Origin of the sequence: Aestuariivirga sp. (genome assembly GCF_037139295.1) — a bacterium.
In the GTDB taxonomy this organism is placed as follows: domain Bacteria; phylum Pseudomonadota; class Alphaproteobacteria; order Rhizobiales; family Aestuariivirgaceae; genus Aestuariivirga.
Window position 1 is genome coordinate 111968 of sequence record NZ_JBAXGR010000001.1, and the last position, 57671, is coordinate 169638.

General features: G+C 63.3%; 50 protein-coding genes and 1 tRNA gene (2 of these 51 running past the window's edge). 17 read left to right on the plus strand and 34 right to left on the minus strand.

Going from position 1 to position 57671, the window contains the following annotated elements; all coding sequences use genetic code 11:
- The 5 genes from WCJ41_RS00545 to WCJ41_RS00565 form a co-directional block, all read right to left on the minus strand.
- On the minus strand, positions 1 to 463 hold the 5' portion of the coding sequence (locus WCJ41_RS00545) for a 2-hydroxychromene-2-carboxylate isomerase (protein ID WP_336903856.1). It extends 143 nt beyond the left edge of the window; only the first 463 of its 606 coding nucleotides appear in the window; its start codon is at positions 461 to 463; its stop codon lies beyond the left edge, outside the window.
- The gene (locus WCJ41_RS00550; protein ID WP_336903911.1) at positions 460 to 2001 is read right to left on the minus strand and encodes an AMP-binding protein; all 1542 of its coding nucleotides are present in this window, start codon (positions 1999 to 2001) and stop codon (positions 460 to 462) included. The genes WCJ41_RS00545 and WCJ41_RS00550 overlap by 4 nt, the downstream gene beginning before the upstream one ends.
- Positions 2001 to 2765 (minus strand): SDR family oxidoreductase, encoded by a 765-nt coding sequence (locus WCJ41_RS00555; RefSeq protein WP_336903857.1) that lies wholly within the window; start codon positions 2763 to 2765, stop codon positions 2001 to 2003. Before WCJ41_RS00555 ends, WCJ41_RS00550 begins: the two co-directional genes overlap by 1 nt.
- A 147-nt stretch (positions 2766 to 2912) precedes the next feature.
- Positions 2913 to 4445: a histidine ammonia-lyase gene (hutH, locus tag WCJ41_RS00560; RefSeq protein ID WP_336903858.1), complete on the minus strand. Its 1533-nt coding sequence runs from the start codon at positions 4443 to 4445 to the stop codon at positions 2913 to 2915.
- On the minus strand, positions 4442 to 5803 hold the full coding sequence (locus WCJ41_RS00565) for a formimidoylglutamate deiminase (RefSeq protein WP_336903859.1): 1362 nt from the start codon (positions 5801 to 5803) through the stop codon (positions 4442 to 4444). The genes hutH and WCJ41_RS00565 overlap by 4 nt, the downstream gene beginning before the upstream one ends.
- Before the next feature lie 46 nt (positions 5804 to 5849).
- Between WCJ41_RS00565 and hutI the strand changes: the two genes are divergently transcribed.
- Genes hutI through hutU form a run of 3 tightly spaced genes read left to right on the plus strand, consistent with a single transcriptional unit; the run spans position 5850 to position 9455 of the window.
- Complete coding sequence (gene hutI, locus WCJ41_RS00570; protein WP_336903860.1) at positions 5850 to 7043, plus strand: imidazolonepropionase; 1194 nt, start codon at positions 5850 to 5852, stop codon at positions 7041 to 7043.
- Positions 7043 to 7774 carry a histidine utilization repressor gene (gene hutC, locus WCJ41_RS00575; protein ID WP_336903861.1) on the plus strand — a complete coding sequence of 244 codons (732 nt, stop codon included), beginning with the start codon at positions 7043 to 7045 and terminating at the stop codon, positions 7772 to 7774. The genes hutI and hutC overlap by 1 nt, the downstream gene beginning before the upstream one ends.
- Before the next feature lie 10 nt (positions 7775 to 7784).
- Entirely contained in the window at positions 7785 to 9455 is a 1671-nt protein-coding gene (hutU, locus tag WCJ41_RS00580) for a urocanate hydratase (protein WP_336903862.1), read from the plus strand.
- Between the two features lie 43 nt (positions 9456 to 9498).
- On the opposite strand, the gene WCJ41_RS00585 is transcribed toward hutU, so the two are convergent.
- From WCJ41_RS00585 to WCJ41_RS00620, 8 genes are all read right to left on the minus strand, one after another.
- Entirely contained in the window at positions 9499 to 10608 is a 1110-nt protein-coding gene (locus tag WCJ41_RS00585) for a PQQ-dependent sugar dehydrogenase (protein ID WP_336903863.1), read from the minus strand.
- Between the two features lie 59 nt (positions 10609 to 10667).
- Positions 10668 to 11318: a dienelactone hydrolase family protein gene (locus WCJ41_RS00590; RefSeq protein WP_336903864.1), complete on the minus strand. Its 651-nt coding sequence runs from the start codon at positions 11316 to 11318 to the stop codon at positions 10668 to 10670.
- A complete protein-coding gene (locus WCJ41_RS00595; protein WP_336903865.1) occupies positions 11315 to 12517 on the minus strand; it encodes a serine hydrolase in 1203 nt (400 codons plus the stop codon). Before WCJ41_RS00595 ends, WCJ41_RS00590 begins: the two co-directional genes overlap by 4 nt.
- A gap of 67 nt (positions 12518 to 12584) precedes the next feature.
- Positions 12585 to 13583, minus strand: coding sequence for an extracellular solute-binding protein (locus tag WCJ41_RS00600; RefSeq protein WP_336903912.1), 999 nt, complete (start codon positions 13581 to 13583; stop codon positions 12585 to 12587).
- A 63-nt stretch (positions 13584 to 13646) separates the two neighbouring features.
- Positions 13647 to 14447, minus strand: coding sequence for an ABC transporter permease (locus WCJ41_RS00605; RefSeq protein WP_336903866.1), 801 nt, complete (start codon positions 14445 to 14447; stop codon positions 13647 to 13649).
- Positions 14440 to 15366 (minus strand): ABC transporter permease, encoded by a 927-nt coding sequence (locus WCJ41_RS00610; RefSeq protein WP_336903867.1) that lies wholly within the window; start codon positions 15364 to 15366, stop codon positions 14440 to 14442. Before WCJ41_RS00610 ends, WCJ41_RS00605 begins: the two co-directional genes overlap by 8 nt.
- A 2-nt stretch (positions 15367 to 15368) precedes the next feature.
- Entirely contained in the window at positions 15369 to 16469 is a 1101-nt protein-coding gene (locus tag WCJ41_RS00615; protein WP_336903868.1) for an ABC transporter ATP-binding protein, read from the minus strand.
- Positions 16470 to 16600: 131 nt separating this feature from the next.
- Positions 16601 to 17344 (minus strand): SDR family oxidoreductase, encoded by a 744-nt coding sequence (locus WCJ41_RS00620; RefSeq protein WP_336903869.1) that lies wholly within the window; start codon positions 17342 to 17344, stop codon positions 16601 to 16603.
- Between the two features lie 68 nt (positions 17345 to 17412).
- Between WCJ41_RS00620 and WCJ41_RS00625 the strand changes: the two genes are divergently transcribed.
- Together WCJ41_RS00625 and WCJ41_RS00630 are read left to right on the plus strand one after the other, a co-directional pair.
- Entirely contained in the window at positions 17413 to 18849 is a 1437-nt protein-coding gene (locus WCJ41_RS00625; RefSeq protein ID WP_336903870.1) for an amidase, read from the plus strand.
- 41 nt (positions 18850 to 18890) lie between these two features.
- On the plus strand, positions 18891 to 19982 hold the full coding sequence (locus WCJ41_RS00630; RefSeq protein ID WP_336903871.1) for a site-2 protease family protein: 1092 nt from the start codon (positions 18891 to 18893) through the stop codon (positions 19980 to 19982).
- 68 nt (positions 19983 to 20050) lie between these two features.
- On the opposite strand, the gene WCJ41_RS00635 is transcribed toward WCJ41_RS00630, so the two are convergent.
- Positions 20051 to 20773: a sulfotransferase family 2 domain-containing protein gene (locus tag WCJ41_RS00635; RefSeq protein WP_336903872.1), complete on the minus strand. Its 723-nt coding sequence runs from the start codon at positions 20771 to 20773 to the stop codon at positions 20051 to 20053.
- A gap of 225 nt (positions 20774 to 20998) precedes the next feature.
- Here WCJ41_RS00635 and WCJ41_RS00640 point away from each other — a divergent pair, with 225 nt between their 5' ends.
- The 3 genes from WCJ41_RS00640 (at position 20999) to WCJ41_RS00650 (ending at position 24190) form a co-directional block, all read left to right on the plus strand.
- Entirely contained in the window at positions 20999 to 22711 is a 1713-nt protein-coding gene (locus WCJ41_RS00640; protein WP_336903873.1) for an ABC transporter ATP-binding protein, read from the plus strand.
- A gap of 15 nt (positions 22712 to 22726) precedes the next feature.
- Positions 22727 to 23398 carry a hypothetical protein gene (locus WCJ41_RS00645; RefSeq protein WP_336903874.1) on the plus strand — a complete coding sequence of 224 codons (672 nt, stop codon included), beginning with the start codon at positions 22727 to 22729 and terminating at the stop codon, positions 23396 to 23398.
- A gap of 66 nt (positions 23399 to 23464) precedes the next feature.
- Complete coding sequence (locus WCJ41_RS00650) at positions 23465 to 24190, plus strand: hypothetical protein (protein WP_336903875.1); 726 nt, start codon at positions 23465 to 23467, stop codon at positions 24188 to 24190.
- Here WCJ41_RS00650 and WCJ41_RS00655 read toward each other — a convergent pair.
- From WCJ41_RS00655 to WCJ41_RS00675, 5 genes are all read right to left on the minus strand, one after another.
- On the minus strand, positions 24187 to 24897 hold the full coding sequence (locus WCJ41_RS00655; protein ID WP_336903876.1) for an acylneuraminate cytidylyltransferase family protein: 711 nt from the start codon (positions 24895 to 24897) through the stop codon (positions 24187 to 24189). The two genes, WCJ41_RS00650 and WCJ41_RS00655, sit on opposite strands and share 4 nt — an antisense overlap.
- A complete protein-coding gene (locus WCJ41_RS00660; protein ID WP_336903877.1) occupies positions 24890 to 25498 on the minus strand; it encodes an HAD family hydrolase in 609 nt (202 codons plus the stop codon). Before WCJ41_RS00660 ends, WCJ41_RS00655 begins: the two co-directional genes overlap by 8 nt.
- Complete coding sequence (locus WCJ41_RS00665) at positions 25479 to 27011, minus strand: N-acetylneuraminate synthase family protein (RefSeq protein WP_336903878.1); 1533 nt, start codon at positions 27009 to 27011, stop codon at positions 25479 to 25481. The genes WCJ41_RS00660 and WCJ41_RS00665 overlap by 20 nt, the downstream gene beginning before the upstream one ends.
- A 10-nt stretch (positions 27012 to 27021) precedes the next feature.
- Positions 27022 to 28113 (minus strand): Gfo/Idh/MocA family oxidoreductase, encoded by a 1092-nt coding sequence (locus WCJ41_RS00670; RefSeq protein WP_336903879.1) that lies wholly within the window; start codon positions 28111 to 28113, stop codon positions 27022 to 27024.
- A gap of 76 nt (positions 28114 to 28189) precedes the next feature.
- The gene (locus tag WCJ41_RS00675) at positions 28190 to 29572 is read right to left on the minus strand and encodes a surface carbohydrate biosynthesis protein (protein WP_336903880.1); all 1383 of its coding nucleotides are present in this window, start codon (positions 29570 to 29572) and stop codon (positions 28190 to 28192) included.
- A 157-nt stretch (positions 29573 to 29729) separates the two neighbouring features.
- Between WCJ41_RS00675 and WCJ41_RS00680 the strand changes: the two genes are divergently transcribed.
- A complete protein-coding gene (locus tag WCJ41_RS00680) occupies positions 29730 to 30719 on the plus strand; it encodes an ELM1/GtrOC1 family putative glycosyltransferase (RefSeq protein WP_336903881.1) in 990 nt (329 codons plus the stop codon).
- Positions 30720 to 30773: 54 nt separating this feature from the next.
- Positions 30774 to 31688, plus strand: coding sequence for a hypothetical protein (locus WCJ41_RS00685; protein ID WP_336903882.1), 915 nt, complete (start codon positions 30774 to 30776; stop codon positions 31686 to 31688).
- Positions 31689 to 31694: 6 nt separating this feature from the next.
- On the opposite strand, the gene WCJ41_RS00690 is transcribed toward WCJ41_RS00685, so the two are convergent.
- From WCJ41_RS00690 to WCJ41_RS00700, 3 genes are all read right to left on the minus strand, one after another.
- Positions 31695 to 32609: a sulfotransferase domain-containing protein gene (locus tag WCJ41_RS00690; protein WP_336903883.1), complete on the minus strand. Its 915-nt coding sequence runs from the start codon at positions 32607 to 32609 to the stop codon at positions 31695 to 31697.
- Between the two features lie 77 nt (positions 32610 to 32686).
- The gene (locus WCJ41_RS00695) at positions 32687 to 34015 is read right to left on the minus strand and encodes a sugar-transfer associated ATP-grasp domain-containing protein (protein WP_336903884.1); all 1329 of its coding nucleotides are present in this window, start codon (positions 34013 to 34015) and stop codon (positions 32687 to 32689) included.
- Between the two features lie 36 nt (positions 34016 to 34051).
- Positions 34052 to 35155 carry an ELM1/GtrOC1 family putative glycosyltransferase gene (locus WCJ41_RS00700; RefSeq protein ID WP_336903913.1) on the minus strand — a complete coding sequence of 368 codons (1104 nt, stop codon included), beginning with the start codon at positions 35153 to 35155 and terminating at the stop codon, positions 34052 to 34054.
- Between the two features lie 99 nt (positions 35156 to 35254).
- On the opposite strand from WCJ41_RS00700, the gene WCJ41_RS00705 reads away from it, so the two are divergent.
- The 5 genes from WCJ41_RS00705 to WCJ41_RS00725 all read left to right on the plus strand — a co-directional run bounded on the left by WCJ41_RS00705 (position 35255) and on the right by WCJ41_RS00725 (position 41971).
- A complete protein-coding gene (locus WCJ41_RS00705) occupies positions 35255 to 36187 on the plus strand; it encodes a hypothetical protein (RefSeq protein WP_336903885.1) in 933 nt (310 codons plus the stop codon).
- 50 nt (positions 36188 to 36237) lie between these two features.
- The gene (locus tag WCJ41_RS00710; RefSeq protein WP_336903886.1) at positions 36238 to 37368 is read left to right on the plus strand and encodes a glycosyltransferase family 1 protein; all 1131 of its coding nucleotides are present in this window, start codon (positions 36238 to 36240) and stop codon (positions 37366 to 37368) included.
- Positions 37358 to 38365 (plus strand): ELM1/GtrOC1 family putative glycosyltransferase, encoded by a 1008-nt coding sequence (locus WCJ41_RS00715; protein WP_336903887.1) that lies wholly within the window; start codon positions 37358 to 37360, stop codon positions 38363 to 38365. Before WCJ41_RS00710 ends, WCJ41_RS00715 begins: the two co-directional genes overlap by 11 nt.
- Before the next feature lie 24 nt (positions 38366 to 38389).
- Positions 38390 to 39370, plus strand: coding sequence for an aldo/keto reductase (locus tag WCJ41_RS00720; protein ID WP_336903888.1), 981 nt, complete (start codon positions 38390 to 38392; stop codon positions 39368 to 39370).
- Positions 39371 to 39448: 78 nt separating this feature from the next.
- Complete coding sequence (locus WCJ41_RS00725) at positions 39449 to 41971, plus strand: AMP-binding protein (RefSeq protein WP_336903889.1); 2523 nt, start codon at positions 39449 to 39451, stop codon at positions 41969 to 41971.
- Between the two features lie 2 nt (positions 41972 to 41973).
- Here WCJ41_RS00725 and WCJ41_RS00730 read toward each other — a convergent pair whose 3' ends face one another.
- The 9 genes from WCJ41_RS00730 to WCJ41_RS00770 all read right to left on the minus strand — a co-directional run bounded on the left by WCJ41_RS00730 (position 41974) and on the right by WCJ41_RS00770 (position 51825).
- Positions 41974 to 43443: a mannitol dehydrogenase family protein gene (locus WCJ41_RS00730; protein ID WP_336903890.1), complete on the minus strand. Its 1470-nt coding sequence runs from the start codon at positions 43441 to 43443 to the stop codon at positions 41974 to 41976.
- Between the two features lie 34 nt (positions 43444 to 43477).
- Positions 43478 to 44248, minus strand: a complete 771-nt coding sequence (locus WCJ41_RS00735) for an L-iditol 2-dehydrogenase (protein WP_336903891.1) — start codon at positions 44246 to 44248, stop codon at positions 43478 to 43480.
- Positions 44248 to 45249, minus strand: a complete 1002-nt coding sequence (locus WCJ41_RS00740; RefSeq protein ID WP_336903892.1) for an ABC transporter ATP-binding protein — start codon at positions 45247 to 45249, stop codon at positions 44248 to 44250. The genes WCJ41_RS00735 and WCJ41_RS00740 overlap by 1 nt, the downstream gene beginning before the upstream one ends.
- A 1-nt stretch (position 45250) precedes the next feature.
- A complete protein-coding gene (locus WCJ41_RS00745) occupies positions 45251 to 46081 on the minus strand; it encodes a carbohydrate ABC transporter permease (protein ID WP_336903893.1) in 831 nt (276 codons plus the stop codon).
- Between the two features lie 4 nt (positions 46082 to 46085).
- Complete coding sequence (locus WCJ41_RS00750) at positions 46086 to 46994, minus strand: sugar ABC transporter permease (protein ID WP_336903894.1); 909 nt, start codon at positions 46992 to 46994, stop codon at positions 46086 to 46088.
- A 75-nt stretch (positions 46995 to 47069) separates the two neighbouring features.
- Entirely contained in the window at positions 47070 to 48374 is a 1305-nt protein-coding gene (locus WCJ41_RS00755; RefSeq protein ID WP_336903895.1) for a sugar ABC transporter substrate-binding protein, read from the minus strand.
- A 494-nt stretch (positions 48375 to 48868) separates the two neighbouring features.
- Positions 48869 to 50317 (minus strand): cardiolipin synthase, encoded by a 1449-nt coding sequence (gene cls / locus WCJ41_RS00760; RefSeq protein WP_336903896.1) that lies wholly within the window; start codon positions 50315 to 50317, stop codon positions 48869 to 48871.
- A gap of 62 nt (positions 50318 to 50379) precedes the next feature.
- Positions 50380 to 50889 (minus strand): invasion associated locus B family protein, encoded by a 510-nt coding sequence (locus WCJ41_RS00765; protein ID WP_336903897.1) that lies wholly within the window; start codon positions 50887 to 50889, stop codon positions 50380 to 50382.
- 84 nt (positions 50890 to 50973) lie between these two features.
- Entirely contained in the window at positions 50974 to 51825 is an 852-nt protein-coding gene (locus WCJ41_RS00770) for a hypothetical protein (RefSeq protein ID WP_336903898.1), read from the minus strand.
- 408 nt (positions 51826 to 52233) lie between these two features.
- Here WCJ41_RS00770 and WCJ41_RS00775 point away from each other — a divergent pair, with 408 nt between their 5' ends.
- Positions 52234 to 52851, plus strand: coding sequence for a GNAT family N-acetyltransferase (locus WCJ41_RS00775; RefSeq protein ID WP_336903899.1), 618 nt, complete (start codon positions 52234 to 52236; stop codon positions 52849 to 52851).
- A gap of 109 nt (positions 52852 to 52960) precedes the next feature.
- Here WCJ41_RS00775 and WCJ41_RS00780 read toward each other — a convergent pair.
- Positions 52961 to 53037 (minus strand) — tRNA-Met (locus WCJ41_RS00780).
- A gap of 372 nt (positions 53038 to 53409) precedes the next feature.
- Here WCJ41_RS00780 and WCJ41_RS00785 point away from each other — a divergent pair.
- A complete protein-coding gene (locus WCJ41_RS00785; RefSeq protein WP_336903900.1) occupies positions 53410 to 54615 on the plus strand; it encodes a site-specific integrase in 1206 nt (401 codons plus the stop codon).
- A gap of 37 nt (positions 54616 to 54652) precedes the next feature.
- Here the strand turns inward: WCJ41_RS00785 and WCJ41_RS00790 are convergent, their stop codons facing one another.
- Positions 54653 to 57130 carry a S8 family peptidase gene (locus WCJ41_RS00790; RefSeq protein ID WP_336903901.1) on the minus strand — a complete coding sequence of 826 codons (2478 nt, stop codon included), beginning with the start codon at positions 57128 to 57130 and terminating at the stop codon, positions 54653 to 54655.
- 12 nt (positions 57131 to 57142) lie between these two features.
- Positions 57143 to 57671 carry the 3' portion of an ATP-binding protein gene (locus tag WCJ41_RS00795; RefSeq protein ID WP_336903902.1) on the minus strand. The gene runs 458 nt beyond the window's last position, so only the last 529 of its 987 coding nucleotides appear in the window; the start codon falls outside the window, past its right edge — the gene reads right to left on this strand; it ends in the stop codon at positions 57143 to 57145.

Sequence of the window (57671 nt, forward strand, 5' to 3'; positions counted from 1 at the left end):
GCCGCTGCTTGTAAACATCACTCACCGCCGCGGCCTTCACGGCGTCTCCATCAAGACCCGACTCATTGCCCCAGCGTGCGAGCTGGTCGAGATCGGTGATGTCCGCCTCCTCGGCCCAATAGCCCTTCAGCACGCGGCGCACAAAGGCTTCGGCCTTGCCTTCATCCTCTGCCAGGATGCAGGCGCGCAGCGCGCGGGAGTTGCGCAGCGGATAATGCGGGTGATAGCGCAGTGGCACGCCGATGAGCTCTGCATGGTCCTGAATGTCCTGCTGGAACCAGGCCACGCGTTGCGGCGAGGCCTCGAGCGGCTTGATGCCGCCGATCTCGTCCATGAGGCGCGGCAGGTGCAGCGGCCGCCAGCGCAGGCCGAGCCCGTGCTGTCTCGCAATGTCACCAACGCGAAACGACGCGAGATAGACCCATGGCGAATGCACGTCGAACCAGAAGGTGAGGCCACTCATGCCAGCTTCTCCATGCGGTTCTCCTTCGCGAGTTCGCGCAGCTCGACCTTGCGGATCTTGCCCGATGGCGTGATCGGGAAGCGCTCGACTGTGAAGACCACCGCCGGCACCTTGAACTTCGCGATGCGTGAGGCACACAGCGCCTGCAATTCGGACGCTGCAACGGGCCGCGCCAGCTTCACGGCAGCACCCACGATCTCGCCATAGTAATCATCCGGCACGCCGAACACCGCCACCTCGGCCACTGCATCATGCTGCTGCAGCACGTTCTCGATCTCGGCGGGATAGATGTTTTCGCCACCGCGGATGATCATGTCGCGCAGGCGGCCGCCAGCAATGACAAGGCGGCCATCCGCGCGCAGGTAGCCAAGGTCGCCGGTGCGCAGCCAGCCGCCATCGATGATGGTTTCCGCTGTCGCCTCTGGCTTGTTGTAGTAACCTTCCATCACCATGGGCCCACGTGCCTGGATCTCGCCGATCTCGCCCGCAGGCAGGACGTGAAGCGTCTCCGGGTTCACGATGCGCAATTCATAGTCGGGAAGCGCCTTGCCTGCCGTCTCCCAGCGCAGCGGATCATCATGTTCGGGGCACACGAACAGCGTGCCACCCTCGGTCTGGCCATAGACCTGCGAAAGCCCCGGCATCGGGAACTCTGCCGCACAGCGCCGCAGCACATCCGGGTTGCAGTCCGCCCCGCCGCAGCTTCCGGCCTTGAGGCTGGAGAGGTCGTAGCTCGAACGCGCCGGATGATCGAGCATCGCGAGATAGGACGTCGGCACGCCCGAGAGATGCGTGCAGCGCTCGGCCTCGATGATGCGGAACATATTTTCGGGATCGAAGCTCGGCACGCCCACATAGGCGGCTCCGTGGCTGAGACACCCAAGCAGATTGAGAATGCAGCCCGCGCAGTGGAACAGCGGGATGATGGAGGTCCAGCGCCCACCAGCCACAAGGCCAAGCCTTGTGGCGCTGTTGCGCCCCACCATCATCATGGCGCGATGCGAGAGCAGCGCTCCCTTCGGGAATCCGGTGGTGCCGGATGTATAGAGCAATGCCGCAATCGCCAGAGGATCAGGTGTCACCGGCATGACGGAATGACCTTCCGCCAGCAGGCGCGGATAGTCGTCTTCAAAAGTGAACACATGGGCCAGCAGCGGCAGTGAGGGCCGCAGCGCCGTGACGTTCTCGAGGTAAGGATTGGAACGATACTGCGTGGAGCAGATCAGCGCCTTCGCGTCCGACTGCTTCAGCGCATAGGCGAGGTCATCCTTGCGGTAATGTGTATTGAGCGGCACGAAGACCGCGCCCAGCGCCGCGCAGGCCATCTGCACCACGGCCCATTCCATGCGGTTCTCGGCCAGCAGTGCCACGTGATCGCCCGCGCCAATGCCGCGCGCGCTGAGAGCCCCCGCCAGCGCCAGCGCTTCGTCACGATATTGAGCGAAGCTGCGGCGAGCATTCTGGTGCGGGAAGACCAGCGCGTCGGCGTCAGGCCAGGCCTTCGCCGCGTGCTCCAGCGTTCCCCATGGATGCAGCATCACTGCGCGCACCAGCCGCCGTCGGCCGGAAGGATCGTGCCGGTGACGAAGCTCGCTGCATCGGAGGCGAGGAACACGGCAGGCCCCACCATCTCCTTCATCTCTGCCATGCGGCGCAGCGGCGTCCTTGCGGCGATGTGCTTCTCGGCCTCGGCCAGATAGGCCTGTCCTTCCGGCGTCATGGAATGGCGCGTGTAGCCGGGGTTGAAGGCATTCACGCGAATGCCATGTGGCCCCCATTCGGATGCAAGCCCGCGCACCAGCATGTCGATGCCGCCCTTGGCAGCGCAATAGGGTGTCAAGTCCTCGAAGGCAGCAACGGAGGCGTTGGAAGAGTTCATCACGATCACGCCGCCCGTACCTTGGGCGATGAATTGCCGCGCCGCGGCCTGCGCGCAAAGGAAATAGGAGCGGAGGTTGCCGCCGATCACCGTGTCGAATTCGGCGGGCGTAAAGTCGATTGCCGGCTTCTTGACGTTCACCCCGGCATTGCAGACGAGAATGTCAAGCCGCCCATAGCGGCGCACTGCGGCAGTGATGAAGGCGTAGGCTCCTTCCGGTGTGGACACATCCGCCAGAACGGGAAGCGTTTCATGCCCGAGGCCACGCAGTTCGGCCGCCGTCTTCTCCGCGTTCTCGTAGCTCCGTGCGCAGCCCACGACCGTGGCGCCAGCCTCGGCAAAGCCCAGCGCCAGCTCGCGCCCGATGCCGCGACTCGTGCCGGTTATGGCCGCCACACGGCCGGTGAGGTCGAAGAGTTTCATGAAAGCGAACCTCTGTTTGCACTGCACATTCTTCGTTCGTCATCCCGGCGAAAGCCGGGACCCAGCTTCCTTCAATCGCCCAAAAGCTGGGCCCCGGCTTCCGCCGGGGTGACGGGCCAATATGGGTGACGGCACTTCAGAATTTACTTACCTGCACCCCAGATCGCCAAGCAACTCCGGCACCAGCCCTGCAAAGCTGCCCTGCTCGACAAGCGTGGCGATGGCTTCGGTGTCGGTGGCGAATTCGCGGTCCTCGTCGCGCTTGGCGGACTTGGCGCGCACGATTGCGTGCGCCTCCTCGATCGGCTTCGACGAGGCGAGGGGTCTGCGGAAATCGATGCCCTCGGCCGCCGCCATCAGTTCGATGGCGATGATGCGTGAAAGGTTGGCATTCATCGGGCCCAGACGCCGCGCACCGTGGGTGGCCATGGAAACATGGTCTTCCTGGTTGGCCGAGGTGGGGGCGGAGTCGACCGACGCCGGGTGCGACATCTGCTTGTTCTCGCTCATCAGGGCCGCCGCCGTGCATTGCGGGATCATGAAGCCCGAGTTGAGGCCCGGGTTGCGGATGAGGAAGGGTGGCAGCAGCGAGATCGAACTGTCGATCAGCGCCGCGATGCGCCGCTCGGAGAGCGAGCCCATCTCGGCCACGGCCATGGCGATGATGTCGGCCGCGAAGGCCACGGGCTCGGCGTGAAAGTTGCCACCCGACAGCACCGCGCCATCCTCGGCGAACACCAGTGGATTGTCGGAGACCGCATTGGCCTCGATCACCAGCGTGCGTGCGGCGTGGCTGAGAAGGTCAAGGCAGGCGCCCATCACCTGCGGCTGGCAGCGGAAGGAATAAGGATCCTGCACGCGGTCATCGCCCTCGAGGTGCGAGGCGCGGATTTCACTGCCCGCCAGCAGGCGGCGATAGTGAGACGCGGCGAGAATTTGGCCGGGGTGCGGGCGCAGGGCATGGATGCGCGGGTCGAAGGGCGTATCGGAACCCATGACGGCATCAACCGACATGGCACCCGCGAGGATCGCGGCCTCGGCATTGCGTTCGGCGGCCACGAGCCCGAACAGCGCCAGCGCGGTGGATACCTGCGTGCCGTTGAGAAGTGCCAGGCCTTCCTTGGGGCCAAGGGCCACGGGAGCGATGCCGGCGGCCTTCAGGGCCTCTGCGCCGCTCACCCGCTTGTCCTTCACCAGTGCCTCGCCCTCGCCAATGAGCACGAGGCTCATGTGGGCGAGTGGGGCAAGATCGCCCGAGGCACCGACGGAGCCCTGGCCGGGGATGACGGGCAGCACGTCGGTGTTGATCAGACCTGCCAACGCCTCCATGGCGGTGAGTGAGATGCCGGATGCACCCTGGCTCAAAGCATTGAGCTTCATCAGCATGATCAGTCGGGTGACGCCCGCCGAAAGGGGAGCGCCTACGCCTGCCGCATGCGAGCGCACGATGTTGATCTGCAGCTTATCGAGATCGGCCATGGCGATGCGCGTCTTGGCCAGCTTGCCGAAGCCGGTGTTGACGCCATAGATCGCGTCGCCCGTGGCAAGCAGGCGCTTCACCGTCTCGGCGGAGCGGACGATGCGGGCGCGGGCCCCGGCGGAGAGTTCCACCGTGATGGGCCCGGCAAGGGCCGCGCGAATGTCGGAAAGATCCAGCGGGCGTTCACCGATGGCAATCATGTGTCGAGCCTCCTCAAGGCGGCGCGGAAGTTCCGCGCGATCAGTTCTTCATGGATGTGATGGCGGTCTTTCACCACCTGTTGGCCGCAGACGAACACGTCCCGCACCAGCGCATTGCCGCCGGAGAAGATCCAGGTGTCGAGGGCGGCGTCTTCCGCGCGTCCCGCCAGCAGCGGGTGCTCGGCATCGAGCACGGTCACGTCGAAGCGGTGGCCGGGGGCGATGGCGCCGATGGGCTGCCGCATGGATCGGGCGCCGCCTTTGAGTGCGGCGTCATAAAGGCTGCGCCCGGTGGATCGGCCCGGCCCGCCCGCCAGCGCATTGCGGGTCAGGTCGCGCAGGCGCTGGGAATATTCCAGCATGCGCAGGTCTTCTGCGGGCGAGACGGTGATGTGGCTGTCAGAGCCGATGGCGATGGCCCCGCGCTCCCCCATGAAGTCCACCGCCGGGAAGATGCCGTCACCCAGATTGGCCTCGGTCGTGGGGCATAGGCCGGCAATGGCGCCGGAGCGGGCGAGTGTGGCCGTCTCGGACGGCGTCATGTGGGTGGCGTGGATGGCCGTCCAGCGGTCGGAGAGGTCGAAATTCTCCATCAGCAGCTCTACCGGGCGGCGGCCCGAGAAGGCGAGGCAGTCGTCCACCTCCTTCACCTGCTCGGCCACATGGACGTGGATCGGGGCATCCGGCGGCAGGGCGGCAATCACCTCGCGCAGCAAGTCCGGCGTCACCGCCCGCAACGAATGGGGCGAGATGCCGACATGACGGAGTGCGCTGTCCTTGGCTTGTATAGACAGGTTGCCGACGATCTTCAGGAAGCGCTCGGCATGGTTCAGGAAGCGACGCTGGCCGGGCACCGGATGCTGCCCTCCGAAGCCACCAAAGGCATAGAGCGTTGGAAGAATTGTGATGCCGATGCCAGCATGTTGCGCTGCAGCAAAACAGCGGAGGCTCATCTCGGCGGGGTCGGCATAGGGGGTGCCATCAGGTGCATGATGCAGGTACTGGAACTCACCCACCACCGAGAAGCCGGATTTCAGCATCTCGACATAGAGCTGCGCCGCAACGGCTTCGAGATCGTCAGGCGAAAGCCTGAGGGCGAAGCCATACATGGCTTCCCGCCAGGTCCAGAAGCTGTCCGCCCCCGGCCCGGCGCGTTCCGCCAGGCCCAGCATGAAACGCTGGTGGGCGTGGGAATGGACGTTGGGCATGGCCGGAACGGCGATGCCGGAAATGCGCTCCCCGCCCTCGCCCGGCCCGACATGGGTGATCAAGCCCATGGCATCGACGGTGACGGTCACGTCCCGTTTCCAGCCCTCTGGCGTTAGCACGCTTTCGAAGTGAAAATTCTGGCTTTGCATGGCTCCGACTATATTGTATATACAACCTTATACAAGAGGCTTCATCATGCTGCTCACCAACCTCAACGCCGCCACGATGCGGGACGGTTACGGCCTGATCGAGGATGCAGCCATCCTGATCGAGGGCGGACGCATCAGCTGGGTAGGCCCCCAGTCGGAGGCTCCTGCTGGTCATGAGCCTACCGACTGCGAGGGTCGATTGGCCACCCCCGGCCTCATCGATTGCCACACCCATATTGTCTACGGCGGCAGCCGGGCACATGAGTTCGAGCAGCGCCTCGCAGGCGTCTCCTATGCCGAGATCGCCAAGGCGGGCGGCGGCATCGCCGCCACGGTGCGGATGACACGGGCCGAATCAGAAGCCGACCTTGCGGCCTCGGCGCTGCGCCGGCTGGATGCCCTGCTTGCCGAGGGCGTCACCACCATCGAGGTCAAGTCCGGCTACGGGCTGGACCGCGACACCGAGATGAAGATGCTGAAGGTGGCCCGCGAGCTCTCCCAATGGCGCCCGGTGGACGTGGTCACCACCTATCTCGGCGCCCATGCCCTGCCGCTGGAGTTCAAGGATGATCGCGCCGGTTATCTCGACCTCGTCTGTAATGACGTCATGCCAGCCGTGGCCAAGGCCAACCTGGCGGACGCGGTGGATGCTTTCTGCGAAGGCATCGCCTTCTCGGTCGAGGAAACCCGACGGGTGTTCGAGGTGGCCAAATCCCTGGGCCTTCCCGTCAAGCTCCATGCCGAGCAGCTCTCCAACCTCGGCGGCTCGGCAATGGCCGCCCAATTCGGCGCCCTGTCGGTGGACCACATCGAATATCTCGACCAGGCGGGGGTGGACGCCATCGCCGCCTCCGGCACCGTGGCCGTGCTGCTGCCCGGCGCCTTCTATTACCTGCGGGAGAAGCAGGCTCCGCCCGTCGCAGCACTTCGCGAGGCGGGCGTGCCCATGGCGGTCGCCACCGACCTCAACCCCGGCACCTCGCCCGTCCATTCCATCCTCACCGCCATGAATATGGCCTGCGTGCTGTTCGGCCTCACGCCGGAGGAGGCGCTCAAGGGCGTCACCGACAATGCCGCCAAGGCACTGGGCCTCTATGACCGTGGCCTGCTGACGCCCGGCATGCGGGCCGACATCGCGCTGTGGAACACGGCACGCCCAGGTGACCTCGCCTATCCGCTAGGCTTCAACCCGCTCGCCGCCGTCATCCACAACGGCGAGCTGGTGCGGGGCATCCTGTGATGAGCGACGCCCAGCCGCTCTATGCCAAGGTCAAGGAGCACATCCTCGACAACATCCGCTCGGGTGCATGGAGTGCAGGGCGCCGCGTGCCTTCGGAGAACGAGCTGGTCGAAAGTTTTGGCATCAGCCGCATGACGGCCAACCGCGCCTTGCGCGAATTGACGTCGGAGGGCTTCCTCAGCCGCGTGCCCGGTGTGGGCACCTTCGTGAAGGAAGCCCCTGCCCTCTCCAGCCTCATGGAACTCCGCAACATCGCGGAGGAGATCGCCCAGCGCGGCCACCGCTATTCCTCGCGTCTTATCCGCAAGGGCCCATTCGACTCCAATCCGGCACTTGCCGAGGCGTTCGAGGACCGTGGCCTCAAGCAGCTGTTCCACATCGTCATCGTGCATGAAGAGAACGGCGTTCCCGTTCAGCTCGAGGATCGCCATGTGAACCCCGCCGTGGTGCCGGACTTCCTCGAGCATGACTTCACCGAAACGACGCCCACCGCCGTGCTGCTCGCCGCCACGCCGGTGGACGAACTCGAGCACACTGTCGAGGCGACGCTTCCCTCGCCCGAGCAGCAGCGCCTGCTCGGAATCGCAGCGCTCGAACCTTGCCTCGCCCTCTACCGCCGCTCGTGGAGCCGCGGAAAGGTCGCTACCGCCGTCACCCTCACCTATCCCGCCAGCCGCTACGCGCTTTACAGCCGCCACCGCACCGGTGAACGCGGCACCTTCTCTCAATAGGAGTTCACCCATGACCACCCGCCGTGACAACACCCGCGTCATCAAATCCCCCACCGGCACCACGCTGTCCTGCAAGTCATGGCTCACCGAAGCGCCCCTGCGCATGCTGATGAACAACCTCGATCCGGGCGTCGCCGAACGCCCCGAGGAACTCGTGGTCTATGGCGGCATCGGGCGCGCCGCGCGCAACTGGGAAGCCTATGACAAGATCGTGGCAGGGCTCCGCTCGCTGGAAGAGGACGAGACGCTGCTGGTGCAATCCGGCAAGCCCGTCGGCATCTTCCGCACCCACAAGGATGCGCCGCGCGTGCTGATCGCCAACTCCAACCTGGTGCCGCACTGGGGCACCTGGGACCATTTCAACGAGCTCGATAAGAAGGGCCTGATGATGTACGGCCAGATGACCGCCGGGTCCTGGATCTACATCGGCACGCAGGGCATCGTGCAGGGCACCTATGAAACCTTCGCCGAAGTGGGCCGCAAACACTATGGCGGCAGCCTCAAGGGCAAGTGGTTTCTCACCGCTGGATTGGGCGGCATGGGTGGCGCACAGCCGCTCGCCGCCACCATGGCTGGCGCCTCGATGGTCGCCATCGAATGCCAGTCCTCGCGCATCGAGTTCCGTTTGAAGACGCGCTACCTCGACACCAAGGCGAATACGATCGATGAAGCATTGGAAATCATCGACCGCTCGCACAAGGCCGGCAAGCCCATCAGCGTCGGCCTGCTCGGCAACGCAGCGGAGCTGCTGCCGGAATTCGTCAAGCGCGGCATCCGCCCCGATGCGGTCACCGACCAGACCTCGGCGCATGATCCGATCAACGGCTATCTGCCCGCCGGCTGGACGCTCGCCGAGTGGGAGGAAAAGCGCGTCTCCGACCCGCAGGCCGTGAAGGCCGCCGCCATGGCCTCGATGAAAACCCACGTCGAAGCCATGCTCGACTACTGGCACATGGGTGTTCCCACGCTGGACTATGGCAACAACATCCGCCAGATGGCACTGGAGAAGGGCCTGAAGAACGCCTTCGAGTTCCCCGGCTTCGTGCCCGCCTATATCCGCCCGCTGTTCTGCCGCGGCATCGGCCCGTTCCGCTGGGCCGCCCTCTCCGGCAACCCGGAGGACATCTACAAGACCGACCAGCGCGTGAAGGAGCTGATCCCCGATGATCCGCACCTCCACAACTGGCTCGACATGGCGCGCGAGCGCATCGCCTTCCAGGGGTTGCCCGCCCGCATCTGCTGGGTGGGCCTCGGCCAGCGCCACAAGCTCGGTATGGCGTTCAATGAAATGGTGCGGAACGGTGAAGTCGAGGCGCCCATCGTCATTGGCCGCGATCACCTCGACTCCGGCTCCGTCGCCTCGCCCAACCGCGAGACGGAAGGCATGATCGATGGCTCGGATGCAGTGTCGGACTGGCCGCTGCTCAACGCGTTGCTCAACACCGCATCAGGCGCCACCTGGGTGTCGCTGCATCATGGCGGCGGCGTCGGCATCGGCTATTCGCAGCATGCCGGCATGGTGATCGTGGCCGACGGCACGGATGACGCGGCCCGCCGCCTCGAGCGCGTGCTGTGGAACGACCCCGCCACCGGCGTCATGCGCCATGCCGATGCGGGCTACGAGATCGCTGTCGAATGCGCAAAGGAACAAGGGCTGAAGCTGCCGGGGATCACGGTCTAGTTATATTGAATGTCGTCATCCCGACGGAAGCCGGGGTGACGGACTAAGGGGTGATCTTCATCAGCCGCCCCATCGGCGCGTCCTCGTCCGTCAGCACATAGAGATAACCGTCCGGTCCCTGCCGCACGTCGCGAAAGCGGGCATAGCCATCGAACAGCTTTTCCTCCCCGACGACCTTGTCACCCTTCATCTCCAGCCGCGCCACGTGCTTCAGCGCCAGCGCGCCGACGAAGAGATTGCCCTTCCACTGCGGATACCGGTCGCCGGTGTAGAATACCATGCCGGACGGCCCGATGGAGGGCGTCCAGTAATGCACGGGTTGCTCCATGCCGTCCTTCTCGGTGAGCCCGTCGCCGACAGGCTCGCCTGAATATTCGCGGCTGTAGGTGATGACGGGCCAGCCATAATTCTTGCCCGCTTCCGGGTGGTTCAGCTCATCGCCGCCCTTGGCGCCATGCTCCGTTGTCCACAACTGACCGGTGTCGGGATGGATGGTCGCGCCCTGCAGGTTGCGGTGGCCGATGGACCAGATCTCAGGCAACCAGCCTTCGACCTTCGGGTTGTCCGGCGGAATGGCACCCTCCTCGGTGATGCGGATGACCTTGCCAATGTGATTGTCCGTCTGCTGCACCAGCGGGCGCAGGTTCAGCCGGTCGCCAGTTGTCACGAACAGCGCACCCGTCCTGTCGAAGGTGAGGCGCGAGCCGAAATGGGCACCACCCTTATAGGCTGGCTGCTCGCGGAAGATGACCTTGACGTCGGTGAGGCTGCGGAGGTCCTCCGACAGGCGCCCACGCATCACGCTTGTGCCGTTCTTGCCCTCCTCTCGCGGCTCCGCGAAGGACAGGAACACGAGTCGCGTCTGGGCGAAATCCGGGTGAAGTGCGATGTCGAGGAGCCCGCCCTGGCCCACGGCGGCAACCTCCGGCAGGCCGGAAATCGGCTCCGAAAGCTTTCGGTCCATGCCGATGGTGCGAAGGTTTCCGGCGCGTTCGGTGACGAGGATCGTGCCATCCGGCAGGAAGGCCAAGGACCACGGATGGTCGAGGCCGTCGACCACAGTCTCCAGCATCTCGTTCGCCTCTGCGCCCGCGTTCGCGGACGTGAGTGAGAAGGCGAGCAGACTTGCGACAACGGTACGGCGATCGATCATGTGGCACCCGGATTGACAGGACGTCACATTGGCATACGCAGCGGGCGGAATAGTGGATGCTATGTGGCCAAAGCTGCGAGCCCGGCTCTCAAATGCGTGATCTCGTCGTCATTGATGCCGTGGGAAGAGCCCGGATAGATGCGCTCCGTGACCTTCGCCCCCATGCGGGTGAACACTGCCGTCGTCTCCTTCACGCGGGCGAGCGGGATGTGCGGGTCATGTTCGGAGCAGCCAAGGAAGACCGATGCCCCTGCCAGCGTTCCGGCATAGTCGCGTGGCGTGCCCGGCGGGCCGATGGCCCCGCCACTCAGCACGCCGACGAAGCCATAGGGACGGGGGTTCCTCAGCGCCGTTTCGCTGGTCAGGCAGGCGCCCTGGCTGAAGCCGACGACGGCGAGTTTTCCCGCCTCAACACCCGAATCGAGAATATCCGCGATGATCGCCGCGACACGATCCAGCGCGCGTGACAGATAGGGCTCGTTCGCCGCCGTGGGTGCCATGAAGCTTTGCGGATACCAGGTGTAACCCTCGGCCTGCGGCGCCAGGTAGCAGAGGTCCGGCATGGCCATCACATCGGCCAGCGGCAACATGCTCTCGGCAGTGGCGCCGCGGCCGTGGATGAGCAACACCACGCCCTTGGCGCGGGAGGGCGGTGCTCCGGCGCGGGCCAGCGCGTGGCGTTCGATTACGGTATCGAGAGTGTTGCTCATGCGAGGTGCCTTCCGATGGCATGGAACGCCTTCTGCGTAGCGATGCTGAAGGACGTCGATATGAAGTCGGGCCAACTGGAGAGCTTGGCGGCCACCAGCCCGTGGTCCCAGTTCACATAGATCATCTGGCCGAACACGCCGCGTGCATAAAGGGCGCGCGAGCGCGGATCCTCGATCCACCACTGGTTACGATAGGAGCCCTCGGGAAGTGCCGGTGAAAATGGCGCGGTGGGGTGGTGAATGCCGGTGCGGGTTGCCTCCACCCATTCAGCCGGAACGATGCCGCCGCCGTTCTGCAGGTAGAGCAGGCCGACGCGGGCATAGTCTCTCAGGCAGGCGTTGAAGCCGCCATCGGCCAGCGCGCTTCCCACCGCATCGACGGTGAAGCTCGCACTCTGCTCCGCGCCCATCGGCTGCCAGAGTTCCTCCGACACGATCTCGTAGAGACGCTTGCCGGTGACGCGCTCCATGCAGAAGCCGAGAACCTCGGTCTCGATCGATCGGTAGGAGAAGCGCTCGCCGTGCCGGCATTCGAGCTTGCCGAGGCCCAGCACCTGCTCGAACACATGGCGCGGCCAGCGAAAGGACGGGTCAGCGCCGGGCGGAACGGGCTTCCAGCCGGAGGAGACATCGAGCTGACCGACATCGGAATAGGGATCGGTGTAGGTCTCGTCGAAGGTGACGCCGCTCCTCATGTCGAGGACATGCTGCAACAGCGCACCGCGATAGGCGGTGTCATTCAATTCAGGAATGTAGTGCGTGACGGGTGCATTGACATCCAGCAAGCCCTTGCCCACCAGCACACCGGCCGCGGCGGCCGTCACCGATTTCGCCACCGACTGCGAGAGGTGCAGCGTGCGCGGCGTCATGCCGTTGAAGTAGCGCTCATAGACGACGGCGCCATCCTTGAGCACGATGAAGCCATCCGTGTAGGTGTCGTCGAGCAGGCGCGCGAGCGTCGTCACCGCTCCCTTGATGGACGGAACGGGCAATGCATCGAGATCTTGTTCCTTGCGCGGAAGATGACTCACCGGACCATCGCCGCGCCAGACTTCCGCGGTGGGCAGGATCTGCCGGATGTTCTGGAATGCCCAGCGGTTCCATGGCGGCCGGTCCCAGTCCATGCGCGGCGGCACCAGTTGCGGGGGCGAACCCTGCATGATGGCCAAGCGCGGGTCGGAATTGCGGTAGGAGGTCATGTGCGTCTCCCTTGAAACCAAAAGGGGGCGGCCTTGCGGACCTCCCCCCGATCTTCCCCGAAGGGACTTACTTCATCAGATCGGTCCAGATCCTGGTGTAGAACTCCACCGCTTCCGGCGGGCAGGCCAGCGCAAAGGTGGCCTTGTCCTTCATGTCGGCCGGAATCATGAGTTCCGGGGCATCCTTCATGTCGGCGGGCATGAACTTCTCCGAACCCGCGATGCCGTTGGCATAGCGCGCGAAGGCGGAAAGGCCGGCGGCGTTTTCCGGATCCATCACGAAGTTCTGAAAGAGCTTGGCGTTCTCGACGTTCTTGGCATCCTTCAGGACGGAGAGGTTGTCCATCCAGATGGTGATGCCTTCCTTCGGATAGCCGTAGTGGATATCCGGGTTCTGCAGGCGCTGGCGCAGGGCAGAGCCGTTCCAGTCGCTGGTGGCAAGGTAGTCGCCCTTGGTCATCTTCTCGATGGTGGAATATTCCATCGCGATCCAGTTGGGCTTGGCGTTGACCAGCGTGTCGCGCGCCTTCTTCAGCTCTTCCTTGTCGGTCGAGCAGCGCTTGAAACCATTGTAGGCGAGTGCCGCGTCGATCACGTCGGTCATTTCCGGAACGACGTTGACCTTGCCCTTCAGCTCGGCCGGCGTGTCGAAGACGATGCCCCAGGTATTGATGTCGCCACCATAGGCCTTGGTGTTGACCGAGACACCAACGGTGCCCCACTGCCACGGAACGGAGTAGTGGCGGCCATTGTCATATTCGACATCCACCCAGCGCGGGTCGACGTTCTTGAAGTTCTCCATCTGGTTCGGGTTCGTCTCGAGGAGCAGGCCTTCCTTGATCCAGATCGGCATGAAGTTGGCGGACGGCACCACCATGTCGAAGCCATGGCCGCCGGCACGCACCTTGGCGAGAGCCGTGTCGTTCGAGTCATAGTCAGTGATGGTGACCTTGACGTTGTACTTCTCTTCGAACTTCTTGATTACTTCGGGGCTGGTGTAGTTGCCCCAGTTGTAGATGTTGAGGACGCCCTCGGCGAAGGCGGGTGCGGACATCGCCATCACCATGGCGGCGGCCAGCAAGGTCTTGGATTTGAAACTCATCTTTTTCTCCCTTTTGAAGACTTCACGTTACGCTTTTTTCCGGCTGATGAAGAAGAACATCGTCACCAGCAGAATCGAGATGCCGAGGAACACCGTCGAGATGGCGTTGATCTCCGGCGTGACCGAGCGCTTGAGCTGGCCCAGCATGTAGGTGGGCAGCGTCTCCTGCCCGGCGGACTTGACGAATTCGGTGATCACCACATCATCGAGCGAGATCACGAAGGCCAGCATGAAGCCCGCGAGGATACCGGGCCACAGGATGGGCAGTGTCACCCGCTTGAAGGCAGCCCAGGGCGGTGCATAGAGGTCGGCCGCGGCGCGCTCCAGCGTCAGGTCCATGCCTTCGAGGCGGGCGCGGATCGGCATGTAGGCGAAGGGAATGCAGAAGGCGGTGTGGGCGGCGATGATGTAGCCGAGCCCCGAATAGCCGGTCCATATCTTGATGCGCGAGAACACGATGAGCAGCGCCACCGCCGTGACGATCTCCGGCACCATGAGGGGCTGGTTGATGAAGGCGTATTTGAAGGTGAGGCCGCGATAGGGCGCTGTGCGGGTGGTGGCAATCGCCGCCATGGTGGCCGTGACGGTGGCGATCGTCGCGGCGACGACGGCGATCACCGCCGAGCGGATGGTGGCCTCCTGCACGGCTGTGTTCTGCCAGGCGGACTCGAACCACCGGAGCGAGAAGCCCTCCCACATGGCGACGCTCTGGCCGGCGTTGAAGGCATAGAACACCAGCGTGGCGACCGGCAGGTAGAGCACCGCGAAGCAGGCCAGCGCAATCAACGAGAAGCCCGGCATGGAGGTGATGGAAAAGCCCTTAGACATGGCCGTTGCCCCCGCCCTTCGCGGTGTTCCTCACATAGACGAGGAGCGCCAGCGTGACGATGATCATGAGCGTGATGGAGAGCGCCGAGCCCAGCGGCCAGTTGCGGCCCTGGCCGAACTGCAGGTCGATGAGGTTGCCGAGCATCATGTTCTTGCCGCCACCCAGCACGCGCGGGATGACATAGGCGCCGAGCGAGGGGATGAACACCAGGATGCAGCCCGCCACGATGCCGGGCTTGACCAGCGGGATGATGACACGCCACAGCACCTGGAAGCGGTTGGCGTAGAGGTCATAACCCGCCTCGACCAGCCGGAAGTCCAGCTTCTCGAGCGAGGCATAGAGCGGCAGCACCATGAGCGGCAGGTAGACATAGACCATGCCGAAGAGGATGGCCCAGTCGGTGAACATGATCTGGACCGGCTGGTCGACGAGGCCCAGGCCCATCAGCGCCGAGTTGATGATGCCCTCGTTGCGGATCACCTCCTGCATGGCGAAGGTGCGGATCAGAATGTTGGTCCAGAACGGAATGGTGATGAGGAACAGCCAGAGGTCGCGCTTGTCGGGCTTCCTCGTGGCGATGAAGTAGGCCGTGGGGAAACCGAAGAACAGGGTGATGATGGTGGTAATGAAGGACAGCTTCAGCGACCGCCAGAAGATCGAGATGTTGGCCCAGGCAAGGCCCAGCGTATCGTCGAACATGTCGCGCTCGGCCACCACGTTGAACCAGCCGTCGAGCGAGAATTGCCAGTACTTCACGTCTCCGTAGTCGCCCTTCACCATGAAGGAATAGAGCACGACGACGGCGAGCGGGCCGATGGCCGCGAAGAAAATGATGATGAGTGCGGGTGACGACAGCAGCCAGCGCTTGCGGATCTGATCGCGCTCGGCCCTGTCCGCCGCCTGTTGTGCAACACCCATTCTCAGTCCCTCACCACCTGGGCGGAATTCGCTTCGAGTGCGACCCCCACGGGATTGCCCACCGCGTGGCCGGAGCCTGCGCCATGCGAGTTCTGCTGGCGGATGATGAACGCTTCTCCGCCATCGAGCTTCACGTAATAGTGCGTGTCGGTGCCGAAGTAGACGATGTTCTCGAGCTTGCCCCATAGATCGGCTTCGCCGCCGGGCTTCACGAGGTCGGCATGCTCGGGCCGCACCACCACGGTGACGCGTCCATGCGGCTTCAGCCCTTCTGGAAGACCCGCGACGATGGTGCCGCCGCCTGCGAGCTTGACCGTGGCAGAAGCTCCCTCGACAGCGAGAACGTCGCCCTCGAGGAAGTTCGTCTCGCCGATGAAGTTGGCCACGAAGCGCACCGAGGGGCGGTCATAGATGTCACGCGGCGAGCCGATCTGCAGGATCTTGCCACGGCTCATGACCGCGATGCGATCCGACATGGTGAGGGCTTCTTCCTGGTCATGCGTCACGAAGATGAAGGTGATGCCGGTTTCATTCTGCAGGCGCTTCAGTTCGATCTGCATGTCCTTGCGGAGCTTGTAGTCCAAGGCCGAGAGCGGCTCGTCGAGGAGCAGCACCTTGGGCGCCGGGGCGAGCGCGCGGGCCAGTGCCACGCGCTGCTGCTGGCCGCCGGAAATCTGGCTGGTGCGGCGGTTGGCGAGCTCCTCCATGCGCACGAGCTGCAGCATCTGGGATACCCGCTTGTCGATCTCGGCGCGGGGCTTGCCCAGCATCTCGAGCCCGAAACCGATGTTCTGGGCCACCGTCATGTGGGGGAAGAGCGCGTAGGACTGGAACACCGTGTTGACCGGCCGCTTGTAGGGCGGCAGCGGCGCGATATTCTCACCGTAGAGAAGGATTTCGCCCTCGTTGGGGAAGTCGAAGCCGGCGATCAGCCGAAGCAGCGTGGTCTTGCCGCAGCCCGAAGGGCCCAGCAGCGTGAAGAACTCATTTTCGCGGATCGAAACCGAAACATTGTCGAGAGCCTTGACGGCGTCCTGCCCTGTTCCGAATTGCTTCGTGACGCCTTTCGCCTCGATGGCGGTTTGGCCTGCTGCCAAGATCAAGCTCCCTGCTCCCACCCTTTTCGGCGGTTGTTGGCTGCATCCTAGGCCGGGGAAATACCCTTTGCCAATGGGTACCGCGACTGCCCGCGCAGTTGACGCAGGGGCGGCGCAGCGCCGCCCCATGGATTGGCCTAGATCGACCAGCCGCCGTCGATGACAAAGGTCTGGCCGGTGACGAAAGCGGCCTCGTCACTTGCCAGATAAACCACCAGCATGCCGATTTCCTCAGGCTGCGCCATGCGGCCCATGGGCTGGCGGGAAATGAAGGCCGACTTGGCGGCCTCGTAGTCACCCGTGGCCTTGAGGCGCTCGGCGAGCGACGGGCTGTCGACCGTGCCGGGGCAGATGGCGTTCACGCGGATGCCCTTGGAGGTGTAATCCGCCGCCAGCGCCTTGGTCATGCCGATCACCGCGGCCTTGGTGGCCCCGTAGACGAAGCGGTTCGGCACGCCTTTGATCGAGGAGGCGGCAGAGGCCATGTTGATGATCACGCCGCTGCCGCGGGCGAGCCAGGCCGGCATGAAGGCCTTGATCATGTGAAAATGCGCCTTGACGTTGAGGTCGAAGGAGAAGTCCCAGGCCTTGTCGTCGGTTTCCATCAGCGTGCCGGCGTGGACGAAGCCCGAGCAGTTGAAGAGAATGTCCGGCGTTCCGACGCGCTTTGCCGCGGCGTCGATCTGGTCCTGCTTGAGTACGTCGAGGGTGAAGGTCTCGATCCCTGACTGTTCGGCGGCGAGCGAGGCCAGCGCCTCGGCGTTGATGTCGGTCGCCCAAACCTTGGCCCCCTCCTTCGCCATGCAGATGGCGGAGGCCCGGCCGATGCCCTGGCCTGCCGAGGTGACGATCGCTGTCTTGCCGTGAAGCCTGCCGGCCATGGACTTCTCTCCCATTGTCCTGTTCTCTGTTGGGCGAAACCACTAGCCCCTCGGGATGAGCCTTGTCCATGACCAACGATGACCTTTGCTACCTCTCCGCCACGGAGGCCCTGAAGCTGTTCAGGAAGCGCAAGCTGTCGCCCGTCGAACTGGCGAAGGCGCTGATTGCCCGCTCGGAGAAGGTGAACCCGAAGATCAACTGCCTGGCCGACCGCTATTTCGACGAGGCCATCGCGCAGGCCAAGGCATCGGAAGCCCGCTACATGAAGCGGGGCACAAAGACCGGCGCACTCGACGGCGTGCCGCTGGCCGTGAAGGACGCGCAGCGGGTGGCGGGCAAGCGCACCACGCAAGGCTCGCTGATCTTCAAGGACTGGGTGGACGAGCATTCCGACCCGATGATCGCGCGGTTGCAGCAGGCGGGGGCCGTGATCCTCGCCCGAACCACGACGCCGGAGTTCTGCCTGTCCGGCATCACCGCCTCGCGCATCTGGGGTGTGACGCGCAATCCGTGGAATACCGAATGGGGGCCGGGCGGATCATCGGGCGGCTCGGGTGCGGCACTGGCCGCGGGGATGATCACGCTGGCCACTGGCACCGACATCGGCGGGTCGATCCGCATTCCGGCGGCGGCCTGCGGCGTGGTGGGCTACAAGCCGCCGCATGGGCGCAACCCCGATGGGCCGCCGGCCAACTTCGACCGCTTCAACCACTGCGGACCGATGACGCGCACGGTGGCGGACGCCGCGCTGATGCAGAACGTGACTTCGGGCCCGCACCCGCTGGACCATGACTCGCTCAGGCAGAAGGTGAAGCTGCCCACCGAGGCTGCCTCGATCAAGGGGATGAAGATCGCGTACTCGGTAGACCTGGGCTACGTGCCCGTCGAACCCGCCGTGAGAAAGAACATGCTGGCGGCGATCGAGGTGTTTCGCAAACTCGGTGCGAAGGTGGAGGAAGTGGACCTCGGCTGGACGGCGGACGTCGAGAAGAACGGGTTGCACTGGTACAACCTGATGCATTTCGGGCGGCAGACGATCTGGCACCTGAAAGACTCGAAGCACCTGATGACCGACTACGCGATCAAGTTCGCGGAGGTGGCGCAGAAACTGACCGGGCCCGAAGACGTGCACAAGCCGTGGGCCCAGGCGCATGCCATGTACCAGACGCTGGGGCCGGTGCTGGCCTCGCACGACCTGTTCATCTGCCCCACCAACAATGCGCCCTCGGTGAAGGCCGAGCATGACCCGTGGGACGAGAGCTTCACGGTCAACGGCCAGAAGGCCGACCCGGAATTCGGCTGGGTGATGACGCACCAGTTCAACATGCTGCACAATTGCCCGGTACTTTCGGTGCCGTCGGGGCATGCAAAAACACAGGTGCCGACCGGCATCCAGCTGGTTGGCCGCACCTGGGACGACGTGAAGGTGTTCCGCGCGGCGCTGGCCTATGAGAAGGCAGTGGGTGGCTGGTACGGCTCGAAAAAAGACCGGCCGCGGCTGTGATTTCTCTTGACATTTGAGGAAAACATGCCTATATTGGGGGAATGAACTGGTCACTCACCATCGGTAGGATTGCAGGCACCAATATCAGGCTGCACATCACCTTCCTGATCTTCCTCGCCTGGATCGGCATTTCGGATTACCTCGCCGGGGGGCCATCCGCCGCCGTTGAATCAATTGTGTTCATCCTGCTCGTGTTCCTCTGCGTGACGCTGCATGAATTCGGCCACATCACCATGGCCAGGCGCTTCGGGGTCAACACGCCGCAGGTGATCCTGTCGCCCATCGGCGGCATCGCGGCCATGGAGCGGATGCCGGAAAATCCCCGGCAGGAGCTGCTCGTGGCCATTGCCGGGCCGCTGGTCAACGTCGGAATCGCGCTCGTCCTGATGGCCGTGTTCGGCCTGGGCCTGGGCTTCTTCACCACCATCGACTTCGACCATGCGAGCCTGGCCGAACGGCTGCTGATCGTGAACATCATGCTTGTGCTGTTCAACCTGATCCCCGCCTTCCCGATGGATGGCGGCCGGGTGCTGCGCGCCATCCTCGCCATGAACATGGGTGCGGCGCGTGCCACCGCAATCGCCGCGCGCATCGGGCAGTTCTTCGCCATCGTGTTCTTTGTGGCAGGATTGCTGTGGAACCCGATCCTGATGTTCGTCGGCGTGTTCATCTATCTCGCGGCGGGGGCCGAGGAACAGCAGGCGACCTTCACCGGGTTCGCCTCACGCCTCACCGTGCGCGATGCGATGGAGCCATCACCGGTGGTGCTGGAAGTAAGCCAGCCGGTATCGGAGGCGATCGACGCGCTGCTGGCCAGCCCGCAGAGGGACTTCCCCGTGGTGGACCGCGCGCAACGCATCGTGGGCCTGTTGGACCGCGACGCGATGATCGTGGGCTTGCGGGACAAGGGGGAGAGCGTGCCTGTGGGCGAGGTGATGCGGGCCTGCCAGCCGCTGCCGCCGGGAATGCCACTGCCCGAGGCCTTCACCCGGATGCGCGCGGCAGGTGCTACCGCCGAGGTTGTGGCGGACGAGGGCGGCAACGTGATCGGCGTGCTCACGGTGGAGAACGTGGCGGAGATGATGATGGTGGCGGGTGCACGGCCAGGCTGGCGCTTCCGGCGGTCGCGATAAGAGCCTGATGCCGCCTGACTCGGCAGGCGGCTCTGCTGGACGGAACGCAGGAATGGCGATGCGCAACCTCAGACCACGTAGCCGAACTGTTCGATGTCGAAGGCGAAGGCATCCCTGATCACCTGGCGCTGCCGGTCGTTCAGCATGGCGGCGAAATCACCCTTGGGGCGCTGGGTGGACTTGAAGCGCGTGAGCACCACCGGCGTATCGATGCCGAGTTCACGCATGGTGCGGCCAAGATCCTGCTCGAGCGTCTCGAAACGCAGCACGCGGTCGGCCACCACGCGGCCGTCGATGGCATAGACGTCGCGGCCCTTTTCATTGAGGCGGCGGAAGTCATTCAACTGCAGGAACTCGTCAAAGCGGGCGTGGAAGTTGGTTGCCGCATCCTCCCAACCGCGGTTGGCGGCGGTCCAGAAGAATTGTGAGACGCTGCGGTCCAGCGGGTTGCGGACGACGCAGAACTTGAGGTGCCCATACCACTCCTTGTCACCCACGTAGTGCTTGACCCGCGCTGCGCTGGCATGCGGCGACAGGCCATGGCGGCGCAGCGTCTTGCGGTGGTTGAAGGCCATCAGCAGCCGGGCGAGCGGCGGCACGCCGGCCGCAGGCTTCGCAAAGCCCATGGGCGGGCAGGCGCCAGTGCCCTTGATCGCCTGCTCCTCGTCGTCATCGAGCCAGGTGACGATATCGCCCTGGCCGCAGAAGCGGCGGAGATAGGCCTCGACCGAGGAGCCGCCGGTCTTGCTGACCTTGAGAAAGATGAAATTATGCGTGTTGCTGACGATCACGGCCCCGGGCTCCCGCTGCTGGACCCTCCTTAGGGGCAGCAACCGGCTTGCGCAACGCTTGGCAACCGGACGCGGGCGCGACGGGGCGGCAGCCACCGCGCCGCGTGGGCCGCAGAAAAGCTCAGCCTTGCGACAAGAAACGCTGAATGGCGCAACCATTGTGTGCCCCTGCCGGACGGGCTATTGCTGCCCCGATTTTGACGCTCGATCGGTGCTTTTCCACGCATGAAGATGATCTTCAGGATATTCCTGCAGGGCGACCGGCTGCAGTCGACGCTGGTGCTGCTGAGCCTGCTTGCCGCCGCGGCGGTGGAGGCGATCGGCATCGGTGCGCTGCTGCCCGCCGCCGGGGCCCTGCTGGGCGAGGCCGGAAAGTCATCGCAGAGCAACCAGATCGCGCAGCGGATGATCGACTGGCTGGGTGTTACCCCCGACTTCAAGACGCTGGTGCTGCTGATTGCAGGCGCCATCGTGCTGAAGGCCGTCATCTCCTTTGCCGCATTGTCCTATGCCGCGGTGGTGTCAGCCGACATCGCCATCGGCTTCCGCGAGCGGCTGATCAGCTCGCTGTTCGGCGCCAGCTGGCGCTTCTATGCCGACCAGCAGGCCGGGAAATTCGCCGCCGCCATCGCCAATGACGCAACACGCGCCAGCCAGGCCTATCTGCTGGCCGCGCAGGTTCTGGCGCAGCTGGCGCAGGCCGTGCTGCTGGGTAGCGTGGCGATGCTCTACAACTGGAAACTGGCGCTGGCATCAATCGCAGTGGGCATCATCGTGGGTGCAGCGATGAACCGGTTGATCAAGATCTCGCGCGCGGCAGGCCGGCGCGAGGCCGATACGACGGCGCTGCTCACCGTCAAGATCGTCGACCTGCTCGCCAACATGAAGGCGCTGAAGGCGATGCACCGCTTCCAGCCCATGCTGATCCCGCTGCGGCGCACGCTGATGAAGCTGCGGCGCGCACTGATCACCGGGGAGGTGTCGAAGCTCGGCTTCAACCTCGGCAACGAGGTGGTGGTGACGCTGCTCATCACCGTTGCCGCCTATCTTGCCTATACCTCGTGGAACGTGACGCTGCCGGAGATCGTGGTGATTGGCGTGATCTTCCTCAAGATCAACGACATCATCGCCAAGGTGCAGAAGGCGGTGCAGCAGTCGGTGAAGTATGAGCGGTCCTACGAGCGCATGGTGGAGCAGATCGCCCTTGCCGACGCCCACCGCGAGCTGAACCCCGGAACGCATGAACCGATGCTGACCAATGCCTGCCGCTTCGAGGGCGTTTCCTTCTCGCATGGCGAGCGCGAGATCATTCGCGACGTGAACATCGAAATCCCGGCGCGCCGCATCACCGTACTGAAGGGCCCCTCGGGTGCCGGCAAGACGACGATCATCGACCTGCTGATCGGCCTCTACCAGCCAAAGCGCGGGCGCATCACCATCGACGGCGTGCCGCTCACCGAGATCGACCTGTTCAAGTGGCGGCAGAAGATCGGCTATGTGCCGCAGGAACTGAGCCTGCTGCACGCCGACGTGCGCGAGAACATCACCTTCGGCGACCCGAACATCACCGACGAGATGGTGCATGAGGCGCTGCGCCAGGCGGAGGCTTCGGGCTTTGTGGCCAATCTGCCGGACGGGCTGGAAAGCAGCGTCGGCGAGATGGGCGGCAAGATGTCAGGCGGTCAGCGCCAGCGCATTTCGTTGGCGCGCGCGCTGGTGACATCCCCCGAAGTGCTGATCCTCGACGAAGTAACGAGCGCGCTGGACCCGGTGACCGAGCAGGACATCGTGCGCAACATTGCAGCCCTCCGGAGCCGCTACACCATCGTGGTCATTACCCACCGCCAGGCCTGGACGGCCATCGCCGACCGCCTCTACGAGGTGGAAGGCGGCGAGGCGCGCTGGGTGGCCAACGAGGAGCGCATTGCACAGACATGAGTCGGTGAGGGCGCGATGATCATTTCCCACAGTCGCCGCTTCATCCTGGTGAAGTCGCGCAAGACGGCTTCAACCAGCATCGAGCGCGCCATCATCCCGCAGCTCGACGGCAACGACATATGGACGCCCATTTCCATTCCGCCGGTTGCAGGCCGCAACTATTACAGCGCGTGGCCCATCGACCTGATGACGGCCAAGCTGGAGTGGTTCCGCGACCTCGTGGGACGCGACAGCGTGCTGCACCGCCGCTTCTTCTTCGACCACATGCCGCTCGCCCGGGCGCGCCCGATGCTGCCCGCGGCGCAGTTCGGCAGCTACCGCAAATATGCCTTCGACCGGAACCCCTGGGACTTCCTCGTGAGCCTCTACTTCTTCAGCCGCCGCAAGCCGCCAGTGGCGGGCTGGGACTTCGACCGCTTCCTGCATGAGTATCCGGTGGTGCAGAATCGCTCGCTCTATACCGAAGACGACGTGGTGATCGCCGACCGGGTGTTCCGCTTCGAGGAGCTCGCCGGGGCGCTGGGAGAAATTTCCGCCGAGACCGGGCTCAGCTTCGCGAGCCTGCCCGAGGACAAGCGCAGCTATCGCGGCGGCACGGACTACCGCTCCCATTACTCCGCCTCGAGTCGCGACCTGGTGGCGGAGCGCTGGGCCGACACTATCGCCCTGCTCGGCTACGACTTTTAGGCCGCCTTGCCGCAACTACTCGTGCGAACGATCTTGTGATAGAACGCCCCTGATTGAGAGGTTTGCATGATCTTTGTCGTCTCGGCACCGCGGAGCGGGTTGAACTGGATGCGCTTCTGCATGGAGCATTACCTGGGCGTGAAAACGCCAGGAAAGGACGTGCTGATCAAGGCCGACACCGGGCTTGAGCCCGTTTTCCGCCGCGCCCACAACGCCAGGAAGGGTGCCAAGCCTGACAAGAGCAAGCCGCTGCTGGCCCAGACCAGGCCTGAGGACAAGGTGCTGATCCTGCTGCGCGACCCGCTGGAGACCTTCGTTCGTGCGGCGGAGAAGAGCTACAAGGAGTATCGCGGCTTCATCGAGAACATCCGCTACTTCACCGGCTGCAAAGCGCGCCAGAAGCACGCCGCCTATTACGAGGACATGACGGCCAAGCCCGCGGTGATGCTGGAGACCATCAATTTCCTCGGTGTCGCCCCCCTGCCCGGACACGCGCTGCCGAACCTCGAACAGCTGACGGCGGACTGGGCGAAGCTTGGCGACATGAGCCGCGGCAGCTACGAAGTGCGCCAGGCGCATGGCGGCGGGTCGATGACCAGAGAAAGGCCGACCGATTTCCAGTTTCACCAGCAGAAGCTGAACGAGGCGGAGAAGCAGCAGGTGTGGCGACACCTGCGCCGCGAACTGAATGAGGAGCAGATGGCGCTGCTCGCCCGCTACATGCCGCAGGGTGGCATCAGGACGGTGGGACCGGTCACCCGTATCGGCGACATGATCCGGACGTTCAGCTAGTCCTTGCCGCGTGCGATGAGGAAGTTCGCCCAGTCGAGATCGAGCTCGGTATCGATGTTGGGGAGGTTGCCCTCGACCACCACCGCACCGGGCTTCGCCCCCATGATCGACTTCTGGTCCACCAGGCATTGCCGCGTGATGGCATAGGCGATGCCGTTGCGATGATGGACGGGGGTCAGTTGCTGGCGGGCGATGATTTTCGCACCTGCCGGATCATAATAGGACAGGCCGCCCTCGGGCGAGACGTTGAGCTGCTTCAGGGGATGGGCCTTGGAGTCCGTCTCGCTCAGCGTCCAGACTGCATCAAAGCCGCCCTTCACCAGATGTTCCATGGTGGCGGTGACATGTTCCGGCGTGCGGCCGGGCGAAGTGGGCTGCAGCATGATGACGACGTCATAGGTGACGGCGTCGATGCGCTCCATTTCGGTGAGCGCGTGGATCAGCACCTGCCAGTCGCTGATGATCGCGCCCGAAATGTCTTCGGGGCGCAGGAAGGGACAGGCGAGGCCTGCTTCCTCCGCCACCTTCGCTATTCCTTCATGGTCGGTCGAGACGATGGCACGGTCGACCCAGGGCAGCGCCTTGGCCACATGGCCCGCCAGCGCCACCAGCGGCACGCCGCCCACCTCGCGCAGGTTCTTGAGCTTGACGCCCTTAGAACCCCCACGGGCGGGCACCACGACGAGCACGCGGCGGCCTTCAAACATTGATTTCCTCCAGTGACTGCCCGGCGCGCATCAGGTCTTCCGGGGCGCGGATCGCGAAGAAGGCGCAAGCATTGGCGGCTGCCGCCTCTTCATCGGAAATGCCGTCGCCCACCATGGCGACGCGCGACGGCACAAGGTTGTGAGTGGCGATGACGGCGGCGATCCTGTCGCGCTTGGCCGTCGGGTAACCGTCGACGCCCTTGAAATAACTGTTCCAGCCGCGCGCCGCGACGTGGCGGCGGACGGTGTCCTGCGGGGTGTTGGAACAGACGTGGAGTTCCATCAGGGGTGATAACCGCCTGAGCAGTTCCGTGGCGCCGGGAAGTTCCGGTGCGGCGGCCACCGCCTGCTCTGACACTTCGCCATAGCGCGTGACGTAATTCTGATCGACGAGGGCGATCGCCCGCGCGCGTGCGCCCGCGATCATGCGCGGGATCACAACGTGGCGGCTGCCGTCGGGATCATCCGTCAGCACCGCGGCGACGATGGCTGCGGCTTGCGCGGGGAAGATGTCGAAAAACGCCTGCCGCTTGGCCGGAGCCGAAGCGACAAGCGTTCCGTCGAAGTCGAAGATCACCGCGTCAAAGCGTGTGCTTGTCACGGAAATAGCCGAGCCAGTTGTCGACCTTGGTCTTGCGGTCGTCGCGCGGCATCTGGGCGATGCCCGGATCCTCGTAGAAGGAGTCGTTGTTGAAGTGGGTCGTCGACACTTCCTCGAAGATGCAGCCGTCGAGCGTTGCAAACTTGTGCCACTGGTTGGGCTCGACCAGGAAGGTGTCGCCCGGCACCATGCGGGACTTTGCACCTTCCTTGGTGATCTCGAGGTCGCCATCGAGCAGCTGGAAGGTTTCTTCCTTCTGCTTGTGGAAGTGGTAGGGGTGCTTCTGGCGCGGCAGCTGGATGACCAGCTTCTTGGCATAGGTGCGGTTGATGCAGGTGATGATCACCGCGCCATATTCGCGGAAGCGCTTCAGGCCATAGTGATGCGATATCTCGATCGAGGCATCGGAATTGATGTGCACGTTGGCCTTGGCCAGCATGCCGCGGACCTGGAGCATGATCTGGTAGACCAGCTGCTCGTCGTTCTGGCCCGTGCCGCCGATCGCAGGCGACAGCGGCGCATTGGCGGCATAGTCCTGTTCGGCCACGAGGCCCTCGCGCCAATGGCCTGACGTCAACTGGCCGTCCTGCAGCGGCATGGCGAAGAACACGTCGGCGCGGGTCAGCACCTCGCCCTTCTTCACGTCGCGCTTCACATAGGCGCCGCGCTTCAGGTCATGGAGCGTCTGGCGCTCCTCGAGCGAGACCGGCGGACGCTCCTCGTTGCCGAGCATGGCGCGGCCGGCGTGGAAGGCGGCGATCCACTTCTCGAGCTGCTCGGGCGTCGAGGAATAGGTGTTGAGCTTGTGCTTTTCCGTGTTGAGGCCGACGTGACGCTCGAACATGCGGGCACCCAGCGCATAGGCGATCTGGACAGCCGAGGTATTGTCCTGGTCCTCATGCGTGGACCAGCCGATGGGAATGCCGCGATAGCGCTCGCGCATCTCGGCGATGCGGTTGAGCTGAAGCTTGTCATCGGGCGTCGGGTAGAGCGCCACGCAGTGCATGAGGCCAAATTCGGTGCGGTTCATCTCGAAGAAGCTGACGAGTGCATCGATCTGGTCGGTGCGCAGGCCCGCCGTCGAGACGACGACCGGCTTGTTGACGCGCGCCACCTTCTCCAGCAGCGGCCAGTCATCGGCCGAGCAGCTGGCGATCTTGATGATGTCGAGGCCCATGTCGCAGATCACGTCCACCGACTCCTCGTCGAAAGGCGTGCACATGGTGAGAAGGCCCTCGGCGCGCACATGCTCGGCGAGCTTGGCGAAATCCTTCATCTCGAGGCGCGTTTCGGAGAAGCGCTTCACATACTTGTGGTCGGCGCGACCCTTGAAATCAGGGTGGATGAAGCTGTCGAGCTGGCGGAACTGGAACTTCAGCGCGCCATTGATCTTGCCCTCGCGGTTCACCGAACCCACAGCGGACACGATGTTGCGTGCGTGCGTAAAGTCGCCCTGGTGATTGTTGGCAAGGTCGTAGACGAAGAGGTTTTCAAACGAGAAGGGCTTGCGCATGGATGCTCCGCTAGCGAATGGCGTCAGTCACGTAGCCCTTGCTCCAGTCGATCTGGACGCGGCGGCCACCGTGGTGGGATTTGAAGATGGCGGCGATCACCATCATGGTGTCGAGCCCGCGCTCGAGCGCGATGGGCGAATGCTGGACCTTGCCCGCCATCACCTGCTCGAGGTGGGCGATCTCGGCCTTGAAGTCATCTGCCCGGGTCTTGGCGATGAGGGTTTCCTTGACGGGTCCGCCGAGTCCCAGCGCGACCGAGTCATTGCCGGGGCTGTGGTTGACGCGCCACTCGACAAAGCCCTTCTGGCCCTGGATGCGGCAGGACTTGTCGGCGGGCTCTGTCACCACGTCCTGGATGACGTCGCCGACAAGGCCGTTCTCGGTCCTGAGCACGGCGTAGCTCAGCCGGTCATAGTCGCAGCCGCCGTCCTGAACCATGTCGAGCACGGCGGTGACTTCCGCGACGCGGCCCGCGCCGATCAAGTTGGCGAAGTGCTGCCACATGTTGATGCCGTGCGAATGCTCGCCCGTGGCACCGCCGCCGCGCGATGCAAAGCCCAGGTAGGAATCGGACGGGCCCGAGAGCCACGGGTGCGCCTTGAAGATGCCGCCCCAATGCTCACGCGTGCGGGCGGAAATGGTGGAGACAGCGCCGATCTCGCCCGACTTGAGCAGGCTGTCGGCCAGCACGGTGTTCTGGCCGAGCGTGTGATTGTAGCCAACCGCGCCGAACACACCCTTGGCCTTCAGCCGGGCGAGCAGGTCCGCACAGCCCGCAAGGTCGGGTCCTGCCAGCGGCTTTTCCAGCAGCAGCACCTTTGGCGTCACCTGGTCGAGCACTGCATTGGCCAGCGCGATGTGGCTGTCGGGCGGCGTACCAACGAACACCACGTCGGCCGGTTCATTCATGGCGGCGCGGGAGTCCTTCAGCACGATCTCATCATCCCACTTGCCGTAGCGCTGGGGATAGATGGAGGTGCGGGTGCGCTCGAGCGCTGCCGGGTCGATGTCGGTCAGGGTGACGCGCCAGCCAAAGGAGCGCGCCGCATTGGCAAGGTGATTGCCGATCGAGCCGGCGCCGAGGATACGAATGGAGTGCATTAAGGGTCCCTGACTTCGTTCACGCTTCATTCCGCAGCGTTCCCGGCGCCTCTTTGCCATGCCGCCGCGGCTTTTGCTACTCTCTCGTCCCGGGTGCCCCGGCGGAAATCGCATAGATGCTGTCGGCCAGCGGGGTAACGGTGACGGAGGGGAGCTCCGGCCTGACCGCGCGGAGCTGATCGATGCGGCTGGTGACCGCTTCTTCCGGCAGACCGGGGAACTTGTGGGCGCGATAGGACTTGGCCGAGCCCATCTTGCGCAGGCCCTTGATGGTGTCGCGCAGCGGATAGCGGCGGAAATGGGCGAGCCTTGTGCCGGCCATGGCGAGCCCTCCGCGGGCCGGCGGGGCCACGAGGCGGTCCGCATACGCGTCCAGCGCGTCAAGCAGCCGGTCGCAACTGAAAGCGCCATCGACCGAGGCGATATGGGTGCGGAGATAGGTCAGCTGCGCATCTGGCAAGGGACCCTTGGGCGGCAGCGATTTCAGCGCCGCGATGAGCTCGGGCAGCGAGCGGCAATCGCGGCTGACACGGTTGGAGAGCTCGACCTCGAACTGGTCAGACACATGTGGACGGAAAGCCAGCGCCGGGGTGCCGACGACGCCCGCTTCCACCGCGCTGGTGCAGCCATTCTGGATCAGCCCGCGGGCGGCCATGAGCCAGGGACCGATGGGCCCCTCGTGAATGACCTTCACGTTGGGCACACCCGCTGCCGCGGCCTCCCAGCTCTTCGGGTTTTCGGACGGGTGCGGGCGGATGACCAGCGTCATCGGCGCCACCGCCCGCGCGATCTCCGGAATGGCGGCGATGAAGGCATCGAAGATCAGCCGCTTATGGGCCTTGAGGCCCTCGCGCAGCGCATCCGCCCGATCCGCATCGACATCGCCCGCCGTGGCGAAGCGCACGTGTTCCGGGATGAAGTGGTTGACCATGCTGAAGTTGGTCGACACCAGCACGAAGTCGCCGAAGCGATCCCGGATCGACTGCACCTCGCGCTCGAAATAGGGGGCGAGCTCGGGCCTGAGCAGGTCCATGCGCGGGTTGCCGATCTCGAGGATGGGCGTGCCGCGGTAGCCCTTGAAACGCTTCCACACATCGGCATTGCTCTGACCCCAGGCGAAGAGCAGGCGCGGGCGGTTGAAGGTCTCGTCGTCCAGCATCATCAGCAGGGCCTCGTCCGACTGGCGGATCAAGGACTCCTCGTCGAGGGCGACCGGCACATGGCCGAAACCCTCCATGAAGCGCAGGATGTGCTTGTTGCCCACGCGCAGGCCCTTGGAGATGTAGATGGAAGGGGGCAGCTGCGGGATGAAATGGTTGATGTTGGCGCGGCCACCGAGGATGACCTTCCAGCCGCGCAGGGCGGCGCGGAGTGCCAGATGCAACTTGGCGTCGAGTTCGCGGTTGATCGTTTCCACCGGGATCACCAGTGTCCGCGACCTGTCCGCCTTCTGCTTCACCTTTTCCTGCACCGGGCCATGCTCCGCTCGAACAGGGGTGGGATGGCATAGAGACCCCGGTTAATCAACCATCGGGCCGGCCCGCCTCGCCTGTGGCGCGAATATGGGCTAATCCAGCCCGGATATGCCAAGGGAGGGGATTCTGCCGCAACTGTGGGTGCTGACCGGGCCAAAGGCGGGGGACAATGCGCAGGTGCTGCGCGCCGCCGCGGCCACCGGCCTTGAGGCCGTGGTCCGCAACGTCGTGATCTTACCCGGACAGCTCGCCGCGAAGCCGGGCATCGGGCCGTCGCTCGAACACCTCGACCGCGTCGCCTCCGACCCGCTGGAAGGGCCCTGGCCCGAGGTGGTGCTGGCCATTGGCCGGCAGCTGTCCTGCGTGGCGCTGTGGATCAAGCAGCAATCAGGCGGCAAGACACGCATTGCCCTGCTCAACGCCCCCAAGGGCCTGTGGAATGACTTCGACCTCGTGGTGCTGCCGCCCTATTACCGCAACCGCGGGCGGCCCAACGTGCTGCCAATTGCCATGCCGCTGATCGGGCTCGACCCTGCCCACCTTGCTGCCGCACGCCAGCACTTCGGCCCCGAATTCTCTGACCTGCAGCGGCCGCTCAACGTGCTGCTGGTGGGGGGGGACATGGGGCAGCGGAGGCTGGAGCCTGGCTTCGTGCGCCACGTGCTGGACGAGATGACCAGGGGCTATGCCGCGGACGGAATGATCTATGCGGCGACGTCACGCCGCACCCCGGCAGGGGTGGCGGCGGCCCTCAAGGCGGGTTTGAGGCCGCAAGACCGGCTTTACACGTGGGGAGCGGCAGGGGTCGAAAACCCCTATCCCGGGCTGCTGGCGCTGGGCGACAGCTTCACCGTGACCGCCGACAGCCTGTCCATGCTGATCGAGGTGGCGCGGCTGGGCAAACCGCTGACAATTGCCGAACCGCCGCCGCCCGGCGGGATCGGCGGCCTGGTGCAGCGGACGTCCGACCTGCTGCGGCCGCGTGACCTCGGTGCTGCCATCGCACTGCTCTGTCGCGGCGGCCACGCGGTGCCGCTGGGCAAGGCGCCGCACGCTCCGGCAACGCCGCTTCCGGATGATGCGGCGGTGGTCGGCCAGAGGCTGCGTCAGCTTGCCGGGGTCAAAAGTTGAGTGAAGGGGCGGATATTGCTATGCGCCGTCTGAACCGTGGAAGGACCTAGCCTCATGAAGCCCACCATCTTCGTCCACACCAATGAAAAGCAGATCGTCGGCGCGATCGTCTCCAAGTACTCCTTCGAGCGCTTCGCGGCGGACCCTTCTGCCTTCGAGGTGAAGCTGATCGAGACGGCGAAATATGACTGGATGAATGATTACGAGGGCCGCCTCTACTTGCGTGATGGGCTGAAGCGGCAGTGGCTGAATGAGGACCTGCAGTCCTTCACCGTGCTGCGCTTCGCGCCGCCCGAACTGATGAATTACCAGGGCCGCTCGCTGGTGGTGGACCCCGACGTGTTCTGCATCTCCAACGTCAACGAACTGCTGATACGCGACATGAAGGGCAAGTCGCTGATGGCGCGTCACCGCCGCGGCACCAAGGAGAGCGTGTGGGCCTCGAGCGTGATGCTGCTCGATAACCCGAAGCTCACCAGCTGGAACGTGCGCCGAAACTTCGAGGAGATGTTCGAATTCAAGCGCGACTACATGAAGTGGATCACCCTGCTGCTGGAACCGCAGGATTCGATCGGCGAGCTTGAGCCCGTCTGGAACGACTTCGACACGCTCACCCCCGAGACCCGCATGATCCACAACACCAAGCGCCAGACCCAGCCGTGGAAGTCCGGCCTGCCGGTGGACTTCCGGGCACCTGAATCAAAGAACGCACTGACGCCGAAGAACATCTACAACCGGGTGCGCCGCACGCTGTTTGGCGAATATGGCATGATGGGTACATACAAGACGCACCCCGACCCGCGGCAGGAGCGGCTGTTCTTTGGGCTGCTGCGCGAATGCTTCGACAAGGGGCTGGTGACGGAAGCGATGATCCGCCACGAGATGAAGCACAACCACGTGCGCCATGACGCGCTTGACCTGGTGCGCCGCACACCGACGCTGGACGAGCGGCCGCTGTTCGCGGCCTGATGCGCTCTACTTGTAGCCGAAGACAGGCGAGAGCGTTTCGGCCACGTAGCGGTCGATCGCATCGGCCTGCTCTTCCGTCACGTAGTCGGTCCAGCCGCCAACCTTGCCGCGCCGCACCTTGAAGCTCGACGGATCATCGGCATTGCCGGGCTTCATGCTGCGGTGGGCGCCAGTCTTCTGCGCGTTCTCGACTTCCATCCGCCGCATGTTGTCCATCGAGGCGAAGGTGACGGCATCCTCGAGTTCGGCGTCAGTCGGATGTTCGCCGAAGAATTCAAGCACGCGGCGAAGCTGGGCCTTGGTGTCGGCGCGCAAATCCTCATAGCGGACGACGAGGAACTTCTGCATCTTCGGCGCGGCTGCGGCCCAGTCATTCATGAAGTCGATGATCTTCGGCAGGCCGGCCTGCTGGCCGGTGATGAAGTCATGCACGCTGGTCTCATCCGCCAGCGGATAGTCATTGATGACCTTCTTGCGCGCCAGCATGCGGTGCTTCCACTGGAAGAACTGCGACACCGCCGTATCGCGCGGGTCACGCACCAGCAGCACGGTGGGCAGAGCGCCATAGATCTCGGCCTTGCGGTCGTGGCCGAGGAAATCCTTCAGGTAGTTGTCGTGAGTGAAGAACAGCACGGGCACGCCGGGCCGGCGATCGCGGAACTCGTCAAAGCCAGAGATGCGATCGCTGGGATAGCCGTTCTTCTGCGACAGGTAGCGCCACACCAGGACGCGCACCCAGGTGCGCCCGCTCTTGCCGAAGGAGACGATTGCACCATCGGCCGCATCCCGCTTCTTTTTCTCCTCGAAACCGCGGATCCAGCGCTCGAACCGGATGCCGGTATCACGCGGCAGCACCACGCTGCCATGCGAAACCAGCTGGCGCAGGCCGGTGCGTAGATCGAATGCATTGGGAAGGAGCATCAAAAAATGGGCTTTCAGGTCCGAACAAGACGCGCGTGGCTTAGCAAATCACGGCCAGACCAGCAACTTGCGCCGGTTCAGCTCCGCTTGTCGACATTGTAGGCAAGGAGATGGGCGATGCGGCTCTCACCAGCGGGACCACGTTCAGCGCGCTGGTGGATATCGAGATCGGGCTTGCCGTTGCCCTCGATGATCATGGCGCCGTCGGCCAGCATGGCGACGTCCCAGCCCACCACCATGCGTTGCGGAAAGGCCTCATGCGCCTTCACCGCCAGTGCCACGACCTCGCTCCAGTGCGGCAAGGTGCGACCGGCGAAGCGGGCACCACTCACCGGGTGCGTGTCGCGCCAGCCGACATCCGGACGGATGCCGATGTCGGCGGCGATGCCGATGACGCCCGTTTGCAGATCGACGGCAGTCGCCAGCCCGCCCTGGTGGAAATTATCGACCACCGAATTACCGATGGCCATGCGGAAGGCCGCATTGGTGGCTTCCGCCCTGCCCTGCTCGTTGCGGCAGGTGAGCAGCCGCACGGTCGCCAGCGCGCCATTCGAGATGTCATCAAGCGAGGGATGATTGGCAAGGCGCGGCTGGACGAGGAAATCATCTTTCAGCGACTGGCGAGCAAGCTTGTCCATCAGCTGCGCGCGCGTCAGGATTTGCGCATGCGCATTGCGGTAGCGGCCCTCGCCCACGAAGTCCCAGCGTTCCATGCGGTGGCCGCCCGAGCCTGAGCGCGGCTTCACGAAGAGGTCGCCATCGGGAAGCACATCGCTGCCGCCCTTCAACGGCTGGCGCTCGCCCTTGGAGAAGTGCATGAGCACGGGCACGGCGCGCACCCCCTGCTCATGGCAATGCTCGGCAAACCAGATCTTGTCGTCCATCGCGTCGGAGTCCTCCGGCGGCTGCAGCAGCGAATAGGCCGGACCGATCGTCTCATGCGCGGTAAGGTAGAATTGCGCCTGCTTCTTCCGCTCCGGCAGATGCAGCTCGAACATGTAGTACCAGAAGGGGGCGATGGCGTAGCGCGCGGCCATCTCGACCTGGCCCAGGACCTGAGAAACCGGACTGACGCCCGATCGCTCCGCGATGACCCGGGCGTTGCGGCGGGCAAAAATGAAGATGGCGATGGGCAGCGCAATCGGCCAGGCGATGGCGGCGACCACTGCCTTGAAAGGACCCCAGGGCAATTGCCAATAGGTCCACGCATAGTAGCGGTGGAGATATTCGGCGGGCGCAAGTGCCAGCGTGGGCTTTCCGCGGAACACGCGGCGAAGCGCCATGGGAAGGCCGGTGACGAGATAGGCGAAGGCTTCTGCCTCGCGCAGCAGCACCTTCCATGCAGCGCCCCGCAGTGTCGTCAGACGGTCGCTGAGGCTGAGGCTGGGATCTGCGGCAGGCGGCATCGAATTACGGCTTCCGGGCAGGTGACGGTGCGCCGCTCATAGGCCAAAAAGCCCGCGGATGCGAGCCACGGCGCGGGCAAGCCCATCTTCCACGGGAGGTGGCACAGCCTGCGGAGAAGGATCACCCAGCCATTGCGCTTGGCCGGACTGCACGAGTTGGCGGTGCACCACGCGCAGGTCCCGCGAGAAGCGCGCCGGGGCATGATTGATCAGCAGGCGGAAGAAGCTGGCATCGAGGCTGCGGCCGCGCCAGCCGATACGCGGCGCATCGAGGTCGGCACGAATGGCATAGGCACCTTCTTCGATGTCGAAGAGCAGCACGGGCTTCGCCGTGCTGATGGCCTCCGCCATCATCGAGATCGAGTCCGCCGTGACGATGATGCGGCTGGCGAGACCAAGCAGGGCGTGAAAGGGATTGTCCGACGCATTGGCCTGCCAGCGATGGAAGAAGGATGGGACGCTGATCGCCGACTCCAGCGCAGCCGTCGCGGCCTCGCCCGTGCGGGCGCTGGTGGTGAACAGCAGTGATCCCCCTTCCGCCCTCGCGATGGCGGAGGCCTCACGGCCAAGACGGCGCGCTGCCTCCGGCGTGAACAGGTAGGGGCCACTCGAACCACCGACGAGCACTGCAGTGAAGGGGCGCGGCAAGGCGCCAAGCCTTGCTTCCCAGCGCGCCGCTTCGGCGGCAATGCGCTGGGGCGTCGCGTCATGAACCGGCAACTGGTTGTGAAGGACGTTGGGGGCGTCGGCCAGGCGGTATTGCGGCGTGGTGATGACGAGGTCGAAGCGACTGAGCGCCGCCCAGGGCGTGCCGACGAAGACGATGCGCAGCGCCGGGTTCTGGCGCTTGAGCCAGAAGGCCACCGCCTCCGCCCCGCGACCCGAGCAGATGACGAGATCGGGCCAGGGCGCGGACAGCGGGTCCGAGCCCGCAAGGTCGACCCCTGCCAGGGTGGGAAGGCTCAGCAGGCGCTGCAGACCTTCATGGCCCCTGTAGCGCAGCCGCATCACCTGCGAGGACCAGCCGATGGCCTGCGCCAGCGCACGCAGCTGCGTGTTGTCGCCGGAGTGCGGACTTTGCAGGATCCAGGTCGATGGCTGGTTGTTTTTCAGGCGAAATTTCCTTGCATCTGCAAAGATTTAGACCTTGTGACAGAGAGCCGCGCGAGGGCGGCCTTGGACGCGTGGCTCAGTACATGATACAGGGAGCCGTTGTAAGCAATAGTTTCGGGGATTGTCATGGCTTCGACCGGCAATGCTGGGGCCACCCGGCCTCACATCTTTATCCAGACGAACAACAAGCAGTCGATCGGCGCGATCGTGTCCGCCTATTCGATGAAGCGTTCGCCCCACGCCGACAACTTCGACGTGACCGTCATGCACAAGGAAGCCTACCCGTGGTTCGCCAAGCGCGACGGCCAGACCTACAAGCGCCATGGCGTGGACCGGGTGTGGCTCGAGAATGACCTGCAGACATTCACCCTCACCCGCTTCCTGCCGCCGCAGCTGATGGGCTACCAGGGCCGCGCGCTGGTCGTCGATCCGGACGTGTTCGCCGTGCAGGACGTGTGGGAGCTGCTGACCCGCGACATGCAGGGCAAGGCCATCATGTGCCGCGGCTCCAAGTTCAAGAACGGCGCCTTTGCATCCTCCGTCATGCTGCTCGACTGCGCCAAGCTGAAGCACTGGGACGTCGAGAAGAGCTTCAACGAGCTGTTCGAGGGAAAGCGCGACTATCACCAGTGGATCTCGCTGCTGATGGAAGACCCCAGCACCATCGGCGTGTTCGAGAACGAGTGGAATGACTTCGACAAGCTCACACCCAACACCAAGATGATCCACAACACCCGCCGCCGCACCCAGCCGTGGAAGACCGGCCTCAAGGTCGACTACACGCCGACCGAGTTCGTTCCCGTCATCGGCTGGATCATGCGCATGCGCCGCAAGATGTTCGGCGAGCATGCACTTCTCGGCCGCTATGCCAAGCACCCGGACCCGAAGCAAGAGCAGCTGTTCTATGGCCTTCTCAAAGGTGCCTATGAAGCAGGCATGGTCACGGACGCGCAGATCAAGGAAGCGATGGACAAGAACTACATCCGCCACGACTCCGTCGAGGTGATGAAGGCTGCGCCGACGCTGCCTCCGATCGCCCCGATGAAGGCAGCAGCCTGAGCCCGGCCCACGTGACGCTTGATTCAGGGCCACCCGCAGATGAGCTGCGGGTGGCTCTTTTCACGGGCAACTACAACTACATCAAGGACGGCGTCGCGCTGACGCTGAACCGCCTCGTGGCGTTTCTCGAAAGGCGCGGCGTGCCGGTGCTGGTGTTTGCGCCAGTCGCGGAGCAAGCGGCCTTCCAGTCGGTGGGCGAACTGGTGCCTGTGCCGTCCTTCGCAATCCCGACGCGCAAGGAATACCGCATCGCCACGGGCCTTCCGGAGGCGCAGCGAAAGCGGCTCGAGGCCTTCCGCCCCACCCTGTTCCACATCGCGGTGCCCGACATCCTCGGCTACCAGGCGTTGAAGCTGGCAGAGCGCTGGAACGTGCCCGTCGTCGCGTCCTATCACACGCGCTACGACACCTACCTGCGATTCTATGGCCTTGGCATTTTCGAGAAGCTGGGCCAGCGCTACATGAAGAACTTCTACAACCGCGTGCGGCGCGTCTATCCGCCATCGGAGTCAATGGCGGATATCATCCGGAGCACGGGCCAGTCGCAGCACGTGGAAGTGTGGGCACGCGGTGTGGACAGCGAGATGTTTTCGCCCAAGAAGCGCGATATGGCATGGCGGCGGTCACTTGGCGTCGCGGATGACGAGGTGGCCATCAGCTTCGCCGGGCGACTGGTGAAGGAAAAGAATACCGCCATCTACATACGCGTGATGAACATGCTGAATGAGCGCGGCCTGAAGGTGAAGCCGCTCGTCATCGGCGATGGACCCGAGATGGCCGCGATGAAGGCCGGTTTGAAGAACGGCGTCTTTGCAGGGTTCCTGCATGGGGAGGAACTGGCGCGGGCCTATGCCTCCTCCGACATTTTCTTCTTCCCCTCGGAGAGCGAGACCTTCGGCAACGTGACGCTGGAAGCCATGGCGAGCGGGCTTCCCGCCGTGAATGCCGTCTCCAGCGGCAGCAACTCGCTGGTGGTGGAAGGCGAGACGGGACACCTCGTCAGCGCGCGCGACGAACTGGGCCTTGCCGCGAAGCTCGAGGCGCTTGCGACGGACGAAGACCTGCGCCAGCGCATGGGCGAGGCGGCACGGGCAAAGGCCCTCACCTTCAGCTGGGACCATATCCTTTCCGGCCTGCTCGACAGCTATTCCCAAGTTTTGCGCGAAGCCCATGGCCGCTGATCCGACGGTCTGGATTCTCTCGCGTGGACGCAAGGGCGACCTTGATCAGATGCTGGCATTGGCAAAGACCATTGGCTGGCCGTTCGAAGTCAAGACACTGCGCTTCGCCGGGCCAGAAATACCGATCCTGTCGAAGCAGCTGCTGAAGGAGAAACTGTCACCGCCGTGGCCGGACCTCGTGCTCTGCGCCGAGGCCTCGCCGAGCGTGATCGCGCGCGAAATCAAGCGTCTTTCGGGCGGCAGAGCGCGCATCGTGTGCCTCGGAAGGCCAGCAGGCCAGCCGTCGAACTTCGACCTTGTCATCACCACCGCGCAGTACCGCATTCCCTCTGCAAGCAATGTCGTGGAAATCGCCATGCCACTGGCCGATGTGGCGGAGATGCCCGCCGTGACAGTTGGCGGCCCGATTGCCCTGGTGGTTGGCGGGCCAGCTTTTCCCGATCTTCTGGGCGCCGCTGCAGCGGAGAAGCTTGCAGCCGACGCATTGGCCCATGCGGCAAAGCGCAACAACCTGCTCGATGTTGTGACCAGCCCACGCACACCGCCCGAGGCGCTCGCTGTGCTCGAACGCCGCATTACCCCGCCGCACCGCCTGTCCATCTTCGGGCGCGGCGAGAACCGTTATAGGGACGCCCTCTCCGGCGCCTCGGAAATCATCGTGACGAGCGACTCCATCTCAATGGCCGCCGATGCCCTGGCATCCGGCAAGCCTGTCTCCATCTATCCGCTGCCGCAGGCATTGAATGCCAAGTGGAAGCTCGGCAGCTCGCTCTACCGCAACTCCGTCGAGACGCCGCAACCCCTGATGGGGCCGGTGAGATGGCTGTTCGACGCGGGCGTCATCGAAGTGGCGCCTGACCGGCGCAAGCTGTTCGCGCGCCTGGTTGACGAGAAGCGCCTCGGCTGGTTTGGTGAAGACGCGCCTGCACCGCAACCCGGCGCTGCGCAACGCGACCTTGCAAGAGCAGTCGAGTCCCTGCGAAGATTGATGGCCTGACACCACTCTCCCGAAGGAGTTTCCATGCACCAGCGCAACCTCGGACAGCTTACCGTCTCTGCCATGGGCCTCGGCTGCATGGGCATGTCGGACTTCTATGCCGGGCAGGACGATGATGAATCGATCGCCACAATCCACCGCGCGCTGGAGCTTGGCATCCCCTTCCTCGACACCGCTGACATGTATGGCGTGGGCCGCAACGAGGAACTCGTCGACCGTGCCATCAAGGGCAAGCGCGACAAGTTCGTGATTGCCACCAAGTTTGGCAATGTGCGGGCACCCGACGGCGCCTTCCTGGGCGTGAACGGCAAGCCGGAATATGTGAAGGCCTGCTGCGAACAGAGCCTCAAGCGGCTCGGCATCGAGGTGATCGACCTCTTCTACCAGCACCGCGTGGACCCCAATACCCCGATCGAGGAAACGGTGGGCGCCATGGCCGATCTCGTGAAGGAGGGGAAGGTGCGCTACCTTGGCCTCTCCGAGGCGGGTCCCCGGACCATCGAGCGGGCGCACAAGGTGCATCCCATCACTGCGCTGCAGACAGAATACTCGCTGTGGACGCGCGACGTGGAGGACGATATCCTGCCGACCGTGCGCCGCCTCGGCATCGGCTTCGTGCCCTATAGCCCGCTGGGTCGCGGCTTCCTCACCGGCCGCTTCAAGGACCAGGAGAGCCTCGACCCCGCCGACTATCGCCTCAAGACGCCGCGCTTCCAGGGTGAGAATTTCGCGCAGAACCTGGAGTTGCTGAAGGCCGTGGAAGTTCTCGCCGCCGAGAAGGACGCCACGCCGGGGCAGATCGCGCTGGCCTGGGTGATGGCGCAGGGCGATGACGTGGTGCCGATCCCCGGGACCAAACGCCGCCGCTACCTGGAAGAGAATGCCAAGGCTGAAAGCATCGTGCTGACGGTGACCGACCTTCGCCGCCTTGCCGCAGCCTTCCCCAAGGGTGCCGCAGCGGGCGAGCGCTACATCCCCGCTTCCATGAAGGCGATCGACCGCTAGGCGTTGAGCGCAAGTCAAGGAACGGCCATGATTGGCCCCTAGCTGATCGCGCATTCAAATGGTGGAGCTCGTTCGTCTTTGAATCTCCTTGCGCATCTTTCGGCCGAAAACGCCGCGCTGGCGCTGGTCTTCCCTGACTACAAGCTGAGCTATGCCGCGCTTTCGGCTGAGGTCGGTGCACTCGCAGCGCGCATGGGCGGCGGCAAGAAGCTTGTGGCGCTCGAAGCAGAGTCTTCCGCCGACTTCATCATCAGCTACCTCGCAGCTCTCAAGGCGGGCCATGCCGTGGCTTTGCTGCCGCCGGGCGACGCCGCAGCCGCAAACTCATTCCGACGCGATTTCACGCCCGACATCAGCTTCGCCCTCGCAGACGGCGCGTGGAAAATGACGGTGCACGGCGCAGGCAACCAACAGCCGCTTCACGCCGATCTCGCGGTGATGCTCGCCACATCCGGCACCGAAGGGCGCCCGCGATGGGTGCGACTGTCACGCGGCAACATTGCCGCCAATGCGGCGAGCATTGTCGAATACCTCGGCCTGACGCATGGAGACCGTGCGGCGCTGACGCTTCCCTTTCACTATTCCTACGGGCTCTCGGTTCTCAATTCGCACCTCGCAGCGGGTGGCAGCCTCGCCTTCTGCGGCAGCAGCGTGGTCGCGGAAGGCTTCGTGGAAACGGCGGCGCGGCTCGGCTGCACAGGGCTTGCCGGTGTGCCCTACACATTCGATCTGCTGGAGCGCATCTGCTTCCGCGACCGGATGTGGCCGGAGCTTCGCTACATGACGTCGGCCGGCGGCCGCCTGTCGCCTAAGCTGGTGATGCTGTATGCCGGCGCCATGAAAGCTCATGGCGGCCGATTTTTCGCCATGTATGGCCAGACCGAAGCCACCGCACGCATGGCGTTTTTGCCACCGGATCAGGCGGCAGCTCACCCCGATTGCATCGGTATCGCCATTCCGGGGGGCAGCCTCCGCATAGTCGCTGAGCCGGGCGCCGAAGGCGAACTTTTGTATCGCGGCCCCAATGTGATGATGGGCTATGCCACCAAGCGCGACGATCTTTCACGTGGCGCAGAATTCAACGAACTCGCGACCGGCGACATGGCGGTGATGACAGAGGCTGGCCACATCCGCCTCGTCGGCCGCGCCAGGCGCTTCTCCAAGATAGCCGGACTGCGCATCGGGCATGAGGCCATCGAGTGGGCGCTGCGGGCGCGCGGCATCGCCTGCGCGGTGACGGGAACCGACGAGATGGTGACGGTTCACGCCGAAGCGGCCGAGGGAGAGGACGTGAGGTCTCACGCTGCGGCAGCAGCCGGAATTCCGGCGCGCTGCGTGGCGGTTCGCCACCATGAGAGCTTGCCTCGGCTGTCCTCGGGCAAGATCGACTACCGGAACCTCGCAGATGCCGAGCCGCCCGCAACCGAGACCAGAGGGCGCGACCTGCTTCAGGATTTTCGAGCCGCCTTCTACCCACGTCAGGTGACGGTCGCAGACAGCTTCGAGGGCCTCGACGGCGACTCGCTCGCCTACGTGCAGGTCTCCCTCGCCATCGAGGCTCGCCTCGGGGCCCTGCCGCAGGGCTGGGAGAAGCTCCCCATTGCCACGCTCGAGCGGCAAGCCTCGGGGCATGCGCCCCAGCACGCGGGCGGGCTGGGCAAGATCGAGAGCCACATGGTGCTGCGCGCCGCCGCCATTCTGCTCATTGTCGTGCATCACGCCACGCAGTGGCCCGTGCCCGGTGGCGCCGCGGCGCTGCTGGTGATGATCGGCTACGGCTTTGCGCGCTTCCACCGCGAAGCGCTGTTCGCGGGCCGCGCCACATCCCTGCTGATGCCCATGCTGCGCAACCTGCTGCCCTATTTCGTGATCGTGGCGGGTTTTGCACTCGCATGGGGCACCATTCCCTGGGCCTCCCTCCTGCTGATCGGCAACTTCGGCTTCGCAAGCCCGGTTGAGAAGACCATGCTGCCCTTCCAGTACTGGTTCGTCGAAGCCTATGCGCAGCTCTGCCTGGTGACGGCCGCGGCATTCAGCATTTTCGCGGTAAGAAAGACGGTGAGACAGAATCCCTTCGCCACCGCCATGGGCCTGCTACTTGTGGCCTTCGCCCTGCGCTATGCAGTGCCACTCGTCTTCGATATCGGCGGGCGCAAGATGTTCCTGCTAAGCTATGTGCTGTGGCTGCCCGCCATGGGCTGGTGTGCGTTTTTTGCCAGTGACGGGCGGCGCAAGCTGCTGCTTCTGACGGTGGCAGGTCTCCTCTGTTCCGTTGCGGCCTACACAGGCGGCAACTGGCAGGGATCATGGATTCTCTACATGCTGCAGTTCGGCGTGGTGGCCGCGCTGCTTGGGCTGCCGAGCATGTGGCTTCCCCGGCTGGTCCTCCCGGCAGTGATGCTGATCTCGGCCGCCAGCTATCATATCTATCTCTTCCACCGCATCGTGCCGGAGCTTCTGGGGCTGGACAATCACGGAGCCTTCGGCATCATCGCATCTATCGCCCTGGGCATCATCTCCGGCATCGGGGCCATGTTCCTGCAGCGCATGATCTTCGCCGGGCTCGGACGGCGCGCCAGCCTTTCCGCCAGCGGCGCCTGAGCTCAGGCGCCGACGAAATCGGCGAGCGCCTTCTCCGTACCCTTGGACCAGATGTCCGTAAGGCTCTTCGCAAAGGCCCTGCGGAAGACCTCCGACTGGCCAACCTCACCATAGACATCCTTCATCGACAGCCAGATGAGCGGATCAGTCTTTGCCCTTGCCGCGAGCTCGGTGAGGCGCGGCCAGGCTGGGTCGCCAGCAGTGGTATCCTTGCCCGTCTCCGTCTTGCCGAAGCAGTGGCGGCACCAGAGGGCTGACTCGAAGGCCAGAGAATCGACAGAGCCTCCTGCCTTCAACCGGTCACGCGCCACCGGAACGATGAACTTGGGCTGGCGGTTGGAGCCGTCGAAGGCAAGCCGCGGAATCGTGTCGCCGATCTTCGGGTTGGAGAAGCGGCGATGGATCAGGTGATAATAGTCATCCAGCACCACGCCGGGGACAGGCGGCACGGTGGGCATGATCTCCTCGCGCTCGATCTTGGCGAAGAAGGCGCCCACCAGCGGGTGGTTCATAGCATCATGCACGAAGTGTACGTCCAAGAGGCTTGCCGGATAGGCGATGGCCGCGTGTCCGCCGTTGAGGATGCGTATCTTCATGAACTCGAAGGGTGTCACGTCGGGCACGAACTGCCCGCCGGCGGCTTCAAGCTCCGGGCGGCCATTGCAGAAATTGTCCTCCAGCACCCACTGGATGAACTCTTCGCAATAGACCGGCCAGTTGTCCTCGATGCCGAAATCCTGCAAGCAAAGCTTGCGCTCGCGGTCCGTCGTGGCGGGCGTGATGCGGTCCACCATGCCATTGGGGAAGGAGGCGTTGGCGGCGATCCATTCGGCCAGCCCCTTGTCCCACAAGCGCGCGACACCAGCGACCGCATTGCGCGCGACGACGCCATTGTGGGGGATGTTATCGCAGGACATCACCGTGAAGGGCTTTGTGCCCGCCTCGCGACGCTTCTTCAGGCCAAGTGCGATGAGGCCGAACACCGTGTGCGGATCATCCGGGTGCTTGCCGTCCGCTGCCATCTCCGGAAACTCCGGGTTGAACTGGCCGGTGGCGGGATCGATGAAATAGCCGCCTTCGGTGACGGTGATGGAAACGATGCGGATCGCCGGATCCGCGAGCTTGCGGACGATGGCGGCGCGGTCCTCCGGCGGGATCATGCCCAGCATGGCGCCGGTGACGCGGGCGCGGCTGACGTTCGCCTCCTGCTCGACCACGGTGGTGAGCCAGTCCTGTGGCTTCAACGCATCATGCATGGCGCGGTCGGCGGGGCGGACACCCGTGCCGATGATGCCCCAGTCACGGCTCTTGCCCATGTTGAACAGCGTGTCGAGATAGACGGCCTGATGGGCGCGATGAAAGTTGCCGAGGCCGAAATGCAGGATGCCGGGCTTCAGGTCGGAGGCCTGATAGTTCGGCACGGCAATACCGGGTTTCAGGCTCGGCAGGTTAGCGCGGTTCAGCTTCGTCATGTCAAACTTCTCTCTTCAATGCGCGTGGGAGCCGTCAGCTCATCCACTGGCCGCCGTCGACGTTGTAGGTCTGGGCCACCACGTAGTCGCTCTCGGATGACGCGAGGAAGACGGCGCAGCCGACATGGTCCTCAGGCTTTCCCATGCGGCCATAGGGAACACCCTCACCGACGAGGCGCTTCTTTTCGCCTAATGGACGGTTCTCGTATTTGGCGAAGAGGCCGTCGACATGTTCCCACATCGGCGTGTCGACCACGCCAGGTGCAATGCCGTTGACGTTGATCCCGTCCTTGATGAGGGCAAGGCCCGCCGACTGGGTGATGGAGATGACGGCAGCCTTGGAGGCGCAGTAGACGGACACCAGCGGCTCACCGCGGCGGCCCGCCTGCGATGCGAAGTTGATGATCTTGCCGCCCTGCCCGCGCCGCTTCATGCTTTCGGCCACTTCCTGCAGCATGAAAATGAGGCCCTTGACGTTCACGCTGAAGACGAAGTCATAGCTCTTCTCGGTGATCTCGCCCCACGGCGCCATGTCGAAGACGGCAGCGTTGTTGACGAGGATGTCGATGCCACCCATGCGCTTCTCACACTCGGTGACGCAGGCCTCGATCTCATCCATCTTGGTAACGTTGAGCGCATAGGCAAAGGAACCGTTGCCGATCTTCTTCGCAAGCGCATCGGCCTCCGTAAAGTTGAGGTCGGCCACGCAGACGCGCGCGCCCTCTCGCGCATAGCCTTCGGCGATCGCCGCACCGATGCCACGCGCACCGCCCGTGATGATGGCTGTTTTACCCTGAAGACGCATCAGACCAGAACCTTTCCCTGGGAATCAAAACGATGGATACGGGCGTTGTCGAAGGAGAGCGACACGGCATCGCCCGGCTTGCCCATATAGTCCCCCGGGGCACGCACCGTGAGGCGGCCCGCCTCGCCGGCATCGACATGCAGGAAGGAATCGGACCCCAGATGCTCAGTGAGGACGATCGTGCCTTGCACGTCGCCGCCTGCGACCAAGAGTGCGATGTGTTCGGGCCGGATGCCGATGGTTGTGGCGTTGTGCTTTGCGGCAAGGGCGCCGGAGATGAGGTTCATCTTCGGCGATCCGATGAAGCCCGCGACGAAGACGGAATTCGGCTTGTTGTAGAGATCGAGCGGCGATCCCACCTGCTCGATCACCCCCTTGTTCAGGACCACGATGCGGTCGGCCATGGTCATGGCTTCCACCTGGTCATGCGTCACATAGATCATGGTGGCATCGAGCTGCTGATGGAGCTGCATGATGAACACGCGCATATTGACGCGCAGTGCGGCATCGAGATTTGATAGGGGCTCATCGAACAGGAAGCACTTGGGATCCCGGACGATGGCCCGGCCGATGGCGACGCGCTGGCGCTGGCCGCCGGACAGCTGGCGGGGCTTCCGATCCAGATACTCAGTGAGGTTGAGCGTCGCCGCGGCCTTGGCCACCTTGTCGTCAATCTGCTCCTGCGGCTCGCCCGCCATCTTGAGGCCGAAGGCGATGTTGTTGCGCACACTCATGTGCGGGTAGAGCGCGTAGGACTGGAACACCATGGCAAGCCCGCGCTTGGCGGGGGGAACGTCGGTCACGTCTTCACCATCGATGAGGATCTGGCCGGCGGTCAGGTCCTCCAGCCCCGCGATGAGGCGGAGCAATGTCGACTTGCCGCAGCCCGAGGGGCCGACAAAGACCACGAACTCACCCGGTTCGACCTCGAGATCCGCACCCGGGATGATGACGGCATCGCCGAAGGCCTTGCGGACGTGCTTAAGCGAAATTCTGCCCATGTTACTTCACTGCTCCGAAGGTGAGGCCGCGGACGAGCTGCTTCTGGGCGAACCAGCCGAGGACAAGTATGGGGGCGATGGCCATGGTGGAGGCAGCGGAGAGCTTGGCCCAGAACAGCCCTTCCGGGCTCGAATAGGAGGCGATGAATTGCGTCAAGGGCGCTGCATCCTTGGTTGTCAACGTCAGCGTCCAGAAGGATTCATTCCATGCGAGGATGATGTTGAGCAGGATGGTGGAGGCAATCCCCGGGATGGCCATGGGGGCCAGCACGTAGATGAGTTCCTTGCCGATGGACGCGCCGTCCATGCGCGAGGCCTCGAGGATCTCACCCGGGATTTCCTTGAAATATGTATAGAGCATCCAGATGATGATCGGCAGATTGAGCAGCATCAGCACGAGGATGATGCCGATGTGGCTGTCGAGCAGCTTGAGGTCGCGGAAGATCAGGTAAAGCGGGATGAGCGCGCCCACGGGCGGCATCATCTTGGTGGAGAGCATCCACATCAGCAGGTCCTTGGTGCGCTTGCCCGGCGCGAAGGCCATGGCCCAGGCGGCTGGAATGGCGATGAGCAGCGCCAGCAGCGTGGAGCCAAGGGCGAGATAGACCGAATTCATCGCGAACTTGACGTAGTCCGAGCGCTCCTGCACGACGGCATAGTTTTCGAGCGTCCAGTCAAAGAACAGGAAGGTGGGCGGAATCGAGACCGCCTCGCCTTCGGTCTTGAAGCTGGTGAGCACCGTCCACAACACGGGAAAGAAGATCACGAAGCCCAGGCCCCAGGCGAGGGCGGTGAAGATCAGCTTGCGGCGGATGGGAACTGCGCGGGCCATGTTTTCATGCCTCCAGGTTCTTGCCGATCATGCGCATCAGGAAGAAGGCAACGATGTTGGCAAGGATGACCGCGATGATGCCTCCTGCCGAAGCGCCCCCGATGTCGTTGGAAATCAGGCCATACTGGTAGACGAGGAATGGCAGGTTGCCGGCGCGCCCGCCGGAACCCGAGACATAGATCTCAGCGAAGACGTTGAGCAGAAAGATCGTCTCGATGAGGATGACGACGGTGACGGGCCGCGCGAGGTGCGGCACGATCATGTACCAGAAAAAGGAGAAGGGCGGCGTGCCGTCCATCTGGGCGGCTTCCTTCTGTTCCTCATCGAAGCTTTGCAACGCTGTGAGAATGATGAGGGTTGCAAAGGGCAGCCACTGCCAGGAGACCATGATGACGATGGCCGTCATCGGGTAGTGTGCGAACCAGTCGATGGCGCCCAGTCCCATCGACTTGGTGATCCAGGCAAGAAAGCCCTGAACTGGATGCATCATCATGTTCTTCCAGACGAGTGCCGACACCGTGGGCATGACGAAGAAGGGCGCGATCACCATGAGGCGCACGAGGTTGCGGCCATAGATCGCCTGGTCGAGCAGGAGGGCCAGCAGAGTACCGCCGGCAACGGAAATGACCAGCACCCAGAACACCAGCAGCAGCGAGTTACGCATCGCCTTGAAGAAGGCGGGGTCGGTGAGGAAGTAATAGTAGTTGGTGGTTCCGGCCATGCAGCGGTTCGCCGCGTCCATCAGCGCACCCGGCGTCATGAGTGAACAAGCCGGGTTTGGATCAAGCAGATTGTAACGGAGGAATGAAAACCAGATTGTCATGGCCAACGGCACGATCATCCAGAGGAACAAGGCGATCACCGAGGGAGCAACGGCGATCCGGCCGATCGAGCGTGTCTGCTGCGTTGCCATGGTTGATGCCCTGATAAAGGGAGGGAGTTGGCTGCCCGGTTGTGATGCCGGGCAGCCCAGTTGTGGGAGGCTCGGTTACTTGATGTAGCCGGCCTTGGTCATTTCACGCGTCGTCACGTCCTGCGCTTCGGCGAGCGCCTCGTCCGCGGTCTTCTCGCCGGCAAGGGCTGCCGAGAAGATCTGGCCGACGGTCGTTGCGATGCCGGCGAACTCGGGGATCGCCACGAACTGCACGCCGACGTAAGGCACCGGCTTGACGGTGGGCTTGGTCGGGTCAGCCGAGTTGATCGAGTCGAGCGTCATCTTGGCAAACGGAACCTTGGCATATTCAGGGTTCGCGTAGAGCGAGGTGCGCGTGCCCGGAGGAACGTTGGCCCAGCCTTCCTTGCCGGCAACGAGTTCGGTGTAGTGCTTGGAGGTCGCCCAGTTGATGAACTTCTGAGCGGCGTCTTCCTTCTGGGTGCCGGCGGGGATGGCCAGCGACCATGCCCACAGCCAGTTGCCACGCTTGCCGAGGCCGTTGTCCGGGGCGAGCGCGAAGCCCACCTTGTCGGCGACCTTGGAGTCCTTCGGGTTGGTCACGAAGGACGCAGCCACCGTGGCGTCGATCCACATGCCGCACTTGCCGGCGTTGAACAGCGCCAGGTTCTCGTTGAAGCCGTTGGAGGAAGCGCCCGGAGGGCCGTCAGCCTTCATGAGCTCGAGGTAGAAGTCGAGCGTGTCCTTCCATTCCTTCTGGTCGAACTGCGGCTTCCAGTTCTCGTCGAACCAGCGGGCGCCGAAGGAATTCGACGTGGCCGTCAGGAAGGCCATGTTTTCACCCCAGCCGGCCTTGCCGCGCAGGCACACGCCGTAGATTTCCTTGTCCTTGTTGGTGATCTTGTCGGCTATGCGCTTGATGTCCGCCCATGTGGGGGCATCCGGCATCTTTTCGCCAGCCGCCTCGACGAGGTCGGTGCGATACATGACCATGGAGCTTTCGCCGTAGAAGGGCGAGGCCATCAGCTTGCCGTCGACGGTGAGGCCGCCGGCGATGGCGGGCAGCAGGTCCGCCGGATCATCGACCTGGGTGAGCGGCACGAGCCAGCCCTTCTTGCCCCAGATCGGCACTTCATAGGTTCCGATGGTGAGGACGTCGAACTGGCCGCCCTTGGTGGCGATGTCGGTCGTCACCTTCTCACGCAGCACGTTCTCCTCGAGGGTCACCCACTCGAGCTTGATGTCCGGGTTGTTCTTGGTGAAGTCCTCGGTCAGGCCCTGCATGCGGATCATGTCGCCGTTGTTCACGGTGGCAATGGTCAGGGACGTTTCGGCCGAGGCGGTCGAGGCAAGGGCGGCGAGGCTGATCGCGCCCAAAATGCCTGCCAACAGAGATTTCATGTGGTCCTCCCGTTCAGAAGAGCAATTATTTGCTCATTTGACGAGCATATCTTCGCCACTAATTTGGTCAAGTGGCATTCCTCGATGCAGCGCACCCTTAGTTTTGCAGTGCAATATTGGCTTATCCGCCGAAGCTAACTCCACTCGCCTCTCCACGTTACCAAATGATGCTCGCTTAGTGAGCAATCGCTCATTCAGCTGTTCGCTGAAGGGCGTTCCGTTAGCTTTGTGGGCGGCCGGGATACGACCAGTTACAATCTTTGCGATTGAATAGACGTAGTGTTTAGGAACCGTTCTGGGTATGTCCTGAAATCTTGCAAACGTTTGCAAAGTTCATTTTGCAGGCGCGATGGGCAGAATACCCAGCCACTCCAGTAAAGTACTGACTCTGCTGATTTTTTTGGCATTTCGTCTAAAAATTGTTGTTGGGCCCGTATGCAACCCATTGTGCAACGCTTTGCAGTATTCACTTTTCGTTCTCGGAACAGCATGGTTCAGAGCAGCGGCGTCATAAGCCGCATTGTCGACTCGATGAGCCTTGCGCCCACCGAGCGCTGCTTCCAGGGCACCAACATCACCGCTTGCGCGCTGTTGATGTAGCTCTCCTGCAGGGCGCGAAGATCAGACACGAAGGCACGGTCATAAACGAGCAGGGAGACCTCGTAATTGAGCCACAGGCTGCGCATGTCGAAGTTAGCAGTTCCGAACAGGGCTTGCTCGCCATCTATGGTGACCGACTTGGTGTGAAGGAGGCCGCGGTTGAATTCGTAGATTTCGCCACCTGCCGAGATCACTTCGTCGAAGAAGGAGCGGCTGGCATGGCGCACCAAGACGGAATCGATGCGCTTCGGCAACACCACGATCACCCTGACCCCACGGGCGGCGGCTCCCCGGAGCGCGGTGACGAGAGAGTCTTCGGGGACGAAATAGGGCGTTGTCAGCACCACCTCGCGGCGAGCCCCATTGATCAGGGCGAGTTTGACCTGCAGCAGTCCGTCGCCTGATTCACCGGGTCCCGAGGCTAGAACCTGCACTGGCGACGATCCCTCGGGCGGAGACGGGCTGAGTTCCGTCTCGGCCAATATCTGGTCACGTGTGACGCCGCCCTCGGCAATCCAATCGCTGATCATGACCGCCGCAAGAACCCCCGCCACGGGGCCCTTGATGCGGACCATGGCATCCACCCATTCGCCGACCCCCGAATTCTGCTTGAAGAAGCGCGGGTCCACCATGTTCATGCTGCCGGTCCAGGCCACACGGCCATCAATGACCACGATCTTGCGGTGCAGACGAAGATCGGTGCGAGCGGCGATGCCCCGTATGATACCAACCGGCAGGGCCGCCCGGAGTTCAACCCCCGCCTTGCGCAGCATCTCGGGACCGCCGCCCTGCCACCAGTGGCCAGCCCCCATCGCATCAATGAGCACGAGGCATTTCACACCCCTGCCTGCGGCGCGGACAAGGGCCTCCAGTACGTCCTGCGTCAGCCCACCCTCGTTCCAGATGTAAAACTCGACGAGCACGCTGAGCTTCGCGCCATCGATATCAGCCGCAATGCGCTTCAGTATGTCGAGGGTGTCAGAGGCGAGCACCAGGCGGTTGCCAATGATGGCGGGAACACCGAAGAAGCTCTCGCCGGCATTTTCCAACAGTCGCTGATCCGGCGTCAGCTGAGACGTGCCAGGCAGCAGGCGGTTCTGTGCCACATGTGGAGCCGAAATCTCGCGGAAATCGTTCTGCAGTCTCGACAGCCGCTCCGCCCGACTGCGGGGAATTCGGCGTTCGCCGATCAGAAAATAGAGAATCGCACCGACGTAGGGCAACATCATCGCCATCAGCAGCCAGGCAAGCGCCACACCGCGCGCGGGCCGGCGCAGCAGAACACGCAAGATGACGGCCACCATCAACGCGGCATGGATGAAGATGATCAACAGGGAAAGCATGTTGCCCGACAGCTAGGGCAAGAGCGGGTGCGATGGCAAGTCACCCGCTCCCTCTGTCTGCATTATTTGGACTCGAGCGCCTTCAAGGCCTCGTCGAGGCCATTGAGCGAAACGGCAAGGGTGGTCGGGTCCGCAACGCTGCGCATCTTGAATGTGGCCGTGAACTCCCTTGCACCATGCAGCGTTTCAAGAAGCTTGCCGTGGACCTGAGTGCTGGCAATACAACCGCGCCGGACACAGGTCTGAACCTGAAACGCCAGCAGCAAATCACCCGCCTTGCCTGAGACGCCGGCAGGAATATCGAGGCCGAGCGGCAGGATAGCGGCGAGGCGCAGTTCTTGGCTGTCCTTGCTGCGCGCAATGGCAAAGGCGGCCACGGGCAGCTTCGTCTGCTTTGAGATGATCTTTTGATGTAGCGCGCAGGCCTCTTCGCCCGCACTGGTCTTGGCGCAATGTAGGATCCAATCCCCGAAGACCTTGTCGTCGCTCGCCTTAGCTTGGCCTGCCATTGCAGGCGCGATCGCCCAGACACTAGCGAGGACGACGGCAACAAGAGTGATGAAATGCTTCATGATGGACCCGGTTGGAAATGCGCTCGAAGGAACACATTATGCAGTGTGTCCAGTCGCTTCAAGCACCACGACTCACCATCGATATCAGCTTTGGCGGGTCGCTGAGCTATCGAAAGGACTCTCGAACGTGCGGCCAGCAATGCGGGGCCGATTATACTGAAGCTTCTCGACGCTTTCATCCAGGACGGAAGGCTCATAGCCAAGTGTTGCGGCGAGTTCCTCGACCTTGGCCCAGAGTGTCGCCGATGTGGGCTTGAGCGGCAGCGTGGTTTCGAAGTGGAACGCATCGAAATGGGCCATGGGTGCGGTGGGCCGTGGCCAGCCCAGCACGTCGAACAATTTGTCCCGCTCCGGCATTGCCGAAAACAGCTGTTCGAACCGCACCACGGCAACAGGCTTCAAGCCTGCCTTGGCATAGGCCGCCGCCTTGGCATTGATCTCGAGCCACTGATAGAGGCACTTGTCGAACACGCTCAGCTTGCGCCATCCGTTCGCAATCTCAGGATAAATGACACCCGCATCGGTCGGCTGCAGAATCGCAAATTGGGGAAAGCGGTCACTCCTGTTCTCATGGTAGTAGCCATGAGTGACGAAGGATGCCGCGACATGCACCGGGTTGCGGACGAGGTGGATATACCGCCAGCGATCGCCCAATTCCCTGCTGAATTTTTCGAACCAGGTGAAGGCTGGCCAACCGGTCTCGACATATTCAGTTCCATTCATCACGGTTGCCACGACCTGGCGAAAATGCGTGTTGGCCTCGGCTAGATTGCCATTCTTTGCAGGATTGAAGCGGCCAAGCGTAAGACGCGGCTTGTAGAACTCACGTATCGGCTCGTGGGCAACGATTGCAATGCCTTGAAGGGATTGCCCGATGGCCTTGGTGAGAGACTGCGTTCCGCAGCGCCCCGTCGACAGCACAAAAGTTGCCCGCATATCCGTCCGTCAAGCTCCCAGATTCATCCGCAACCCATGAAGCCAACTAATATACCTTCACGGAGAAATCGACATCAATAACCCGTAGGCATTGACCATCCGGTCACACTAGCATCAGCCCTCGGATAGTTTCCAGCGTGACGCACTGGACCGGGAGGGCGCCCATCGCACGCGTCGCGCAATATGCTCCCGACAAAGGGACTTGTGCAGCAAAGAAAGAGACGAGATGGTGCAAAAAGGCTCTTCACTTCCCGCGCCCCCGCCCGCCACTTGCGAGATGCATTGCGAGGGTTCAGCGATGGCGGGTATCTGGTCCTCGCCGCACGTCGCCATATAGGAAAAGGCCCGCCAGGCTTTGAGGAATGGCTCGCCCCAACCATACATGGACGAAGATACACGCCGTGCAGAATGGCTCTCAGCGAAAAACACGGTCTGAAATTGGTTGCTTTCATTTTGCGCTCTAGAAAATTTGTCGCGCTTTGGCAGAATAGACAACCTAAAATCTGCCTCCAAGGTCCTGAAGAGGGGTTTTCTGCCATGACCACTTTACAGACATTCAATCTAACCATTCGGCCTTGCAGTCCGGAAGATTCCGCTGATTTCATTGCGCTAGAACACGATCCGGAGGTAATGCGCTTTTTGAACGGCGGACACGTTGACGGCCATGCGCAGAGCCGCTTGGACGGGACGTATCTCAGGCCAAGAGGAACAGAGCCATACGTCTGGACTGTACTCCGAACACAGACAAGCTCATTTGTAGGTTGGGTATGCTTGTGGCCGGAAGATGAAAAGGTTGCCGAACTCGGATACCGACTGCGCCGCACGGAGTGGGGCCGGGGACTAGCATCGGAAGCAGCTTCAGTATTGGTCGATTGGGGCTTCGATAGCTTGGGCTATAGCAAGATCATCGCAAGTACCATGACCGTCAATCAAGCCTCGCGGCGGGTGCTTGAGAAACTCGGACTGCAACACATCCGCACTGTCAGTGCCGATTGGGCAAATCACATACCTGGCGGCGAAAGCTGAGAGGTTCACTATGAGTTGACCCGCCTGCGTTGGGAGGAGCGCTCTGGCAGACACGCACAAAAATAGAAAGCCCGCAATCCTGAGAAAGCGGGCTTTCTAATCGAACGAGTGGTTGCGGGAGCCAGATTTGAACTGACGACCTTCAGGTTATGAGCCTGACGAGCTACCGGGCTGCTCCATCCCGCGTCATGAACGCAAGTGGCTTCTATGCGGCGCTGTTCGCAAACGCAACACCTTTCGTAACGGTTTGATGTCACTTGGCATTTTTATCTCTTGGCGGGCCGGATACGAACAGCAACCGCGCCGGCTCCGGGCCGGAGCAAACGGAGCAGAACGCGCATTCGGCGGCGGAACAAGGCGCGAACCGTCGTTCGAAACCGGGAAGGCCGCGGACACAGTGCGGACACGAAATCGCTGCTCGGGATGCCTCATCCGCCTGAGGACCAGACCCTTTCCGCCCGGTTTGCGCCCGTTCCAACCATTCATCAGGAGACCCGTCGAGAGCATCTTGCGGACTGGAAAGGACCGCGGCTGAGTAGTGCGGAAAGGGTCGAAAGCATGAAGGCACATCTTACCGAACGCTCTGTGAAAGGGCTTCAGCCGCAGCCGAAGAACGTCATCGTGTATGACGAAGAGGTTGTCGGCTTCGGCGTCCGCATCACCAGCGGCGGCACGCGCGCTTTCATCCTGACCTATCGGATTGAGGCGCGGGAACGCCGCCTCACCATCGGCGCGTGGCCGGATTGGTCGGTCACCGCCGCCCGGGAAGAGGCCAAGCGCCTCAAGCGCGAAATCGACCAAGGCCGCGATCCGATGGCCGAACGCGACGAAGCCCGCGAATCGCCGAACATGCGGCAACTCATCGACCGCTATCTCGAAGAACACGCGTCGAAGCTTGCAAAGCGCAACCGCGATGATCAGGCCTCCATGCTGCGCAAGCTGGTCGAACCCGCCTGGGGGCCGCGCAAAGCGTCCGAAATCCAGCCCGAAGATGTTGATCGGCTTTTGCGTCAGATCGCCGGTGGCACGCCAGGAAAGCGCGGCCGCAAGCCGACGCCGGTGCGGGCGAACCGCGTCGGCGAAATCCTGCGCAAGATGTTCAACCTGGGCGTCCGCTGGCGTATCCGCACCGACAATCCCGCCGCCGGCTTCGCCCGGAACGCCGAAGCGCCGCGCGATCGCTATCTCTCAACGGATGAAATCGGGCGGCTGTCTTCCGCGCTTGATGCCCATGCGAACCGGCGCGCCGCCGATGCTGTCCGCTTGATCCTGCTCACCGGCGCGCGGCGCGGCGAAGTCATGAATGCGCGCTGGGATCAATTCGATCTCGAAGCCGCCGTCTGGATCAAGCCCGCTGCCACCACCAAGCAACGCCGCCTGCATCGCGCGCCGATCAGCGCTTCCGCCGCCGCGCTGCTGCGGACGATCCGGCTGCGCGTGCCCGAAGAATGCGAATGGGTATTCCCGGGCGACGCCGAAGGCAGGCCGCTTCAGGACATCAAACGCTTCTGGGAAGATGTCCGGGCGAAAGCCGATCTGCCCGCCGTCCGTATCCACGATCTCCGCCACACCTTTGCATCGCTGCTGGTTTCGGGCGGCATGACGCTGCCGATGATCGGCAAGCTCCTCGGCCACACGCAGGTTCAAACCACGCAGCGCTATGCCCACCTGCTCGACGATCCCCTACGCGCCGGGCTCGAACAGGTCGGCGATCTGTTGCGGGTGAAGCCCCGGCTCGTTCCTTTGGGGTCTGCCAGCCAGTAAGGCAAAGCGGGCAGAAGGTGCAGGCCTCCTACCCGCGTCACCCGATCTCAGTGGCAATCGCTATCCTAGCTTCAACCGGCGTGTAGATATCAACTTCAACCCCAGGAGCCTTGATCGTGACAATCAAGGCATATCGGGCTCGGGTATCCCACTTTTCGAGGTAAGGTTTCTCTTTCCACCAGCCCCCAACCGGGAAGACGCCTATCGCGTCGCGTTGGGCAAGATCAGCCGCCGTACCGGACCAGAAGTCGGAGTGAAGCGAACCTTGATCGCGGTACTTCGGACCAAGAAGCCACTCGTCACCTCCGGCACCGCCTCCCGCCGCATCGCCCTCTTCCTCGTCCCTTGCGGCATCGTTGACGCGAGCCCGAAAATCTTCGAGCGACTCAGTTGCCTTCTTCACAGCAAATCGCAGTCCGTGTGACGCGTAGCGGTGGCGTCGAGTCCAGCCGCGCTCGCCCGGATTCGGTTCGATGAAATACGACAGCGTGACGCGAAGCTCGACGTGGGTGTCGCCGAGTTGACCAAGAACGTCATTCGGCCACGGTAGCTGATGCACCTTCATGTCTCGCGTCTTTACGGCGCTGCCCTCCTTGTTGAATGGGGTGAGCGCGTCTTCAACCATCAATGTCAGATCGTTCTGGGCAGACAAAAGCGCTCGATCCACGTCGGGAACACCGTATCCGTAACGTCGCACAAGCGCGTGGATCTGACCTTTCCTGCCGTTGCATGCATCAATGCGAGCGCGCATCGCTGGAGTCCATTCGGCAGAATGAACGATCAGCCCACGAACCGTTTCAGGCCAAAGCCTTGGTCGGGTCGCCAAGATGGCACCGGCTAGCCTTGCCACAAGAGCGGTTGCCGCACTGGTATCCCCGATCGTGTTGAAGGCACGATCGTTCGGTCGATTGTGAGTCGTCAGCAATTGCAGATCTTCAACGGGATCGCCTGGAAGTAAGCCGTTTGATGCAAGGTTCCCGCCCTCTATGACCACATCGGGTTTGACCGGCCATTGGCGCTCCCATGTCACCGACGTTCGGCTGCAAGGTGACAATTCCCCTGCCGGTGCAATCGCGGACCATCCCGCCAAAGCCGGGTCGATGAGATCAACTTTCTCTGTGAAGGCACCCACGGTGAGGGCATTCCAGGCATGCGCAGGGTCTTCGACCGACTCCAAGTCATTCCGAACCAGATGATCGGCTGGCATTAAGTCAACACGGATGTTGCCTGCCGAAACGATGAGCAACCGGCGATTGTCGGGATCAAAGCAAAGCTGATCAATCGCAGCCGACCACGAGGATGGCCTTCCGCGCACCGAGCTTTCGCTCGTCACCGCAAGCGCAATTGCCCGTCTACGGTACGGTGCCTGGATTTCGGCGCGTGCAATCGCTTCCGCCGTGATCGCGCCATAGAGGTCCGGCTCATTGTCGGCCACGCCATTTGGCGGCAAGATTTTCACGCTTTCCAGCCGATGCGTCAGAACGATGGGGCCGCCGCCGGCTAGAGCCGGCACTAAATCTCCGTAAAGCGCGGTCCCCGCCATAGCAGTCCCGTGGCCCCGCCATTGCGTAGCCGAGTCCGCCGTTCCCCAGGCGGGATTGATCGTATGGAGATCTGCAACATCGAGGGCAGGGGACAGAAGAGAGTGAGCATGAGTGACGCCGCTATCCAGAATGCAAACGGCGACATTCGCATCAGCAGGCGGCGTCAGCCGGGCGAGTGTCTCATCGCTCCATTCACGCTGCTCGCCGCCGTCGAGCCCCATAAAGAAGGCGGGCGTGTCCTTCGCTCGCCGAAGCTCCGCCACCACATCGCTGTAAGCGACCAAACGGTCGACGGATTCGGTGTTCGCAAGAACGAGCACAACCTCGCGCTCGGGAAAGCGAACAGCGTGGTCCTTAACTTGCAGATTCAATCGCGCGGCCATCCGCGAGAACACGTCCCCATGTCCGTCTCTAAGCCAGATTTCCCACCACACTGCGCCATCACCGGCAGGAAAAAGTGCATCATCGTCGGTGAACAATGATCGTGCCGTCGCCAAACGAACAGCCTCCATCCGCGCAATCAGCGGTTCGTTCTTGGGACGGCCCGTTTGCGTTTCCTCCGTCCGATAGGCTTCTACCTTTTCGTGGTAGTATGCCTCGGCTGTGGCCGGTACGAAAACAGTGGCGGTCACTGAGGGGGTTTCTTCCGTTGGCTCGCGAACGGCTACTACCTCAATCTGCTTTTGTCTGTTGCCGAGTTGATCGATTACCGCTTTCTCCCCGGGGGGAATTTCTATTTGCAAATAGAAACCCGGCTCGCCCTCCGCCACAGCGGTCGCCCGCGCTTCAAGTTGGGCGCGAGCCGCCTCGAGCGCAACGCCAATTGAAGCAGATAGCGCGTCCGCGTGGGCCGCTCGATCTCTGACTGGTAGCGGTGCCGCACGCATAGCTTGGGCAGGGCGCCGGTATTGTTCGGTTTGACCGCCACCGTCGATAAACAGATGCGGTCGATCGCGGGGCGAATCACTCATGGTGGGCTCAGTTTAGCTTGAGTGTGTTGCCTTCCGCCGCTCCGCAATTGCATCCTTCAATTCGGCCAACGTGACGCGCTTTCTTCCGGCAAGAACAACTGATTTCGCCGCGTTCTCAGCCGAACGGACGACTTCGGCCGGGCTCAAGCCCACTGCCGATTCGGCCGCCTCGTCCCAAGCAAGGCCTCTGGTGTCGAATGCAGTCAGTCGCGCCTTGAGTATTCGCTGAACCAGATCTGCATCTGGCAACGCATACTCGACCACGTCGTCGAATCGGCGGAAGAGTGCCTTATCGAGAAGCTCGGGGTGATTGGTTGCTGCGATGATCAGTCCTTGACTGTCATCCAGCTCAAGGAACTGCAGAAACGAATTCAGCACCCGCCGAATCTCGCCCACATCATTTCGTTCGGCTCGCTTCGCGCCAATAGCATCAAACTCGTCAAAGAAATAAACGCCACGTGTCGCATTCATCGCGTCGAACACAAGGCGAAGCTTCCCAGCAGTATCGCCCATGAATTTCGTGATCAATCCGTCGAGGACG

Excerpts from the sequence above, each read along its gene's own strand:
- WCJ41_RS00550 (WP_336903911.1), bottom strand. The coding sequence starts at position 2,001 with ATGCTGCATCCATGGGGAACGCTGGAGCACGCGGCGAAGGCCTGGCCT.
- WCJ41_RS00555 (WP_336903857.1), bottom strand. The coding sequence starts at position 2,765 with ATGAAACTCTTCGACCTCACCGGCCGTGTGGCGGCCATAACCGGCACG.
- hutH (WP_336903858.1), bottom strand. The coding sequence starts at position 4,445 with ATGATTGCCATCGGTGAACGCCCGCTGGATCTTTCCGACATTCGCGCG.
- WCJ41_RS00565 (WP_336903859.1), bottom strand. The coding sequence starts at position 5,803 with ATGCAAAGCCAGAATTTTCACTTCGAAAGCGTGCTAACGCCAGAGGGC.
- hutI (WP_336903860.1), top strand. The coding sequence starts at position 5,850 with ATGCTGCTCACCAACCTCAACGCCGCCACGATGCGGGACGGTTACGGC.
- hutC (WP_336903861.1), top strand. The coding sequence starts at position 7,043 with ATGAGCGACGCCCAGCCGCTCTATGCCAAGGTCAAGGAGCACATCCTC.
- hutU (WP_336903862.1), top strand. The coding sequence starts at position 7,785 with ATGACCACCCGCCGTGACAACACCCGCGTCATCAAATCCCCCACCGGC.
- WCJ41_RS00585 (WP_336903863.1), bottom strand. The coding sequence starts at position 10,608 with ATGATCGATCGCCGTACCGTTGTCGCAAGTCTGCTCGCCTTCTCACTC.
- WCJ41_RS00590 (WP_336903864.1), bottom strand. The coding sequence starts at position 11,318 with ATGAGCAACACTCTCGATACCGTAATCGAACGCCACGCGCTGGCCCGC.
- WCJ41_RS00595 (WP_336903865.1), bottom strand. The coding sequence starts at position 12,517 with ATGACCTCCTACCGCAATTCCGACCCGCGCTTGGCCATCATGCAGGGT.
- WCJ41_RS00600 (WP_336903912.1), bottom strand. The coding sequence starts at position 13,583 with ATGGTGATGGCGATGTCCGCACCCGCCTTCGCCGAGGGCGTCCTCAAC.
- WCJ41_RS00605 (WP_336903866.1), bottom strand. The coding sequence starts at position 14,447 with ATGTCTAAGGGCTTTTCCATCACCTCCATGCCGGGCTTCTCGTTGATT.
- WCJ41_RS00610 (WP_336903867.1), bottom strand. The coding sequence starts at position 15,366 with ATGGGTGTTGCACAACAGGCGGCGGACAGGGCCGAGCGCGATCAGATC.
- WCJ41_RS00620 (WP_336903869.1), bottom strand. The coding sequence starts at position 17,344 with ATGGCCGGCAGGCTTCACGGCAAGACAGCGATCGTCACCTCGGCAGGC.
- WCJ41_RS00625 (WP_336903870.1), top strand. The coding sequence starts at position 17,413 with ATGACCAACGATGACCTTTGCTACCTCTCCGCCACGGAGGCCCTGAAG.
- WCJ41_RS00630 (WP_336903871.1), top strand. The coding sequence starts at position 18,891 with ATGAACTGGTCACTCACCATCGGTAGGATTGCAGGCACCAATATCAGG.
- WCJ41_RS00640 (WP_336903873.1), top strand. The coding sequence starts at position 20,999 with ATGAAGATGATCTTCAGGATATTCCTGCAGGGCGACCGGCTGCAGTCG.
- WCJ41_RS00645 (WP_336903874.1), top strand. The coding sequence starts at position 22,727 with ATGATCATTTCCCACAGTCGCCGCTTCATCCTGGTGAAGTCGCGCAAG.
- WCJ41_RS00650 (WP_336903875.1), top strand. The coding sequence starts at position 23,465 with ATGATCTTTGTCGTCTCGGCACCGCGGAGCGGGTTGAACTGGATGCGC.
- WCJ41_RS00655 (WP_336903876.1), bottom strand. The coding sequence starts at position 24,897 with ATGTTTGAAGGCCGCCGCGTGCTCGTCGTGGTGCCCGCCCGTGGGGGT.
- WCJ41_RS00665 (WP_336903878.1), bottom strand. The coding sequence starts at position 27,011 with ATGCGCAAGCCCTTCTCGTTTGAAAACCTCTTCGTCTACGACCTTGCC.
- WCJ41_RS00670 (WP_336903879.1), bottom strand. The coding sequence starts at position 28,113 with ATGCACTCCATTCGTATCCTCGGCGCCGGCTCGATCGGCAATCACCTT.
- WCJ41_RS00685 (WP_336903882.1), top strand. The coding sequence starts at position 30,774 with ATGAAGCCCACCATCTTCGTCCACACCAATGAAAAGCAGATCGTCGGC.
- WCJ41_RS00690 (WP_336903883.1), bottom strand. The coding sequence starts at position 32,609 with ATGCTCCTTCCCAATGCATTCGATCTACGCACCGGCCTGCGCCAGCTG.
- WCJ41_RS00695 (WP_336903884.1), bottom strand. The coding sequence starts at position 34,015 with ATGCCGCCTGCCGCAGATCCCAGCCTCAGCCTCAGCGACCGTCTGACG.
- WCJ41_RS00705 (WP_336903885.1), top strand. The coding sequence starts at position 35,255 with ATGGCTTCGACCGGCAATGCTGGGGCCACCCGGCCTCACATCTTTATC.
- WCJ41_RS00715 (WP_336903887.1), top strand. The coding sequence starts at position 37,358 with ATGGCCGCTGATCCGACGGTCTGGATTCTCTCGCGTGGACGCAAGGGC.
- WCJ41_RS00720 (WP_336903888.1), top strand. The coding sequence starts at position 38,390 with ATGCACCAGCGCAACCTCGGACAGCTTACCGTCTCTGCCATGGGCCTC.
- WCJ41_RS00730 (WP_336903890.1), bottom strand. The coding sequence starts at position 43,443 with ATGACGAAGCTGAACCGCGCTAACCTGCCGAGCCTGAAACCCGGTATT.
- WCJ41_RS00735 (WP_336903891.1), bottom strand. The coding sequence starts at position 44,248 with ATGCGTCTTCAGGGTAAAACAGCCATCATCACGGGCGGTGCGCGTGGC.
- WCJ41_RS00740 (WP_336903892.1), bottom strand. The coding sequence starts at position 45,249 with ATGGGCAGAATTTCGCTTAAGCACGTCCGCAAGGCCTTCGGCGATGCC.
- WCJ41_RS00745 (WP_336903893.1), bottom strand. The coding sequence starts at position 46,081 with ATGGCCCGCGCAGTTCCCATCCGCCGCAAGCTGATCTTCACCGCCCTC.
- WCJ41_RS00750 (WP_336903894.1), bottom strand. The coding sequence starts at position 46,994 with ATGGCAACGCAGCAGACACGCTCGATCGGCCGGATCGCCGTTGCTCCC.
- WCJ41_RS00755 (WP_336903895.1), bottom strand. The coding sequence starts at position 48,374 with ATGAAATCTCTGTTGGCAGGCATTTTGGGCGCGATCAGCCTCGCCGCC.
- cls (WP_336903896.1), bottom strand. The coding sequence starts at position 50,317 with ATGCTTTCCCTGTTGATCATCTTCATCCATGCCGCGTTGATGGTGGCC.
- WCJ41_RS00765 (WP_336903897.1), bottom strand. The coding sequence starts at position 50,889 with ATGAAGCATTTCATCACTCTTGTTGCCGTCGTCCTCGCTAGTGTCTGG.
- WCJ41_RS00770 (WP_336903898.1), bottom strand. The coding sequence starts at position 51,825 with ATGCGGGCAACTTTTGTGCTGTCGACGGGGCGCTGCGGAACGCAGTCT.
- WCJ41_RS00775 (WP_336903899.1), top strand. The coding sequence starts at position 52,234 with ATGGCTCTCAGCGAAAAACACGGTCTGAAATTGGTTGCTTTCATTTTG.
- WCJ41_RS00785 (WP_336903900.1), top strand. The coding sequence starts at position 53,410 with ATGAAGGCACATCTTACCGAACGCTCTGTGAAAGGGCTTCAGCCGCAG.
- WCJ41_RS00790 (WP_336903901.1), bottom strand. The coding sequence starts at position 57,130 with ATGAGTGATTCGCCCCGCGATCGACCGCATCTGTTTATCGACGGTGGC.